At 64.6% G+C, this 54,905-nt stretch carries 54 protein-coding genes (2 of these 54 cut by a window edge); 29 read left to right on the top strand and 25 right to left on the bottom strand.

Annotated elements, in window-relative coordinates; all coding sequences use genetic code 11:
• The 8 genes from proC to CAG22_RS01600 form a co-directional block, all read left to right on the top strand.
• Positions 1 to 219, top strand: partial view of a pyrroline-5-carboxylate reductase gene (gene proC, locus CAG22_RS01635; protein WP_025340969.1) — the 3' portion only. 600 nt of this gene lie to the left of the window's left edge; 219 of the gene's 819 nt are visible here — the last part of the coding sequence; its start codon lies beyond the left edge, outside the window; the stop codon is at positions 217 to 219.
• Between the two features lie 10 nt (positions 220 to 229).
• The gene (locus CAG22_RS01630; protein WP_013974619.1) at positions 230 to 820 is read left to right on the top strand and encodes a YggT family protein; all 591 of its coding nucleotides are present in this window, start codon (positions 230 to 232) and stop codon (positions 818 to 820) included.
• Between the two features lie 99 nt (positions 821 to 919).
• A complete protein-coding gene (locus CAG22_RS01625; protein WP_013974620.1) occupies positions 920 to 2,059 on the top strand; it encodes a homoserine O-acetyltransferase in 1,140 nt (379 codons plus the stop codon).
• A gap of 7 nt (positions 2,060 to 2,066) precedes the next feature.
• Positions 2,067 to 2,687, top strand: a complete 621-nt coding sequence (gene metW, locus CAG22_RS01620; protein WP_015272149.1) for a methionine biosynthesis protein MetW — start codon at positions 2,067 to 2,069, stop codon at positions 2,685 to 2,687.
• Between the two features lie 22 nt (positions 2,688 to 2,709).
• Positions 2,710 to 3,144: a DUF4426 domain-containing protein gene (locus tag CAG22_RS01615; RefSeq protein ID WP_025340971.1), complete on the top strand. Its 435-nt coding sequence runs from the start codon at positions 2,710 to 2,712 to the stop codon at positions 3,142 to 3,144.
• Positions 3,141 to 3,737, top strand: a complete 597-nt coding sequence (gene rdgB, locus CAG22_RS01610; RefSeq protein WP_003257822.1) for an RdgB/HAM1 family non-canonical purine NTP pyrophosphatase — start codon at positions 3,141 to 3,143, stop codon at positions 3,735 to 3,737. Before CAG22_RS01615 ends, rdgB begins: the two co-directional genes overlap by 4 nt.
• The gene (gene hemW / locus CAG22_RS01605; protein ID WP_085704149.1) at positions 3,734 to 4,909 is read left to right on the top strand and encodes a radical SAM family heme chaperone HemW; all 1,176 of its coding nucleotides are present in this window, start codon (positions 3,734 to 3,736) and stop codon (positions 4,907 to 4,909) included. Before rdgB ends, hemW begins: the two co-directional genes overlap by 4 nt.
• 9 nt (positions 4,910 to 4,918) lie before the next feature.
• Positions 4,919 to 5,245, top strand: a complete 327-nt coding sequence (locus tag CAG22_RS01600) for a DUF3392 domain-containing protein (protein ID WP_003257821.1) — start codon at positions 4,919 to 4,921, stop codon at positions 5,243 to 5,245.
• Between the two features lie 265 nt (positions 5,246 to 5,510).
• Here CAG22_RS01600 and trmB read toward each other — a convergent pair whose 3' ends face one another.
• The 4 genes from trmB to CAG22_RS01575 form a co-directional block, all read right to left on the bottom strand.
• Positions 5,511 to 6,233: a tRNA (guanosine(46)-N7)-methyltransferase TrmB gene (gene trmB, locus CAG22_RS01590; protein ID WP_013974624.1), complete on the bottom strand. Its 723-nt coding sequence runs from the start codon at positions 6,231 to 6,233 to the stop codon at positions 5,511 to 5,513.
• Between the two features lie 9 nt (positions 6,234 to 6,242).
• Positions 6,243 to 7,037, bottom strand: coding sequence for a thiazole synthase (locus CAG22_RS01585; protein WP_013974625.1), 795 nt, complete (start codon positions 7,035 to 7,037; stop codon positions 6,243 to 6,245).
• A gap of 53 nt (positions 7,038 to 7,090) precedes the next feature.
• Positions 7,091 to 7,291: a sulfur carrier protein ThiS gene (thiS, locus tag CAG22_RS01580; RefSeq protein ID WP_003257817.1), complete on the bottom strand. Its 201-nt coding sequence runs from the start codon at positions 7,289 to 7,291 to the stop codon at positions 7,091 to 7,093.
• Positions 7,292 to 7,394: 103 nt separating this feature from the next.
• The gene (locus tag CAG22_RS01575) at positions 7,395 to 7,766 is read right to left on the bottom strand and encodes a DUF423 domain-containing protein (protein ID WP_015272153.1); all 372 of its coding nucleotides are present in this window, start codon (positions 7,764 to 7,766) and stop codon (positions 7,395 to 7,397) included.
• A 64-nt stretch (positions 7,767 to 7,830) separates the two neighbouring features.
• On the opposite strand from CAG22_RS01575, the gene mtgA reads away from it, so the two are divergent.
• Positions 7,831 to 8,541 (top strand): monofunctional biosynthetic peptidoglycan transglycosylase, encoded by a 711-nt coding sequence (gene mtgA, locus CAG22_RS01570; RefSeq protein WP_085691431.1) that lies wholly within the window; start codon positions 7,831 to 7,833, stop codon positions 8,539 to 8,541.
• 167 nt (positions 8,542 to 8,708) lie between these two features.
• Here mtgA and rpoH read toward each other — a convergent pair whose 3' ends face one another.
• From rpoH to ftsY, 4 genes are all read right to left on the bottom strand, one after another.
• Positions 8,709 to 9,563 (bottom strand): RNA polymerase sigma factor RpoH, encoded by an 855-nt coding sequence (gene rpoH / locus CAG22_RS01565; RefSeq protein ID WP_015272155.1) that lies wholly within the window; start codon positions 9,561 to 9,563, stop codon positions 8,709 to 8,711.
• 111 nt (positions 9,564 to 9,674) lie between these two features.
• Positions 9,675 to 10,697, bottom strand: a complete 1,023-nt coding sequence (gene ftsX / locus CAG22_RS01560) for a permease-like cell division protein FtsX (RefSeq protein WP_085704145.1) — start codon at positions 10,695 to 10,697, stop codon at positions 9,675 to 9,677.
• Entirely contained in the window at positions 10,694 to 11,365 is a 672-nt protein-coding gene (ftsE, locus tag CAG22_RS01555; RefSeq protein ID WP_013974630.1) for a cell division ATP-binding protein FtsE, read from the bottom strand. The genes ftsX and ftsE overlap by 4 nt, the downstream gene beginning before the upstream one ends.
• A gap of 2 nt (positions 11,366 to 11,367) precedes the next feature.
• Positions 11,368 to 12,894 (bottom strand): signal recognition particle-docking protein FtsY, encoded by a 1,527-nt coding sequence (gene ftsY / locus CAG22_RS01550; protein WP_085704142.1) that lies wholly within the window; start codon positions 12,892 to 12,894, stop codon positions 11,368 to 11,370.
• Positions 12,895 to 13,124: 230 nt separating this feature from the next.
• Here ftsY and CAG22_RS01540 point away from each other — a divergent pair, with 230 nt between their 5' ends.
• From CAG22_RS01540 to CAG22_RS01515, 6 genes are all read left to right on the top strand, one after another.
• Positions 13,125 to 14,480 (top strand): pitrilysin family protein, encoded by a 1,356-nt coding sequence (locus tag CAG22_RS01540; protein WP_025340974.1) that lies wholly within the window; start codon positions 13,125 to 13,127, stop codon positions 14,478 to 14,480.
• Complete coding sequence (locus CAG22_RS01535) at positions 14,473 to 15,963, top strand: pitrilysin family protein (RefSeq protein ID WP_085704139.1); 1,491 nt, start codon at positions 14,473 to 14,475, stop codon at positions 15,961 to 15,963. The genes CAG22_RS01540 and CAG22_RS01535 overlap by 8 nt, the downstream gene beginning before the upstream one ends.
• Complete coding sequence (gene rsmD, locus CAG22_RS01530) at positions 15,963 to 16,565, top strand: 16S rRNA (guanine(966)-N(2))-methyltransferase RsmD (protein WP_085691435.1); 603 nt, start codon at positions 15,963 to 15,965, stop codon at positions 16,563 to 16,565. The genes CAG22_RS01535 and rsmD overlap by 1 nt, the downstream gene beginning before the upstream one ends.
• A gap of 71 nt (positions 16,566 to 16,636) precedes the next feature.
• Positions 16,637 to 17,980, top strand: coding sequence for a pitrilysin family protein (locus CAG22_RS01525; protein ID WP_085704137.1), 1,344 nt, complete (start codon positions 16,637 to 16,639; stop codon positions 17,978 to 17,980).
• A complete protein-coding gene (locus CAG22_RS01520; protein WP_085704134.1) occupies positions 17,977 to 19,377 on the top strand; it encodes a pitrilysin family protein in 1,401 nt (466 codons plus the stop codon). The genes CAG22_RS01525 and CAG22_RS01520 overlap by 4 nt, the downstream gene beginning before the upstream one ends.
• Before the next feature lie 59 nt (positions 19,378 to 19,436).
• On the top strand, positions 19,437 to 20,429 hold the full coding sequence (locus CAG22_RS01515; protein WP_085592481.1) for a hydrolase: 993 nt from the start codon (positions 19,437 to 19,439) through the stop codon (positions 20,427 to 20,429).
• 128 nt (positions 20,430 to 20,557) lie between these two features.
• Here CAG22_RS01515 and CAG22_RS01510 read toward each other — a convergent pair whose 3' ends face one another.
• Positions 20,558 to 21,412: a sulfurtransferase gene (locus tag CAG22_RS01510; protein ID WP_085614590.1), complete on the bottom strand. Its 855-nt coding sequence runs from the start codon at positions 21,410 to 21,412 to the stop codon at positions 20,558 to 20,560.
• Between the two features lie 47 nt (positions 21,413 to 21,459).
• Complete coding sequence (locus tag CAG22_RS01505) at positions 21,460 to 22,125, bottom strand: TetR/AcrR family transcriptional regulator (protein WP_025340981.1); 666 nt, start codon at positions 22,123 to 22,125, stop codon at positions 21,460 to 21,462.
• A gap of 151 nt (positions 22,126 to 22,276) precedes the next feature.
• Between CAG22_RS01505 and CAG22_RS01500 the strand changes: the two genes are divergently transcribed.
• From CAG22_RS01500 to CAG22_RS01480, 5 genes are all read left to right on the top strand, one after another.
• Positions 22,277 to 23,707 (top strand): coniferyl aldehyde dehydrogenase, encoded by a 1,431-nt coding sequence (locus CAG22_RS01500; protein WP_085691439.1) that lies wholly within the window; start codon positions 22,277 to 22,279, stop codon positions 23,705 to 23,707.
• Between the two features lie 10 nt (positions 23,708 to 23,717).
• The gene (locus tag CAG22_RS01495; RefSeq protein ID WP_085704132.1) at positions 23,718 to 24,203 is read left to right on the top strand and encodes a twin-arginine translocation pathway signal protein; all 486 of its coding nucleotides are present in this window, start codon (positions 23,718 to 23,720) and stop codon (positions 24,201 to 24,203) included.
• A 20-nt stretch (positions 24,204 to 24,223) separates the two neighbouring features.
• Positions 24,224 to 25,822, top strand: coding sequence for a GMC family oxidoreductase (locus CAG22_RS01490; protein WP_085704128.1), 1,599 nt, complete (start codon positions 24,224 to 24,226; stop codon positions 25,820 to 25,822).
• A gap of 112 nt (positions 25,823 to 25,934) precedes the next feature.
• Positions 25,935 to 26,414, top strand: a complete 480-nt coding sequence (gene coaD, locus CAG22_RS01485) for a pantetheine-phosphate adenylyltransferase (protein WP_014861498.1) — start codon at positions 25,935 to 25,937, stop codon at positions 26,412 to 26,414.
• 108 nt (positions 26,415 to 26,522) lie between these two features.
• Positions 26,523 to 26,774, top strand: a complete 252-nt coding sequence (locus CAG22_RS01480) for a YfhL family 4Fe-4S dicluster ferredoxin (RefSeq protein ID WP_013974644.1) — start codon at positions 26,523 to 26,525, stop codon at positions 26,772 to 26,774.
• 111 nt (positions 26,775 to 26,885) lie between these two features.
• Here the strand turns inward: CAG22_RS01480 and mutM are convergent, their stop codons facing one another.
• Positions 26,886 to 27,698 carry a bifunctional DNA-formamidopyrimidine glycosylase/DNA-(apurinic or apyrimidinic site) lyase gene (gene mutM, locus CAG22_RS01475; RefSeq protein WP_010955661.1) on the bottom strand — a complete coding sequence of 271 codons (813 nt, stop codon included), beginning with the start codon at positions 27,696 to 27,698 and terminating at the stop codon, positions 26,886 to 26,888.
• Between the two features lie 3 nt (positions 27,699 to 27,701).
• On the bottom strand, positions 27,702 to 28,520 hold the full coding sequence (locus tag CAG22_RS01470; RefSeq protein ID WP_170929260.1) for an HDOD domain-containing protein: 819 nt from the start codon (positions 28,518 to 28,520) through the stop codon (positions 27,702 to 27,704).
• 191 nt (positions 28,521 to 28,711) lie between these two features.
• Here CAG22_RS01470 and CAG22_RS01465 point away from each other — a divergent pair, with 191 nt between their 5' ends.
• From CAG22_RS01465 to ilvD, 3 genes are all read left to right on the top strand, one after another.
• Entirely contained in the window at positions 28,712 to 29,251 is a 540-nt protein-coding gene (locus CAG22_RS01465) for a type 1 glutamine amidotransferase domain-containing protein (RefSeq protein ID WP_025340987.1), read from the top strand.
• Between the two features lie 201 nt (positions 29,252 to 29,452).
• Positions 29,453 to 30,649 (top strand): class I SAM-dependent rRNA methyltransferase, encoded by a 1,197-nt coding sequence (locus CAG22_RS01460; protein WP_013974648.1) that lies wholly within the window; start codon positions 29,453 to 29,455, stop codon positions 30,647 to 30,649.
• A 270-nt stretch (positions 30,650 to 30,919) separates the two neighbouring features.
• Positions 30,920 to 32,761, top strand: coding sequence for a dihydroxy-acid dehydratase (gene ilvD, locus CAG22_RS01455; protein ID WP_025340988.1), 1,842 nt, complete (start codon positions 30,920 to 30,922; stop codon positions 32,759 to 32,761).
• A gap of 192 nt (positions 32,762 to 32,953) precedes the next feature.
• Here ilvD and CAG22_RS01450 read toward each other — a convergent pair whose 3' ends face one another.
• On the bottom strand, positions 32,954 to 34,009 hold the full coding sequence (locus CAG22_RS01450; protein ID WP_085704126.1) for a phosphorylcholine phosphatase: 1,056 nt from the start codon (positions 34,007 to 34,009) through the stop codon (positions 32,954 to 32,956).
• Between the two features lie 244 nt (positions 34,010 to 34,253).
• Here CAG22_RS01450 and CAG22_RS01445 point away from each other — a divergent pair, with 244 nt between their 5' ends.
• Entirely contained in the window at positions 34,254 to 35,645 is a 1,392-nt protein-coding gene (locus CAG22_RS01445; RefSeq protein ID WP_075046670.1) for an L-cystine transporter, read from the top strand.
• A 121-nt stretch (positions 35,646 to 35,766) separates the two neighbouring features.
• Here CAG22_RS01445 and CAG22_RS01440 read toward each other — a convergent pair whose 3' ends face one another.
• Positions 35,767 to 36,282 carry a dihydrofolate reductase gene (locus CAG22_RS01440; RefSeq protein ID WP_013974654.1) on the bottom strand — a complete coding sequence of 172 codons (516 nt, stop codon included), beginning with the start codon at positions 36,280 to 36,282 and terminating at the stop codon, positions 35,767 to 35,769.
• 54 nt (positions 36,283 to 36,336) lie between these two features.
• Here CAG22_RS01440 and CAG22_RS01435 point away from each other — a divergent pair, with 54 nt between their 5' ends.
• On the top strand, positions 36,337 to 37,728 hold the full coding sequence (locus tag CAG22_RS01435; protein ID WP_085704123.1) for a DUF2868 domain-containing protein: 1,392 nt from the start codon (positions 36,337 to 36,339) through the stop codon (positions 37,726 to 37,728).
• Entirely contained in the window at positions 37,721 to 39,085 is a 1,365-nt protein-coding gene (locus tag CAG22_RS01430) for a GTPase/DUF3482 domain-containing protein (RefSeq protein ID WP_061550299.1), read from the top strand. The genes CAG22_RS01435 and CAG22_RS01430 overlap by 8 nt, the downstream gene beginning before the upstream one ends.
• A gap of 125 nt (positions 39,086 to 39,210) precedes the next feature.
• On the opposite strand, the gene CAG22_RS01425 is transcribed toward CAG22_RS01430, so the two are convergent.
• From CAG22_RS01425 to CAG22_RS01400, 6 genes are all read right to left on the bottom strand, one after another.
• Positions 39,211 to 39,759, bottom strand: a complete 549-nt coding sequence (locus CAG22_RS01425; RefSeq protein WP_085592465.1) for a phosphonate degradation HD-domain oxygenase — start codon at positions 39,757 to 39,759, stop codon at positions 39,211 to 39,213.
• A 133-nt stretch (positions 39,760 to 39,892) separates the two neighbouring features.
• Positions 39,893 to 40,918, bottom strand: a complete 1,026-nt coding sequence (locus tag CAG22_RS01420) for a putative 2-aminoethylphosphonate ABC transporter substrate-binding protein (protein ID WP_085704120.1) — start codon at positions 40,916 to 40,918, stop codon at positions 39,893 to 39,895.
• 36 nt (positions 40,919 to 40,954) lie between these two features.
• Complete coding sequence (locus CAG22_RS01415) at positions 40,955 to 42,661, bottom strand: putative 2-aminoethylphosphonate ABC transporter permease subunit (protein ID WP_085704117.1); 1,707 nt, start codon at positions 42,659 to 42,661, stop codon at positions 40,955 to 40,957.
• 1 nt (position 42,662) lies between these two features.
• Complete coding sequence (locus CAG22_RS01410) at positions 42,663 to 43,721, bottom strand: putative 2-aminoethylphosphonate ABC transporter ATP-binding protein (protein ID WP_085704114.1); 1,059 nt, start codon at positions 43,719 to 43,721, stop codon at positions 42,663 to 42,665.
• A 231-nt stretch (positions 43,722 to 43,952) separates the two neighbouring features.
• Complete coding sequence (locus CAG22_RS01405; protein WP_085592457.1) at positions 43,953 to 44,822, bottom strand: LysR family transcriptional regulator; 870 nt, start codon at positions 44,820 to 44,822, stop codon at positions 43,953 to 43,955.
• Between the two features lie 9 nt (positions 44,823 to 44,831).
• Entirely contained in the window at positions 44,832 to 47,045 is a 2,214-nt protein-coding gene (locus tag CAG22_RS01400) for a heavy metal translocating P-type ATPase (protein WP_085704111.1), read from the bottom strand.
• Positions 47,046 to 47,129: 84 nt separating this feature from the next.
• On the opposite strand from CAG22_RS01400, the gene cadR reads away from it, so the two are divergent.
• Positions 47,130 to 47,573 (top strand): cadmium resistance transcriptional regulator CadR, encoded by a 444-nt coding sequence (gene cadR, locus CAG22_RS01395; RefSeq protein WP_085691448.1) that lies wholly within the window; start codon positions 47,130 to 47,132, stop codon positions 47,571 to 47,573.
• A gap of 130 nt (positions 47,574 to 47,703) precedes the next feature.
• On the opposite strand, the gene CAG22_RS01390 is transcribed toward cadR, so the two are convergent.
• From CAG22_RS01390 to CAG22_RS01380, 3 genes are read right to left on the bottom strand one after another with little or no spacing between them, the layout of a single operon-like run.
• Positions 47,704 to 48,675 (bottom strand): thymidylate synthase, encoded by a 972-nt coding sequence (locus CAG22_RS01390; protein WP_085704108.1) that lies wholly within the window; start codon positions 48,673 to 48,675, stop codon positions 47,704 to 47,706.
• Between the two features lie 51 nt (positions 48,676 to 48,726).
• Entirely contained in the window at positions 48,727 to 49,533 is an 807-nt protein-coding gene (lgt, locus tag CAG22_RS01385) for a prolipoprotein diacylglyceryl transferase (RefSeq protein ID WP_013974665.1), read from the bottom strand.
• A 16-nt stretch (positions 49,534 to 49,549) separates the two neighbouring features.
• Positions 49,550 to 50,332 carry a sulfite exporter TauE/SafE family protein gene (locus CAG22_RS01380; RefSeq protein ID WP_024087873.1) on the bottom strand — a complete coding sequence of 261 codons (783 nt, stop codon included), beginning with the start codon at positions 50,330 to 50,332 and terminating at the stop codon, positions 49,550 to 49,552.
• 129 nt (positions 50,333 to 50,461) lie between these two features.
• On the opposite strand from CAG22_RS01380, the gene CAG22_RS01375 reads away from it, so the two are divergent.
• On the top strand, positions 50,462 to 51,208 hold the full coding sequence (locus CAG22_RS01375; RefSeq protein WP_085704105.1) for an NRDE family protein: 747 nt from the start codon (positions 50,462 to 50,464) through the stop codon (positions 51,206 to 51,208).
• Between the two features lie 150 nt (positions 51,209 to 51,358).
• Here CAG22_RS01375 and ptsP read toward each other — a convergent pair whose 3' ends face one another.
• Both ptsP and CAG22_RS01360 read right to left on the bottom strand, forming a co-directional pair.
• A complete protein-coding gene (ptsP, locus tag CAG22_RS01365) occupies positions 51,359 to 53,638 on the bottom strand; it encodes a phosphoenolpyruvate--protein phosphotransferase (protein ID WP_085691450.1) in 2,280 nt (759 codons plus the stop codon).
• 22 nt (positions 53,639 to 53,660) lie between these two features.
• On the bottom strand, positions 53,661 to 54,140 hold the full coding sequence (locus CAG22_RS01360) for an RNA pyrophosphohydrolase (protein ID WP_003249017.1): 480 nt from the start codon (positions 54,138 to 54,140) through the stop codon (positions 53,661 to 53,663).
• A gap of 141 nt (positions 54,141 to 54,281) precedes the next feature.
• Here CAG22_RS01360 and CAG22_RS01355 point away from each other — a divergent pair, with 141 nt between their 5' ends.
• A protein-coding gene (locus CAG22_RS01355; protein ID WP_085592451.1) for an HAD family phosphatase crosses the window boundary here: on the top strand, positions 54,282 to 54,905 show its 5' portion. It continues 33 nt past the right edge of the window; the window shows 624 of its 657 coding nt (coding positions 1-624); it begins with the start codon at positions 54,282 to 54,284; its stop codon lies beyond the right edge, outside the window.

Genomic DNA, 54,905 nt, shown 5'->3' with positions numbered 1-54,905 from the left:
TCGCAGCTGACCCTGCAGACAGCCTTGGGCGCCGCACGCATGGCGGTTGCCAGCGATGTCGATGCTGCCGAACTGCGCCGCCGTGTCACCTCGCCTGCCGGCACTACCGAAGCGGCGATCAAGTCGTTCCAGGCCAGCGGCTTCGAAGCCATCGTCGAACAGGCGCTGCAGGCTGCGGCTACACGTTCCGCCGAGCTGGCCGAACAACTGGGCAAATAAGGAGCCTCAGATGAATGCACTGTCCGGCGCCGCGATCTTCGTGGTGCAAACCCTGGTCAGCCTGTACCTGGTGATCGTCCTGCTGCGCTTCGTCCTGCAGCTGGTCAAGGCCAATTTCTACAACCCGCTGTGCCAGTTCGCCGTGCGCGCCACACAACCGCTGCTCAAGCCGATCCGCCGGGTCATCCCCAGCGTTGGTGGGCTGGATACCTCGTCGCTGCTGTTGTCGGTGGTCATCCAGGCGTTGCTGATGGCTTTCGTGCTGATGGTCACCTACGGCACCTTCGGTGACATCCTGCACCTGCTGATGTGGGCCATCATCGGTATTACCTCGCTGTTCCTGAAGATTTTCTGGGTGGCGATGATCGTCATGGTGATCGTGTCCTGGGTTGCTCCCAACAGCCACAATCCGGCGGCCGAACTGGCCTACCAGATCAGCGAACCGGTGCTGGCACCGTTCCGCCGCATCGTGCCCAACCTGGGCGGCATGGACATCTCGCCGATCTTCGCCTTCCTCGCGATCCAGGTGATCCAGTCGTTCGTCATGCCGCCGCTGGCCGCCTATGCCGGCATGCCACAAGAGCTGTGGCGGATGATCTGAGCCTCACCTGACCCGGGTTGCTTCCAGCGACAAGCCTCTGCTTGCCGCTGGGGGTAGCGCTCTTTAGACTTACGCCTCCGTCAAGCGTGAGCAGGGTCGATGTCCACTGTCTTTCCCGAAGATTCCGTCGGTCTGGTAGTACCGCAAACCGCCCGGTTCGATGAACCGCTGGCACTGGCTTGTGGCCGCTCCCTGGCCAGTTACGAACTGGTCTACGAGACCTATGGCACCCTGAACGCCAGCGCGAGCAACGCGGTGCTGATCTGCCATGCCCTTTCCGGCCACCACCATGCCGCTGGCTACCATGCCGCCACCGACCGCAAGCCGGGCTGGTGGGACAGCTGCATCGGCCCTGGCAAGCCGATCGACACCAACCGCTTCTTCGTGGTCAGCCTGAACAACCTGGGCGGCTGCAACGGCAGCACCGGCCCCAGCAGCATCAACCCGGCCACCGGCAAGCCCTATGGCGCCGACTTCCCGGTGCTGACCGTGGAAGACTGGGTGCACAGCCAGGTGCGTCTCGCCGAGCGCCTGGGCATCCAGCAGTGGGCCGCCGTGGTCGGTGGCAGCCTGGGTGGCATGCAGGCGCTGCAGTGGACCATCAGCTACCCCGAGCGCGTGCGCCATTGCGTCGACATCGCCTCGGCGCCCAAGCTGTCGGCACAGAACATCGCCTTCAACGAAGTGGCACGCCAGGCAATCCTCACCGACCCCGAATTCCACGGTGGTTCGTTCCAGGACCAGGGCGTGATCCCCAAGCGCGGCCTGATGCTGGCGCGCATGGTCGGCCACATCACCTACCTGTCGGACGACTCGATGGGTGAAAAATTCGGCCGCGAGCTGAAGAGCGACAAGCTCAACTACGACTTCCACAGCGTCGAATTCCAGGTCGAGAGCTACCTGCGCTACCAGGGCGAGGAGTTTTCCGGGCGCTTCGACGCCAACACCTACCTGCTGATGACCAAGGCGCTGGACTACTTCGACCCCGCCGCCGCCCAGGGCGGCGACCTGGCGGCCACCCTGGCCCACGTCAAGGCGGATTACTGCATCATGTCGTTCACTACCGACTGGCGCTTCTCCCCGGCCCGTTCGCGCGAGATCGTCGACGCCCTGATGGCCGCGCGCAAGAACGTCTGCTACCTGGAGATCGACTCGCCTTACGGGCACGACGCCTTCCTGATCCCCACGCCTCGCTACATGCAGGGTTTCTCGAACTACATGAACCGCATTGCCATCTGAGGACAGCATGAGAGCCGATCTGGAAATCATCCACGACTGGATCCCCGCCGGCAGCCGGGTACTCGACCTGGGCTGCGGCAGCGGCGAACTGCTGGCCTCGCTGCGCGACCGCAAGCAGGTCACCGGCTATGGCCTGGAGATCGACGCCGACAACATCGCCGCCTGCGTGGCCAAGGGCGTCAACGTCATCGAGCAGGACCTGGACAAGGGCCTGGGCAACTTCGCCAGCAACAGTTTCGACGTGGTGATCATGACCCAGGCCCTGCAGGCCGTGGAGTACCCCGACCGCATCCTCGACGAGATGCTGCGCGTGGGCCGCCAGTGCATCATCACCTTCCCCAACTTCGGCCACTGGCGTTGCCGCTGGTACCTGGCCACCAAAGGCCGCATGCCGGTTTCGGACTTCATGCCGTACACCTGGTACAACACGCCAAACATCCACTTCTGCACCTTCGCCGACTTCGAAGAGCTGTGCCACGAGCGCCGCGCCAAGGTGCTAGACCGCCTGGCGGTCGACCACTTGCACCGCAACGGGTGGGGTGGCCGGCTTTGGCCTAATCTTCTAGGTGAGATCGGCATCTACCGCGTCAGCAGCCCGGGCCTGCAAGAACATCAGCTCGCGGTCTGACGCCCACCGGAGGACTCACCCCATGCGTCGCCTAGCCCTGTTCCTGATCAGCCTGTGCCTGGCCCTGCCGGTACTGGCTGCCGATGCTGCCCGTCCCGAGCGCAAGGAAGTGTTTGGCGACGTGACGGTGCACTACAGCGCGTTCACCTCGAGCATGCTGACACCGGAGGTGGCCGCAGCCACCGGCCTGGTACGCAGCAAGAACCAGGGCGTACTCAACATCGCCGTGCTCAAGGCCAACAAGCCCGCCACGGCTGTGGTCAGCGGCACGGTCAAGGACCTGACCGGGCGCAGCAGCCCGCTGTCGTTCAAGCAGATCACCGAACAGGGCGCGGTGTACTACATCGCCCAGTTCAAGATCGACCAGCCAGAAACCGTCACCTTCGACCTGAATATCGAAACCGGCGGCATCAGCAACTCCCTCAGCTTCAATCAGGACGTTTTCCCAGGCGAATGATGAATTTCCAGCAACTCGTATTGGCCAGCCACAACGCCGGCAAACTCAAGGAACTCCAGGCCATGCTCGGCGCGTCCGTGCAACTGCGCTCGATCGGCGAGTTCAGCCAGGTCGAGCCGGAAGAAACCGGCCTGTCGTTCGTCGAGAACGCCATCCTCAAGGCGCGCAACGCCGCACGCATTTCCGGCCTGCCGGCCCTGGCCGACGATTCGGGCCTGGCGGTGGACTTCCTCGGCGGCGCGCCGGGCATCTACTCGGCGCGCTATGCCGACGGCAAGGGTGACGCGGCGAACAACGCCAAGCTGCTCGAAGCACTGAAAGACGTGCCTGAAGCCGAGCGTGGCGCACAGTTCGTCTGCGTCCTGGCACTGGTGCGCCATGCCGACGACCCGCTGCCGATTCTGTGCGAAGGCCTGTGGCACGGGCGCATCATGTTCGAGGCCAGTGGCGAGCACGGCTTTGGCTACGACCCGCTGTTCTGGGTACCGGAGCGCAGCTGCTCCAGCGCCGACCTGGCCCCTGTGGACAAGAACCAGCTCAGCCACCGCGCCCGCGCCATGGCCCTGCTGCGCCAACGTCTGGGCCTGGCATGATCGAAACGCTGTCCACCCCCGGCGCGGCGGGCTTCACCAGCCTGCCGCCGCTGGCGCTGTACATCCACATCCCGTGGTGCGTACGCAAATGCCCTTACTGCGACTTCAACTCCCACGCTGCCGGGCCTGAACTGCCGGAAGATGCCTACGTCGCCGCCCTGCTGACCGACCTCGACCAGGAACTGGCCGCCGTGCAAGGCCGGCCGATCAGCTCGATCTTCTTCGGCGGCGGTACCCCTAGCCTGTTTAGTGCCGACGCCCTTGGCCGACTGCTGCGTGGCGTAGAGCAACGCATCCCGTTTGCACCGGACATCGAAATCACCCTGGAGGCCAACCCGGGCACGTTCGAGCAGGACAAGTTCAAGGCCTACCGGCAAACCGGTATCAATCGTCTGTCCATCGGTGTGCAGAGCTTCCAGCCAGCCAAACTGCAGGCGCTGGGGCGTATCCACAACGGCGATGAAGCAGTTCGCGCCGCCGGCATGGCACGCGCCGCCGGCTTCGACAACTTCAACATGGACCTGATGCACGGCCTTCCCGACCAGTCGCTCGACGACGCGCTGGGCGACCTGCGCCAGGCCATAGACCTGGGGCCGACGCACCTGTCGTGGTACCAGCTGACCGTGGAGCCGAACACGGTGTTCTGGAACCAGCCGCCCGAGCTGCCCGAGGACGACATCCTCTGGGATATCCAGGAGGCCGGCCAGGCACTGATGGGCGAACACGGGTTCCGCCAGTACGAGGTCTCGGCCTATGCCCAGGCGGGGCGCGCTGCCCGGCACAACCTCAACTACTGGCGCTTTGGCGACTTCATCGGCATTGGCGCTGGTGCCCACGGCAAGCTGACCTTCGCCGACGGGCGCATCCTGCGCACCTGGAAAACTCGCCTGCCCAAGGACTACCTGAACCTGGCCAAGCCGTTCAAGGCCGGCGAAAAGCTGCTGCCAGTCGACGAGCTGCCGTTCGAGTTCCTGATGAACGCCCTGCGCCTGACCGATGGGGTGGAAGCCGAACTGTTCACCCAACGCACCGGTTTGCCGCTGGCACAACTGCGCGAGGCACGCCGCGCGGCCGAACAAAAGGGCCTTTTGCAGGTCGAATCGGATCGACTGGTGGCCACACCGAGGGGCCAGTTGTTCCTCAATGACCTGCTGCAGTATTTCTTGACCTAAGGATGACCCATGGATCTGGTACTTGATCTGCTCGCGACGGTTTCTCGCTGGAGCCGCAGCAACCTGTCGGAGATTTCACTGGCCTTGGTAGGCTGCCTGCTGGTGCTGTTCGGCACCGATATCAAGGGCTGGGTGGAACAGCGCCTGGGCGGCCTGGCGGGCGCCCTGCGCGTACCGTTCATGGCCTTGCTGGTGATGATCGGCAGCGGTGCGGCGCTGATCTATGCCACGCCTTGGGTGGTGAAAGGGCTGAGCCAGTTCAACAACTACGCGCTGGCGCCAGTGTTGCTGGTAGTACTGGTGCTGATCGGGGTGGTGGCGGATCGACGGGGCTGAGCCACGGCCTTGCACTGAACCTTGCAGGAGCAACTGTCTTGCTCAAAATTTAAATGCGCATGCGGTCACTGTGGGAGCGGGCATGCCCGCGAACACCGGCGAAGCCGGTGCCATCCACCGCGTCGCCTGTTTCGCGGGCACGCCCGCTCCCACACAGTCCCGAACGGGCTTGAGCACAGTCATAAAAAAACCGCCCTTCTCAAGGCGGTTTTTTTTCGCCTGCATTTCTGCAGGCATCGGCATATCGAAAGGCTTTATCAGCCGGTCAATCCACCTTCTCGAACTTCAAATCCCAAACCCCATGCCCCAGCCGCTCGCCGCGGCGCTCGAACTTGGTGATCGGGCGCTCTTCCGGGCGCGGCACGTAGGTACCGTCAGCCGCACGGTTGCGATAGCCCGGGGCAGCGCTCATCACTTCCAGCATGTACTCGGCATACGGCTCCCAGTCGGTAGCCATGTGGAACACGCCACCGGGCTTGAGCTTGCGTCGTACCAGCTCGGCGAACTCCAGCTGGACGATGCGGCGCTTGTGGTGGCGCGCCTTGTGCCATGGGTCGGGGAAGAACAGCATCAGGCGGTCGAGGCTGTTGTCCGCCACGCAGCGGTTCAGCACTTCGATGGCATCGCAGTCATATACCCGCAGGTTCTTCAGGCCCTGGGTCAGCACGCCGTTGAGCAGCGCGCCAACACCCGGGCGGTGCACTTCCACACCGATGAAGTCCTGTTCAGGCGCGGCAGCAGCCATTTCCAGCAGGGAATGGCCCATGCCGAAGCCGATCTCCAGGGTGCGCGGCGCCGAGCGGCCGAACACCTGGTCGTAGTCCACCGGGCTGTCGGCCAGCGGCAGGATGTACAGCGGGCCGCCCTGCTCCAGGCCACGTTGCTGGCCTTCGGTCATGCGCCCGGCGCGCATCACGAAACTCTTGATGCGGCGGTGCGGGCGGGCTTCGCCGTCGGGGGTGATCGGCGTATCGTGCGATTCAGTCATCAGGGGCTCTTACTTGATCAGACCATCCAGCGGCGAAGAGGCGCTGGCATAGAGTTTCTTCGGCATACGGCCGGCCAGGTAGGCCATGCGACCGGCGACGATGGCGTGCTTCATGGCCTCGGCCATCAGCACCGGCTGCTGGGCGTGGGCGATGGCCGAGTTCATCAGCACCGCTTCGCAGCCCATTTCCATGGCGATGGTGGCGTCGGACGCGGTACCCACGCCAGCATCGACCAGCACCGGCACCTTGGACTCTTCCAGGATGATCTGCAGGTTGTAGGGGTTGCAGATACCCAGGCCGGTACCGATCAGGCCAGCCAGCGGCATGACCGCGATGCAGCCGGCTTCGGCCAGCTGGCGGGCAATGATCGGATCGTCGCTGGTGTAGACCATCACGTCGAAACCATCCTTGACCAACACTTCGGCGGCCTTGAGGGTCTCGATCACATTGGGGAACAGGGTTTTCTGGTCGGCCAGTACTTCCAGCTTGACCAGGTTGTGGCCATCCAGCAGTTCGCGGGCCAGGCGGCAGGTGCGCACGGCTTCGACCGCATCGTAGCAGCCAGCGGTGTTCGGCAGGATGGTGTAGCGGTCCGGTGGCAGCACATCGAGCAGGTTCGGCTCGCCCGGGTTCTGGCCGATGTTGGTGCGGCGCACGGCAACGGTGACGATCTCGGCACCCGAGGCTTCGATGGCCAGGCGGGTTTCTTCCATGTCACGGTACTTGCCGGTACCGACCAGCAGGCGCGACTGGAAAGTACGCCCGGCCAGGGTGAAGGGCTTGTCGCTACGAACGTTGCTCATGGTTGTTCCTCGGGAAAAGGTTGCTGGGCTTGCAGGTGAATCGCCGGCCGGAATCAGCCGCCACCGATGGCGTGGACCACTTCGACCTGGTCGCCGTCGTTCAACAGCGTGCTGTCGTGCTGGCTACGCGGCACGATATCCAGGTTAAGTTCCACCGCGACGCGGCGCCCGGTCAGCTCCAGGCGGGCCAGCAGGGCCGCGACGCTTTCGCCAGCGGGCAATTCGTAAGGTTCACCGTTCAGTTGAATGCGCATGTGCACGGCCACCATTGTTCTTTGGGGGCCCGCATTCTAGCGCTGAACCGCCCTGCAACCCAAGGGCGCTGCACGCCATTAGTCGCGATTGTGGACCACTCGGTCAACCGAGCCGCCAGGCTGCCAGGCCCAGGCACAGCCAGCCGGCGAGGAAGCACAGGCCACCAATCGGGGTGATGATGCCGAGCTTGCCCAGGCCGCTGAGGGTCAGCAGGTACAAGCTACCGGAGAACAGCACTATCCCCACGGCAAACAGGCCGCCAGCCCAGCCGACCAGGCGCCCTGGCAGGTGCACCGAGAGCACGGCGACAGCGAAGATCGCCAGGGCATGCACCAACTGGTAGGTCACACCAGTCTGGAAGATCGCCAGATAGTCGGCCGTCAGCCGGCTTTTCAGGCCATGGGCAGCGAAAGCGCCCAGGGCCACACCGGTGAAGCCGAAAAAGGCGGCAAGCATCAGGAAGCTGCGAAGCATGGGACGACTCCTTGGATCGGGTCTGTATAATGGCGCCTTCCACCCGTACGGCCAAGCCATCGTCATGCTGCCAACCCTTCTCCGCCGCCTCTCCCGCGCCCTGCTCTGGTTCGCTGCCGGCAGCATCGTGCTGGTGCTGGTGTTCCGCTGGGTGCCACCACCCGGTACGGCGCTGATGGTCGAGCGCAAGGTGCAGTCCTGGGTGAATGGCGAGCCGATCGACCTGCAGCGCGACTGGGAGCCGTGGGAGAACATCTCCGACGACCTCAAGGTCGCGGTCATTGCTGGCGAGGACCAGAAGTTCGCCAACCACTGGGGCTTCGACATCCCGGCTATCCAGGCGGCGCTGGCCTACAACGAGCGCGGCGGCAGCATTCGCGGTGCCAGCACCCTGACCCAGCAGGTGGCCAAGAACCTGTTCCTGTGGTCCGGGCGCAGCTGGTTCCGCAAAGGGCTGGAGGCCTGGTTCACCGCGTTGATCGAGCTGTTCTGGTCGAAGGAGCGGATTCTCGAGGTCTACCTGAACAGTGCCGAATGGGGCAAAGGTGTGTTTGGCGCCCAGGCGGCAGCGCGCTACCACTTTGGCGTCGATGCGAGCAGGCTTAGCCGCCAGCAGGCGGCGCAGCTCGCGGCGGTGCTGCCGAGCCCGATCAAGTGGAGCGCCAGCCGGCCGAGCGCCTATGTGGCCAGCCGGGCCGGCTGGATTCGCAGACAGATGAGCCAGTTGGGTGGGCCCAGCTACCTGATGCAGCTCGACACTTCGCGCAAGCCTTGAGGGCCTCTTCGCGGGCACGCCCGCTCCCACAGGGCCAGCATTACCCCTGAGGCCTGTGCAGTACCTGTGGGAGCGGGCGCGCCCGCGAAGAGACCGGTAAATCTTGCGCAAAAAAAAGCCGCTCACCCTATGCGGGCCAGCGGCTTTTCCTTACAGCCAGGGCTCGATCAGACCGCGATCAGCGCCTTGACCTTGTTCATCGCATTCTTCTCCAGCTGGCGAATCCGCTCAGCCGAAACGCTGTACTTGTCCGCCAGCTCATGCAACGTGGCCTTCTCTTCCGCCAACCAGCGCTGGTAGAGAATGTCGCGGCTACGCTCGTCCAGCCCTTGCAGTGCTTCGTGCAGGTTGCTGGTGGAGTTGTCGCTCCAGTCGGCATCCTCCAGCTGCACCGCCGGGTCGTAACGGTGGTCTTCCAGGTAATGCGCAGGCGACTGGAAGGCACTGTCGTCGTCAGCTTCCGCTGCCGGGTCGAAAGCCATGTCCTGGCCGCTGAGGCGGCTTTCCATCTCGCGCACTTCACGCGGCTCCACGCCCAGGCTTTCCGCCACGCGGTGCACTTCGTCGTTGTTCAGCCAGGCCAGACGCTTCTTCTGGCTGCGCAGGTTGAAGAACAGCTTGCGCTGGGCCTTGGTGGTGGCCACCTTGACGATGCGCCAGTTGCGCAGGATGAACTCGTGGATCTCTGCCTTGATCCAGTGCACGGCGAACGACACCAGGCGCACGCCCATTTCCGGGTTGAAGCGCTTGACGGCTTTCATCAGGCCGACGTTGCCTTCCTGGATCAGGTCGGCCTGGGCCAGCCCGTAGCCGGCATAGCTACGGGCGATATGTACGACGAAACGCAGGTGGGCCATCACCATTTGACGAGCGGCCTCGACATCCTGCTCATAATAGAGACGCTCGCCCAGATCACGCTCCTGCTCGACAGTCAGCAGCGGGATGCTGTTGACCGTGTGCACGTAGGCTTCCAGGTTTGCACCGGGTACCAGGGCATAGGCAGGTTGCAACGATGTGGTCATTCAAGAACCTCCGACTTACAGAACTCGCGCCTTGTGGGCGCTGCCAACATTGACCTGGAACGACGGTACAAGTTCCATAGTGAAGAATTTGTCAATGCTGGCACGTAAAAACTATCGCGGCGCCAGCTCGTTCAGATGGCGGGCCACTGCGATCCATGCACCGATATACCCCAACAGCACCGCTCCGATCAAGAGCGACAGACCATCGGACGCCGGCACCCCGCCCAGGGCGAAGTCGCTGCCGTACAGCCCGGAAAGCCCTACCACCGCCTCGTTCAGCCAGTTCAGGCCAAACGCCAGGATGCCCCATGCGATCACCCCTGCACCCAGGCCATACAGCGCGCCCATGTACAGGAAAGGCCGGCGTACGTAGGCATCCGTGCCACCGACCAGCTTGATCACTTCGATCTCGGTACGGCGGTTTTCAATGTGTAGACGAATTGTGTTACCGATTACTAACAGCAGGGCGGAAATCAGCATCACGGCCAGGCCGAAGACAAACCGGTCACCCAGCTTGAGGATGGCCGCCAGGCGCTCGACCCAAACCAGGTCGAGTTGCGCCACTTCCACCCGCGGCAGCTCCGACAGGCGCTGGCGCAGGGCTTCCAAGGCCGGCTTGTCGACTTCGGTAGGGGTCACCACCACCACGCCAGGCAGCGGGTTGTCAGGCAGTTCACGCAGGGCTTCGCCCAGGCCGGACTGCTGCTGGAACTCCTCCAGCGCCTGCTCTCGGCTGACATACTGCGCGTCGGCCACGCCGGGCATGCCCTTGATCTCGTCGCGCAGCGCCTCGCCTTCGCGGCTGCCTGCATCGAGCTTGAGGTACAGCGAAATCTGCGCGGCGCGTTGCCACGAGCCGCCAAGCTTTTCGACGTTCTTCAGCAGCAGCGACAGGCCCATGGGCATGCTCAGCGCCACCGCCATCACCAGGCAGGTGAAGAAGCTGCCGATCGGCTGCTTGCCCAGCCGGCGCAGGCTGTCGGCCATGCTGGCACGGTGGCTTTCCAGCCAGGCATGCAGCAGCGTGCGGAAATCCGGGCCGTCATCGTCGTCGTGCTTTTTCTTCGCCGGTTGCGGGTCGGCCGATTTCGGCGCAACCCGTTCGGAAACCTTCGGCGTACGTGTAGTGCTCATTGCCCGGCCTCCCCATCGCCGATCAAGCGGCCGCGCTGCAAGGTCAGCATGCGGTGGCGCATGCGCGCAATCAGTGCCAGGTCGTGGCTGGCGATCAATACCGTGGTACCCAGGCGGTTGATGTCCTCGAACACTCCCATGATCTCCGCGGCCAGGCGCGGGTCGAGGTTACCGGTGGGTTCGTCGGCCAGCAGCAGGGCTGGCTGGTGAACGATGGCACGGGCGATGCCCACCCGTTGCTGCTGCCCGGTGGACAGGTCGGCCGGGAACAGCTCGCCCTTGTCGGCCAGCGACACTCGCTCCAGCGCCGAGTCAACGCGCTTGGCGACCTCGGCCTTGGACAGGCCGAGAATCTGCAGCGGCAAGGCGATGTTGTTGAACACCGTGCGGTCGAACAACAGTTGGTGGTTCTGGAACACCACGCCGATCTGCCGGCGCAGGAACGGGATCTGCGAATTGCTGATCTGGCCCAGGTCCTGCCCGGCCAGCATCAGCTTGCCGCTGGTCGGGCGCTCCATGGCCAGCAGCAGGCGCAGCAAGGTGCTCTTGCCCGCGCCCGAGTGGCCGGTGACGAACAGGAATTCGCCCCGGCGCGCCCGGAAACTCAGCTCATGCAAACCCACATGACCATTGGGATAGCGCTTGGCAACCTGTTCGAATCGGATCATGTTCAGTCTCGCTCGGCGAACAGAGCCTTGACGAACGGCTCGGCTTCGAAGGTACGCAGGTCGTCGATGCCTTCACCGACACCGATGAAGCGGATCGGCAGCTTGAACTGCTTGGCCAGGGCGAAGATCACCCCGCCCTTGGCAGTGCCGTCCAGCTTGGTCAGGGCCAGGCCGGTCAGTTCGACGCTCTGGTTGAAGTACTTGGCCTGGCTGATGGCGTTCTGGCCGGTGCCCGCATCGAGTACCAGCAGCACCTCGTGCGGCGCCTCGGCGTCGAGCTTGCCGATGACCCGGCGGACCTTCTTCAGCTCTTCCATCAGGTTGTCTTTGGTGTGCAGGCGGCCAGCGGTGTCGGCGATCAGCACGTCGACGCCACGGGCCTTGGCGGCCTGTACGGCATCGAAGATCACCGAAGCGGAGTCGGCGCCGGTGTGCTGGGCGATCACCGGGATCTGGTTACGCTCGCCCCACACCTGCAGTTGCTCGACCGCAGCGGCACGGAAGGTGTCGCCAGCAGCCAGCATCACTTTCTTGCCTTCGAGCTGCAGCTTCTTGGCCAGTTTGCCGATGGTGGTGGTCTTGCCGGCGCCGTTCACACCGACCACCAGGATCACATAGGGCTTGTTCTGCGCCTGTACCACCAGCGGCTGCTCGACCGGGCGCAGCAGCGCAGCCAGTTCTTCCTGCAGCGACTTGTACAGGGCATCGGCGTCGGCCAGCTGCTTGCGGGCAACCTTCTGGGTCAGGTTCTGGACGATGGTGGAAGTGGCTTCCACGCCAACGTCGGCGGTCAGCAGTCGGGTTTCGATTTCGTCGAGCAGGTCGTCATCGATGACTTTCTTGCCCAGGAACAGGCTGGCCATACCCTCGCCGATGCTGGCGCTGGTCTTCGACAGGCCCTGCTTGAGGCGGGCGAAGAAGCCGGGCTTGGCCTGCTCGGCCTGCGCGGCGACCGGGGCTGCAGCCACAGGGGCAGAAGGCTCTGGTGCAGGGCGTTCCGGGATGGCGGGCGGCGCTTTCGGCTCCAGATCCGGCACCAGGGCCACGGGCTCTTCGGCAACCGGCAGCACCAGGTTGCTGACCGGCGCGACCGGCTCGACGACCGGGGCCGCCTCGACAGGGGCTGGCTCGACCGGGGCCGCCTGCAAGGGCATGGACGCGACCGGCTGCGGTGCAGGTGCCACCAGTGGCTGGGACGCGACCGGCTCGGGTTCAGGGGCCTGCAACGGCTGGGAAGCAACCGGTTCGGGGACAGGGGCCTCGACCACCGGGGATTGGACGGGTGCGGCGACCTGCTGCGGTTCTGTCAGCTGTGGGGCCGCAGGGGCCTGAACGGGCTCAGGGGCCTGTGGCGCTTCGGCGGTAGAACCCTCGACCGGAGCGGCTGCAGGCTGCTCGACGGCTGGGGGTTCATTCGCGGGCACGCCCGCTTCCACAGGTTGCTGCGGTTTCTTGCGAAACCAGCTGAACAGGCCTTTCTTCTCACCAGCCTCGGCCGGCGCTTTTTTGTCGTCGTTGGAACCAAACATGGAAGACGGCTATCTCAGGGTAGCGATGGGCCAGCTATGGCGCATCGGGAATTCTCTCTACGCAGAACAGACTATCTTGAAGCCGGCTGGTTCATGCGCAACGTTTTGTCTTAGTGTCCTGCGGGCCAGAACGGCGACAGGCATGGTCGCCAGGCAACCGGATCAGTATCCTAGCACCTCCTGGCCCGCCGACGCTAAACCAGCGGGCCGCCGAACAGGTTAAACACCGTATGAATGCTCTAGCCCGCCGCGCCGCTGGCCTGTTGCTCGGCACGCTCTGCCTGCCGCTCGCGGCCTTCGCCGCCGATGTGCAACCCACCCACGAATTCATCCTCGACAACGGCCTGAAAGTGGTCGTGCGCGAGGACCACCGCGCCCCGGTGGTGGTCTCGCAGATCTGGTACAAGGTTGGCTCCAGCTACGAAACCCCGGGCCAGACCGGCCTGTCCCACGCGCTGGAACACATGATGTTCAAGGGCAGCGCCAAGGTCGGCCCCGGCGAGGCCTCGCGCATCCTGCGTGACATTGGCGCCGAAGAAAACGCCTTCACCAGCGACGACTACACCGCCTATTACCAAGTGCTGGCGCGCGACCGCCTGCCGGTGGCCCTGGAACTCGAGGCCGACCGCCTGGCCAGCCTGCGCCTGCCCGCTGACGAATTCAGCCGTGAAATCGAGGTGATCAAGGAAGAACGCCGCCTGCGTACCGACGACCAGCCCAACTCCAAGGCGTTCGAGCTGTTCCGCGCCATGGCCTACCCGGCCAGCGGCTACCACACCCCGACCATCGGCTGGATGGCCGACCTGGAGCGCATGAAGGTCGAGGAACTGCGCCACTGGTACGAATCCTGGTACGCCCCCAACAACGCCACTCTGGTGGTAGTCGGCGATGTCACCGCCGATGAGGTCAAGGGCCTGGCGCAGAAGTACTTCGGCAGCATCCCCAAGCGTGCCGTGCCGCCGGCCAAGTTGCCGCTCGAACTGGCCGAACCAGGCCAGCGCCAGCTGACCCTGCACGTGCGCACCCAGTTGCCGAGCCTGATCTACGGTTTCAACGTACCTGGCCTGTCCACCGCCAAGGACCCGCGTACGGTGCATGCCCTGCGCCTGATCTCGGCGCTGCTCGACGGCGGCTACAGCGCCCGCATGCCGGCACGCCTGGAACGTGGCCAGGAGCTGGTGGCCGGTGCTTCTTCCAGCTACAACGCCTTCACCCGCGGCGACAGCCTGTTCCTGATCTCGGCCACGCCGAACGTGCAGAAGCAGAAAACCCTCGCCGATGTCGAGAAAGGCGTCTGGCAGCTGCTGGATGAGCTCAAGACCACCCCACCCAGCGCCGAAGAGCTGGAGCGCGTACGCGCCCAGGTCATTGCCGGCCTGGTCTACGACCGCGACTCCATCAGCAGCCAGGCCACCACCATCGGCCAGCTGGAAACCGTCGGCCTGTCCTGGAAGCTGATCGACAGCGAGCTGGACGAGCTCAAGCGCGTTACCCCGCAGGACATCCAGAACGCCGCGCGCACCTACTTCACCCGCGAACGCCTGAGCGTTGCCCATGTATTGCCCGAGGAGTCCGCTCATGAGTGATCGCCGCGCACCACACCCAACCCTTCTGGCCACGGGCATCCGCGCCCTGGCGCTGGCGGCGGTGCTGGCCGCCCCGGCCATGGCCGACAACGCCGCCAAGGCCGACAGCAACGCGGCACGCCCGGCCAACACCTTGCAGTCGCTGGCCGAGCTGGATGGCAAGGCGCCCAGCCGGCGCCAGTTGAACATCCAGCACTGGAACACCGTTGAAGGTGCCCGGGTACTGTTCGTCGAGGCCCGCGAACTACCGATGTTCGACCTGCGCATCACCTTCGCCGCCGGCAGCAGCCAGGATGGCGGCACGCCAGGCCTGGCTGCCCTGACCAACGCCATGCTCAACGAAGGCGTGGCCGGCAAGGACGTGACTGCCATCGCCGAAGGCTTCGAGGGCCTGGGCGCCGACTTTGGCAACGGCTCCTACCGCGATATGGCCGTGGCCTCGCTGCGCAGCCTCAGCGCCAAGGACAAGCGCGAACCGGCGCTCAAGCTGTTCGCCGAGGTGACTGGCAAGCCAACCTTCCCCGAAGACGCCCTCAAGCGCATCAAGAACCAGATGCTGGCCGGCTTCGAGTATGAAAAGCAGAACCCCGGCAAGGTCGCTGGCAAGGCCCTGTTCGCCAAGCTCTACGGCGACCACCCCTACGCCCACTCGAGCGACGGCACCGCCGAAAGCATCAGCGGCATCACCCTGGCACAGCTGCGCGCCTTCCACGCCAAGGCCTACACCAGCGGCAACGCGGTCATCGCCCTGGTCGGCGACCTCAGCCGCGCCGAGGCCGAAGCCATCGCCGCCCAGGTATCAGCTGGCCTGCCCAAGGGCCCCGCGCTGGCCGCACCGGCCCAACCCGGCGAAGCCAAGGCAGGCCTGACCCACATCGACTTCCCGTCCAAGCAGACCCACCTGATGCTGGCCGAACTCGGCATCGACCGCCAGGACCCGGACTGGCCGGCCCTGTCACTGGGCAACCAGATCCTCGGCGGCGGTGCGTTCGGCACCCGGCTGATGAGCGAGGTGCGTGAAAAGCGCGGCCTGACCTACGGCGTGTACTCGGTGTTCAGCCCGATGCAGGTGCGCGGCCCGTTCATGATCAACCTGCAGACCCGTGCCGAACTCAGCGAGGGCACGCTCAAGCTGGTGCAGGATATTCTTGCCGACTACCTCAAGGCCGGCCCCACCCAGCAGGAGCTGGACGATGCCAAGCGCGAACTGGCCGGCAGCTTCCCGCTGTCCAATGCCAGCAACGCCAGCATCGTCGGCCAACTGGGTGCCATTGGCTTCTACAACCTGCCGCTGACCTGGCTGGAGGACTTCATGCAGCAGTCCCAGGCCCTCACCGTAGAGCAGGTAAGAACGGCCATGAACAAACACCTGTCAGCCGATAAACTGGTGATCGTCACCGCTGGCCCGAAAGTGCCGCAAAAACCGCTGCCAGCACCCACTGACAAGCCCTCCGAGCAGCCGCTCGGGGTACCGGAGCACTAATGCCAAGATCCACCCCTCCCGCCCGCCCGCAACCGGGCCAAAGCAAGGGCCAGGGCCACCTGCGCATCATCGCCGGCGAATGGCGCAGCCGCCGTCTGGCGGTGCCGGAAGGCGAAGGCCTGCGGCCAACGCCCGACCGCGTGCGCGAAACCGTATTCAACTGGCTGGCACCCTATATCGAGGGTGCCCGCGTGCTGGACGCCTTCACCGGCAGCGGCGCCCTGGTGCTCGAAGCCCTGTCCCGCGGGGCCGAGGACGCCGTCGCGCTGGACAGCAACCCGGCGGCCATCGCCAACCTGAAGAACAACCTCGAGATCCTGCGCTGCCCGCGCGGGCAAATCCTGCAGACCGACGCCCTGCGCTATCTGCAAGGCCCGGCCAAGCAGCAGTTCGACGTGGTGTTCCTCGACCCGCCGTTCCACCAGGACCTGCTGGCCGACACCTGCAACCTGCTGGAACAGAACCAGTGGCTGCGCGAGCAGGCGTGGGTCTACACAGAAAGCGAGGCTGCCCCATCGACCTTGCAATTGCCAGGTAACTGGCGCCTGCATCGAGAGAAAAAGACCGGCCAGGTACATTACGCGCTCTGGCAGCGGGGCTAATTATTTAAAGCAGGTGCAGCACCCTTGTCGCTGAAGCTGTTCGGGTTCATATCAACCAGAGCACTTCAGCGATGACCTCACCACCTACTTCGCCGCCCGACCTGGGCCAGGTTTCTGCAGGGCTTGACGCCTTGTCCTGCACCACTACCTCGCCATTGCAGCACTTCACGCTGGAAAACGGCCTGTCCGTTTACTTGCGAGAAAATCACAAGACATCTCTGGCCGCAGTCCAACTCTGGTACCACATAGGCTCAAGCCATGAGCCTGCCGGCCACACGAACCTGTCTCATGTACTGGAGCACCTGATTTTCGCAGGCAGCAGCAAACTGCCCGCCGGCCAATACAGCCGGGTGATCGCACGTATAGGGGGCAATGCCAATGCCACCACCCACCTGGACGCCACCTCCTATGAAATCTCGCTACCGGCCAGCCGCCTGCCCATAGCGTTGGAAATCATGGCCGATGCCATGAGCACCGCTACCTTCGGTCAAGCGGAGATGGAAAGGGAGATAAAGGCGGTGGAGGACGAGCGCCGGCTCAAGCTGGACGTCCAGCCCGACCGACAGGCATACGATCAGCATAACGCTCTGGCCCATGGCACCAGCCCTTATGCAGGCCCGAGCTTCGGTTATCCGGCAGACCTGGACAGCATCGACCTGGCGGCGCTGCGAACCTGGTACAGGTCCTGGTATCAGCCCAACAACGCAACGCTTGTGGTAGTCGGCAGCGTTGACCTGCCAACGCTCCGGCAGCATGTGGCGCGTTACTTCGCAGGCGTGCCGAAAGCGCCTGTCGCCGACCGGCCTGTTCCACGCCATGACACTCAACTGCAGGCCCGCAGCCACACCGTAAGCCTGCCAGGGTTACGCGAGGGGCTGTTCATGTCATTCAACGTTCCAGGCCGAGCAACAGCTCCCGACGCCGGGACATCGCTTGCCCTGACCCTGCTTTGCGACTTGCTTGGCGTAGGTTTCAGCTCCCGGCTGTACAGCGATCTGGTACGGGACAGGCGCCTGCTTACAGGTGTGCGAGTGTCCTACGAGCCCTTGGTACGTGGCGACACACTGTTGACGATTTCAGCCTACGTGAACACCACCCACGCCACACCGGAAGACGCCGCCCAAGCCGTTTACGAGCATGTGCAGGCGCTGCGCAGCGTTGCCTTGCCGGAAGCAGAGCTGCAGCGCGCCAAGTTGCGCATGCTCGCCCGACGGCTATTCGACCTCGACGCGCTCACCTCCCAGGCAGACGAGCTGGGCGCCGCTGCCGCCGCCGGTTTGCCAGCATCGGTGATTGACGAGGACTGCCCTCTCATCCGGGACCTCGACAGCGCGACAGTGCAACAGGTGGCGGTTGCCTATCTGGGGCGCGAACGGCTGACCACAACCTACCTTCGGCCAGGAGTGCCAGCATGAGCCCTGACAACTTGACGACCACCCGACCAACGCTGTGCGACGGCCCAACTACCGACACCGCCTTGGAGGCCATGGCCAACCTGGAGTCGGCCAAGGAAATCGAGCTTGGCCAGGTACCGCCCCTGCAAGCCGCCGCCGAGCGTTGGCAAACCGCCGGCGGCGCAAAGGTCAGCTTCATCGCAGACCATGACCGCCCGATGTTCGACCTGGCCTTGCGCTTTCGAGCCGGCAACGTGCTTGACGGTGCCAACCCAGGCCTGGCTGCAGTTACCCTGTACAGCCTCGACCAAGGGACCGGGGAGCTCGATGCAGCACAGTTTGCCGAGCAGCTGGCCGGGTTCGGGGCCATCCTCAGCAGAAGGATCACCGATGACAGTGCCGTCATCTCACTCCGCTGCCTGAGCTTGCCCGCGATACGCGCCAGCGTGATGCAACTGTTCACCCAGATGCTGGCATATCCTGCTTTCAGGGAGCCTGACGTGGCGAAAATCCGGGAGCGGCTGGCTTTCAACCGGGTCCGACAGGGCAGCCACCCCCTGGTACGGCTTACCAACACCACGATGGCTCATGTTTTCCGTGATCATCCGTACGCTGCCAGCGCCACCACGACGGCCAGTGGCACCGTCAATGTCGAGCAGATCAGGGACTTCCACCAGAAGGCTTACTCGGCGAACAATCTGGATATTGGCCTGGTGGGGGACCTGAGCCGCAATGATGCGGAGCAACTGATCGACGAACTCACCCGTGCCCTGCCGCAGGAGTGGGCCGCCGCCGCCCCGCCGCCACTCCCCGAACACCTGCCACTCGTGCAGCACCTGGCCGCCGCCGGCAGCGCCACCCGGGCACTGTTGACGTTGTCCTCGAAAGCTTCGCCAAGCAGCCCGCTATTTACGGCCTTGACGCTGCTCAACGTGATACTTGGCACCAGCTATGAATCACGCCTGACGCAAGAGTTGCGAACCCTGCGCAGCCTGATCTACGCCATCTACTCCGACCTCAACCCGCTGGATGCGGCATGCCTGCTGCAAATTCACTGGGACATCGCCCCGCAGTACCGGGATGCGGCAGCGGCCCTGGTGTCGGGGATTGTCGCGTGCCTGCGCGAACGAGGCCCTAGCCAGGCAGAGTGCGACATCGCTGTGAACGAAATTGCGGCCAAGCTGCATCACGACCTTGCAGACAGCGCCAAACTGGCCAGAGCACTTGCGACTTACAGCCACCAAGGGCTGCCAGGCGATCACCTTGCTACTTTTCTTGAAAGGCTACAGTCGCTCACGCCTGCGAACCTGCGTGAAGCCGGGCAGGTGTGGTTGGGCAACGCGACGCAAGTGCTGGTGACCGTAGGCCCCGAGTCAGTGCAGCTGCCACTGCCGGAAACAATGAAGGACGACCAATAGCGCAGGTACATCGGGGTTTTTCCATGGCATTCTAGGCACGCACAACATGAGTCGCCCACATGCCCAGCCCCAGCGCAACGTTCCGTCCAGCCCTCGGCCTTGCCAATCCCCACTTGCAAACCTTGTGGGGGCCATTGTGGCGAAAACTGCCAGAGCTGCAGCGCAACCGCGAGCGGCTATGGCTGGCCGATGGCGACTTCATCGACCTGGACTGGCACGGCCCGCACCAGCCCCACGCGCCGTTGGTGCTGGTGCTGCACGGTTTGACCGGTTCCTCCCACTCGCCCTACGTCAAAGGCTTGCAGCAAGCGCTGCAAGGCCGCGGCTGGGCCAGCGTGGCGGTGAACTGGCGCGGTTGCTCGGGCGAGCCCAACCTGCTGCCACGCAGCTACCATTCCGGCGCCAGCGAAGACCTGGCCGAAATCGTCAGCCACCTGCGTGCCCAGCGCCCGTTGGCGCCGTTGTATGCGGTGGGTTATTCGCTGGGGGGCAATGTGCTGCTGAAATACCTGGGCGAAAGCGGTGTCGCCAGCCAGTTGCAGGCTGCGGTGGCAGTGTCGGTGCCGTTTCGCCTGGACCACTGCGCCGATCGCATCGGCCAGGGCTTTTCAAAGGTGTACCAGGCGCATTTCATGCGCGAGATGCTGGCTTATGTGCAGCTCAAGCAGCGGCACTTCCACGACAAGGGCCAGCATGAAGGGCTGGCGACGCTGCAACGGCTGGGGCCGTTGGCCAACCTGCGCACGTTCTGGGATTTCGACGGCAAGGTCACCGCACCACTAAACGGTTTTCGCGATGCGCACGACTACTACCGCCGCTCATCGAGTCATTTTTTCCTCGGCCAGAACCGAACGCCGACGCTGATCATCCACTCCAGCGATGACCCTTTCGTCTCCGGCCACAGCCTGCCAACAGCCCGCGAACTGGCGCCGCAAACCCGCTTCGAACTGCACAGCCGCGGCGGCCATGTGGGCTTTGTCGATGGCAGCCTGCGTAACCCGGGGTATTACCTGGAGCGGCGGATTCCACAGTGGCTGGTGGAGGGTCAATAGGAGCTGCGGTTTTCATTGGCAGTACCGGCCTCATCGCCGGCAAGCCAGCTCCCACAGGTGTGGTATAGGCCTTATGGGCAGTGGTGTACCTGTGGGAGCTGGCTTGCCGGCGATGAGGCCGGGCCTGCTTACTCGCCAGTGGCTACGCCATGCTGCGGATCGTTGATCCACTCACTCCACGACCCGGCATACAGCTTGCCCAGCGGGTACCCGGCCAACGCCAGGGCAAACAGGTTATGACACGCCGTCACCCCTGACCCGCAATACGCCACCAACTGCTCCGGCGCCCGCCCGGCCAGCATTTCGGCAAAGCGCTGTTTTAGCTGGTCCGGCTGCAGAAAACGCCCATCAGCCCCCAGGTTGTCGGTGAACGCCGCGCACTGCGCCCCCGGAATATGCCCCGCCACCGGGTCGATCGGTTCCACTTCGCCACGGAAACGCGGCAAGGCACGCGCATCGATCAAGGTCAGGTCTGCGTTACCCAAGCGCTTGGCCAGGTGCTCGGCATCGATCAGCAGCTTGCCGTCCGGCTCACCGTTGAAGGTGCCTTCCCGCTTGAGCGGCGGGTCCAGGCTGAGCGGCAGGTGCGCTGCATGCCAGGCCTTCAGGCCACCGTCGAGGATCGCCACGCCGCTGCGCTTGCCCAGCCAGGCCAGCAGCCACCAGGCACGGGCGGCAAAAGCGCCAGGGCCGTCGTCGTACAGCACCACCTCGCTGTCATCGTCCAGGCCCCACTCACGCAGGCGCTCGACCAGCCGGCGCGCATCCGGCAACGGGTGGCGCCCGGTGCGCCCCTTGCTCACCGGCCCGCTGAGGTCACGCTCCAGGTCGGCAAAATGCGCCCCGGCAATATGCCCCTGGGCATAGCTGCGTTGGCCATAGTCCACATCCTCGAGGGCAAAGCGGCAGTCGAGGATCACCAACTTGGGCGAGCCCAGACGCTCGGCCAACTGCTGCGGGGTGATCAATTGCGCAAGGGGCATGACAATCTCCTGATCGATGGCACTATCGATAGCACTGAGGCCCTGGGCTAGTGCTCCAGGGCCTGGTTGAACGGTACATGGAATTCCTGGCAAAGGGCGTCCACGGCATTGCGGGCGTTGTCGGTGACGAAGCCGAGCTCCAGCACCAGTACCTGGTAGACGCCGCGCTTGAAGGCTTCTTCACCCAGGTGCGCGGAATGCTCCCGCGTGGTGCTGAGAAAACGTACCCAGGACGTCAACACGATCCAGGCGTTGATGGTCAGCGATTCGATCTGCGCTGGTGCCATGGCCAGGATGCCCGCCTCGACGAAGCCGCGGTAGATCGCCTGGCCCTGGCGCAGGCAGCGCTCGGAAAAGCGCCGATAACGGGCGGCCAGTTCCGGGTCGCTGTCCAGCAGGTGCTCCAGGTCGCGGTGCAGAAAACGGTAGTTCCACATCGCCGCCAGCAGGGCCTTGAGGTAGAAGCGCTTGTCCTCCACGGTCGCCGCGCGGCCTTGCGGCGGGCGCAGGAAGCTGTCCACCAGTTCTTCGTACTGGCTGAACAGCAAAGCGATGATCGCCTGCTTGTTGGGGAAGTGGTAATACAGGTTGCCGGGCGAAATTTCCATGTGCGCGGCAATGTGGTTGGTACTGACGCTGCGTTCGCCCTGCTGGTTGAACAGCTCGAGGCTGTTCTGCACGATGCGCTCTCGGGTCTTCATGCGCGGGGCCATGCTCAGCTCCCAGTCTGCGGGCCTTCATCAAAGGGTCATCTTACGGCGTATTGGCGGTGGAATGCACCGCTCGACAACGCGGAAAAATTCGCACCATCGTACAAATTAGAGTATAGGCTCTAGGGATTCCCTGCCCGGACTCGACGCCGCCATGAACTCGCCCAGTGCCTTGCCCCCTGTGCAATCCGACCTCGACCTTGCGGCGACGTTCGCCACCCAGCGCCAGGCCTTTGCCGACAACCCCTTGCCAGCGGCGGCGCAGCGGCGCCAATGGCTGAAAAGCCTGCGGGAAGCCTTGCTGGCCGGCCAGGCCGAACTGATCGAGGCAATCGGCCAGGACTTTGAGGGGCGCAGCGCCGACGAGACCCTGCTGGCCGAGCTGCTGCCCTCGGTGCAAGGCCTGCGCCACGCCGAAAAGCACCTGCAGCGCTGGATGCGCGCCAGCCGGCGCAAGGTCGGCCTGGCCTTCCAGCCGGCCAGCGCGCAGGTGCGCTACCAACCCCTGGGCGTGGTCGGCATCATCGTGCCGTGGAACTACCCGCTGTTCCTTGCCATCGGCCCGCTGACCTGCGCCCTTGCCGCCGGCAACCGGGTCATGCTCAAGCTCAGCGAAGCCACGCCTGCCACTGGCCAGGTGCTCAAGCAACTGCTGGAGCAGGTGTTCCCCACCGACCTGGTCAGCGTGGTGCTAGGCGAGGTCGAGGTAGGCCAGGCCTTTGCCCGCCTGCCGTTCGATCATCTGCTGTTCACCGGCGCCACCAGCGTGGGGCGCCAGGTAATGCTGGCTGCGGCGCACAACCTGACCCCCGTCACCCTGGAACTGGGCGGCAAGTCGCCAGCCATAGTCTCGGCCGACGTACCGCTGGACAGCGCCGCCGAGCGCATCGCCTTCGGCAAGACCCTCAACGCTGGCCAGACCTGCGTCGCCCCTGATTACGTGCTGGTGCCAAGCGAGCGCCTGGAGGCCTTCAGCGACGCCTACCAGCGTGCCGTGCGCCGGCTGTATCCGCGCATCGCCGGCAACCCCGACTTCACCGCCATCATCAACCAGCGCCAGCTGCAGCGCTTGCAACATCTACTGGACGATGCCCACGCCAAAGGTGCGCAGGTACTCGACCTGTACCCCGGTGAAGCCCGCCAGGGCCGGCGCCTGCCACCCCACCTGCTGCTGGGGGTGAACGACGGCATGCAGGTGATGCAGGACGAAATCTTCGGCCCATTGCTGCCGCTGGTGCCCTACGACAGCCTCGAGCAGGCACTGGCCTACATCAACCAGCGCCCGCGCCCGCTGGCGCTTTACTACTTCGGCTATGACCGCGCAGCCCAGGAGCAGGTGCTGCGCCACACCCACTCCGGCGGAGTGTGCCTGAACGACACCCTGCTGCACGTGGCCCAGGATGACTTGCCGTTCGGCGGCATCGGCCCTTCAGGCATGGGCCATTACCATGGCCACGACGGCTTCCTGACCTTCAGCAAGGCCAAGGCGGTGCTGGCCAAGCAACGCTTCAATGCTGCCCGGCTGATCTACCCGCCTTATGGCAAAGCCTTGCAGCGCCTGGTCTTCAAGCTTTTCATCCGCTGAGGGCCAGCCCATGCACCGCCGCGAACTGCTGCGCTTCAGCCTTGGCGCCAGCGTCTTTCTGGCGGGTACCAGCCTGGTCGGCTGCAGCGCACAGACAGCCGCAACGGGTTACCAGGTACTGCGCGACGACGACCTGCCGCTGCTGCGCGCGCTGATCCCGGTGGTACTGGCCGGCACCCAGGCCGCCGAGACACTGGTGCTGCATAGCCTCGACCACAAGCTGGCGGCGCTGTCGCCGGAAATGCTCAAACTCACCCGGCAGTTGTTCGACGTGCTCAACCTGCCGCTCACCCGCGGCCCCCTGACCGGTGTCTGGGTCGCCTGGGAACGAGCCAGCGCCGCGCAGGTCACGGCCTTCCTGCAACGTTGGCAGGACAGCTCGCTGAACCTGCTGCGCATGGGCCACGCCTCGCTGCTGCAGTTGCTGCAGATGGCCTGGTACGAACGCCCCGAATCCTGGGCCGCCTGCGGCTACCCCGGGCCACCGAAAATCTGAAAACAACAAGAGCAGCGCCAATGCCTGTACCCGACCCGTTTCGCCAAGGCCTGGAAAGCGGCTGGATCACCCACGACGCCTCGCGCCTGGAGCACGACCTCACGCTGGAAGCCGACATTGCCGTGATCGGCAGCGGTGCCGGTGGCGCTACCAGCGCGCAAATGCTCAGCACTGCCGGCTTCAAGGTGCTGCTGATCGAAGAAGGCCCGCTGAAGACCAGCAGCGATTTCCACCTGCTGGAAAACGAAGCCTATGCCAGCCTGTACCAGGAAGGCCTGGGCCGCATGAGCAAGGACGGCGCCATCACCATCCTCCAGGGCCGCGCCGTGGGCGGCACCACGCTGGTCAACTGGACCTCGAGCTTTCGCACGCCGCCACAGACCCTGGCGCACTGGGCCGCAGCCCACAACGTGAGCGGCCTGGGCGAGGAGCAAATGCGCCCCTGGTTCGAGCGCATCGAGCAGGAACTGGGCATCACCCCCTGGGCCCTGCCACCGAACGCCAACAATGACGTGCTGCGCCGTGGCTGCGAACAGCTGGGCTACCGCTGGGCGGTGATCCCGCGCAATGTGCGCGGCTGCTGGAACCTGGGCTACTGCGGCATGGGTTGCCCGGTGAATGCCAAGCAGTCGATGCTGGTCACGCGTATTCCCGCCACCCTCGAACAAGGCGGCGAGCTGCTGTACCTGGCTCGGGCCGAGCGCTTCGAACACAACGGCGAGCGCATCCAGGGCCTGTCATGCCAGGCGCTGGATAGCCAGGGCATACACACTACAGGCCGGCAGATCCGCGTTCGCGCGCGTCACTACATCCTTGCCGGTGGCGGCATCAACAGCCCGGCCCTGCTGCTGCGTTCCGACGCGCCCGACCCGCATGGCCGTCTGGGCAAACGTACCTTCCTGCACCTGGTCAACTTCAGCGCAGCACGCTTCAACGACCGTATCGACCCCTACTACGGCGCCCCGCAATCCATCTACAGCGACCATTTCCAATGGCAAGGCGGCAGCGACGGCCCGGTTGGCTACAAGCTGGAAGTACCACCGCTGCACCCGGCCCTGGCCAGCACACTGCTTGGCGGGCATGGCCACGAGAATGCCCGGCGCATGGCCGAGCTGCCACATACCCACGTGATGCTGGCGCTGCTGCGTGACGGCTTCCACCCACAAAGCCAGGGCGGGGCCGTGGAGCTGCGCGGCGATGGCTCACCGGTGCTCGATTACCCGGTCACCGACTACCTGCGCGACGGCCTGCGCCGCGCCTACCGCAGCATGGCGCAGATCCAGTTCGCCGCCGGCGCCACCCAGGTCACCCCCGTGCACAGCGATGCCAGCGCCGCGTCCAGCCTGGAGCAGGCCTTGGCCATGATCGACAAGTTGCGCCTGGAGCCGCTCCGCACGCGCCTGGGCAGTGCTCACGTGATGGGTGGCTGCGCCCTCGGCGACGACCCGCGCCAGGCGGTATGCGACAGCCTTGGCCGCCATCACCAGCTGGAAAACCTGTCGGTTCACGACGGCTCGCTGTTCCCCACCAGTATCGGCGCCAACCCGCAACTGTCGGTGTATGCCATCAGCGCCAGGCTCACCGAAGCGCTGGTCGCCCGCCTGGCACACAGCGCATGACAAGGAACAGGCCCCCTGTCTATAGTGCCATCAGCCGGCCGCATGACTTGGCCGGGGCGCCGTCGCTGCGCTACCATCCGACTCCCCAACGCACTCCAGCCAGGATGACGCGATGAACCGAGTGTTGTACCCGGGTACTTTCGACCCCATTACCAAAGGCCATGGCGACCTGGTCGAGCGCGCCTCGCGGCTGTTCGACCACGTGATCATCGCGGTGGCGGCCAGCCCGAAGAAAAACCCGCTGTTCCCGCTGGAACAACGGGTGGAGCTCGCCCGTGAGGTCACCAAGCACCTGCCCAATGTCGAAGTCATCGGCTTCTCCTCGCTGCTGGCGCATTTCGCCAAGGAACAGGGCGCCAACGTCTTCTTGCGTGGCCTGCGTGCGGTGTCCGACTTCGAGTACGAGTTCCAGCTGGCGAACATGAACCGGCAACTGGCTCCCGACGTCGAGAGCCTGTTCCTCACGCCTTCGGAGCGCTACTCGTTCATTTCCTCGACCCTGGTCCGGGAAATTGCCGCGCTGGGCGGTGATATCAGCAAGTTCGTCCACCCGGTGGTGGCCGAGGCGCTGACCGAACGCTTCAAGAAGTGACCTTTAGCGGCTGATCATCGCGCCCGCGTGCACTGCGGGCGCGAATGCGGCACAATTGTGCCCACTGCGTTGAACATGCCCGGGCGCAGAGCCCCGGCCGGAGTCCCCATGTCCCTGATCATCACCGACGATTGCATCAACTGCGACGTCTGCGAACCCGAGTGCCCGAACGAGGCCATCTCCCAAGGCGAAGAGATCTACGTGATCGACCCTAACCTGTGCACCCAGTGCGTGGGCCATTACGACGAGCCGCAATGCCAGCAGGTCTGCCCGGTCGACTGCATCCCGCTGGATGAAGCGCACCCGGAAACCGAAGAAGAGCTGATGGCCAAGTACCGCCGGATTACTGGCAAGGCCTGATATCAGGTCAGCCCTCATCGCCGGCAAGCCAGCTCCCACAGAGATATCATCGCTCTCGAGAGCTGTGCAGTACCTGTGGGAGCTGGCTTGCCGGCGATAGGGCCTCAAGCCTCAGCGCTGGCAACGCGGGCAATACACACTCGCCCTCTGCCCCAGCTTCACCTCGCGCAACTCCGTGCCACACACCTTGCACGGCTGCCCACCCCGCCCGTACACGAACAATTCCTGCTGGAAGTACCCCGGCTGCCCGTCGCCACCGATGAAGTCGCGTAGCGTGGTGCCGCCCTGCTCGATCGCCGCCGCCAGCACGCGCTTGATCTCGATCGCCAGCTTCAGGTAACGCGCCCGGGAAATCCCGCCTGCTTCCCGACGAGGGTCGATGCCGGCGGCAAACAGCGCCTCGGTGGCGTAGATGTTGCCCACCCCCACCACCACCGCGTTGTCCATGATGAACGGCTTGACCGCCATCGACCGCCCACGGGACAGCTGGAACAGCCGCTCGCCATCGAACAGGTCGGTCAGCGGCTCCGGCCCCAGGCGCAGCAGCAGTTCGTGGTTGAGCGGGTCCAGGCTCCACAGCATCGCGCCAAAGCGGCGCGGGTCGGTGTAGCGCAGCATCAACCCCGACTCCAGCTCGATATCCACGTGCTCATGCTTGGCCGCCGGCAAGCCCAGCTCGACCAGGCGAAGGTTGCCCGACATGCCCAGGTGACTGATCAGGGTGCCGACCTCGGCATTGATCAACAGGTACTTGGCGCGCCGCTCGACACTGACGATGCGCTGCCCCGACAGGCGCACATCCAGGTCTTCCGGAATCGGCCAGCGCAGGCGCCGGTCACGCACCACCACCCGGCTGACGCGCTGGCCTTCCAGGTGGGGCGCAATACCGCGCCGGGTGGTTTCTACTTCTGGCAATTCCGGCATGTGTCAGTGCCCGCCCAACTCGCGAATGTTCTGCTTGAGGTTTTCGAAATCGTATTCCGACAAGCCAATGTAATCGAGCACCAGCGGGCCGACCACATTCCATTCGTGGTCCACGGCCTGGTTGCCCAGCACCCGGTACGACGCGCAGATGTGCTCGGCCATCTTCAGCACCGCCAGCAGGTTTTTAAGCTGGCTCTGGGTATTGCGCGAACTCTCGTCGCGGAACACCGCCAGGGCGTTGTGGTGGTTGGCAATGGCCGCGCTGAGGTGCTCGGGCAGGCGCCAGGACTTGGCAGTGAAATAGCCGACCACCGAATGATTGGTATTGAACGCGCGGTTTTCGGTGTCGACCACGCGGGTTTCCTCGTCGGCCTTGGCATAGGCCTCTTCCAGCACATCCATGTAGTCGGGGAAGCGCTTGAGCATCAGCGGCACGCCACAGTCATGGAACAGGCCCAGGGTGTAGGCCTCGTCCGCCGCCTGGATGCCGGTGCGCTTGGCCAGGGTCAGGCAGGTCATCGCCACGTCCTGGGCGGTGTCCCAGAAGCGGTTGAGGGTAACGATGGTCTCGTCGCTCATCTCGCCCTTGATCGACTGGGCGTTGATCAGGTTGATGATCGAACGGCTGCCCAGCAGGTTCACCGCGCGCTGGATCGAACCGATCTTGTTGGAAAGGCCGAAATGCGGGGAGTTGACCAGTTTGAGCAAGGCGCCCGAGAGGCCCGGGTCCTGGGAAATCAGCTTGGCGATGGTTTCCAGGTCCGGGTCAGGCATGTACTGCTCGAACTGCAGATCGACCATGATCTGCGGTTGCGGCGGAATGGTGATGCCTTGCAAGGCTTGCTGGATCTGTTCGGCGCTGAGTTCTTGGGACATACGTGCACACTCGTTTGGGACCGGCGATTCTAACCCTCCAGACCGGAAATGGACCAACCACTGAATCGTTGCGCCGGAACTTTACTTTATCCATCCGTGCCTCTTTCTCATATTCATCAAGGAAAGGAGCAAGGCCCATGAGTGCAGAACTGAACGGCAAGCGAGTGGCTTTCCTGGTCACCGACGGCTTCGAGCAAGTGGAACTGACAGGCCCTCGCGAAGCCCTGGAGCAGAGCGGCGCGGTGGTGGATATCCTCAGCGACAAGGAGGGCACGGTACGCGGCTGGAACCACGACCAGCCGGCCGACGCATTCGCCGTGGACGCAACCTTCGAAAGCGCCCACCTGGACCTCTACGATGCCCTGGTGCTGCCCGGCGGCGTGCAAAACTCTGACACGATTCGATTGATCCCCGCCGCGCAGAAACTGGTGAAAAGCCACGATTCGGCTGGCAAGCCACTGGCGGTGATCTGCCACGGTGGCTGGTTGCTGGTGTCGTGCGGGTTAGCCAAGGGCAAGCGGCTGACCAGCTACAAGACCCTGCAGGACGACATCCGCAATGCCGGCGGAGACTGGGTGGATGAAGAAGTGGTCGTCGATGGCAACCTGATCACCAGCCGCCAACCCGATGACATTCCGGCGTTCAACCAGCAACTGATCAAGGCATTGGCAGCCTGACGCCATCTCATCGCCTACGCGAGACCTGTAGGAGCAGCCTTGTGTCGTGAAAGGGCCGCAAAGCGGCCCCGGCAATCCATGCAGCGCTGCTGAAACCCTGGGGCTGCTGCGCAGCCCTTTCGCGACACAAGGCCGCTCCCACAACGGGCATGCGGCCCGGCAACAGGCTATAATCCCGCTCTTTTTTCCCGGAGCGACGTCATGTCCCTGCCCAGCCTACGCCTCAAAGCCAATGCCGACCGCCGCCTGCGCGCCGGCCACCTGTGGGTCTACAGCAACGAAGTCGACGTCAGCGCGACCCCGCTGCAAGGCTTCCAGGCCGGCCAGCAGGCTGTTCTCGAGGCGGCCAACGGCAAGCCGCTGGGTATCGTCGCACTGAGCCCGAACAACCTGATCTGCGCCCGCCTGCTGTCGCGCGACGCCAAGCTGCCGCTGGACAAGTCGCTGCTGGTGCACCGCCTGAACGTCGCCCTGTCGCTGCGCCAGCGCCTGTTCGACCAACCGTGCTACCGCCTGGTCTATGGCGATTCAGACCTGTTGCCAGGCCTGGTGGTCGACCGCTTCTTCGACATCCTCGTGGTGCAATTGGCCTCGGCCACCATGGAAGCGCACAAGGATGACGTGATTGCAGCCCTGGTACAGGTGCTCAAGCCAAGCGGCATCCTGTTCAAGAACGACTCCTCCGCGCGTGACGCCGAAGGCCTGCAGCGCTATGTCGAGACCGTCTATGGCGAAGTGCCGGACTGGGTGCCGCTGGAAGAAAACGGCGTCAAGTTCGAAGCCCCGGTACGCGAAGGCCAGAAGACCGGCTGGTTCTACGACCACCGCATGAACCGTGCACGCCTGGCGCCGTACGTGAAAGGCAAGCGCGTGCTCGACCTGTTCAGCTACATCGGTGGCTGGGGCGTGCAAGCCGGTGCCTTCGGCGCCAGCGAAGTGTTCTGCGTCGACGCCTCGGGCTTTGCCCTGGACGGCGTGGAGCGTAACGCCGCGCTGAACGGCATCAGCGAGAAACTGACCTGCATCGAAGGCGATGTGTTCGAGGCCCTGCGCGAACTGAAGGCCGCCGAAGAGCGCTTCGACGTGATCATTGCCGACCCACCCGCCTTCATCAAGCGCAAGAAAGACCTGAAAAACGGCGAAGCGGCCTACCGCCGCCTGAACGAACAGGCCATGCGCATGCTGACCAAGGACGGCATCCTGGTCAGTGCCTCGTGCTCGATGCACCTGCCAGAGGACGACCTGCACAACATCCTGCTGACCAGCGCCCGTCACCTGGACCGCAACCTGCAGTTGCTCGAACGCGGCGGCCAAGGCCCGGACCACCCGGTGCACCCGGCCATCGCCGAAACCCGCTACATCAAGAGCATCACCTGCCGGTTGCTGCCAAACAGCTGATATCCGCTAAAAAGGGCCGCCAAGCGGCCCTTTCCTGCTGCAATCTCCCCGCCAGCTATCCACATCTGCATTCCCTCGCCGCGCCAGCGGTGTAGAATCGGCCTATTCATCGCCAGTCATCCCCGGCGGGTTTATGAGCTCTGCCCAAGCACGCGGCGATCCCGCGAGGTCTTCGGCCCCATCCGTGCCAGTGGCAACCGGCCTGCGGTACAAAGGACAAGAGAAGCTCACTCCCCTTTTTTGACCTGATTAAGCCGCCAGGAGTGTTTCATGCCTGATTATCGTTCCAAGACTTCCACCCAAGGCCGCAACATGGCCGGCGCCCGTGCCCTGTGGCGCGCCACCGGGATGAAGGACGAAGACTTCAAGAAACCGATCATCGCCATCGCCAACTCGTTCACCCAGTTCGTCCCGGGCCACGTGCACCTGAAGGACCTGGGCCAGCTGGTCGCCCGCGAAATCGAACGCGCCGGTGGCGTGGCCAAGGAATTCAACACCATCGCGGTCGATGACGGCATCGCCATGGGCCACGACGGCATGCTCTACTCGCTGCCAAGCCGCGAGATCATCGCCGACGCCGTGGAGTACATGGTCAACGCCCACTGCGCCGACGCCATCGTGTGCATCTCCAACTGCGACAAGATCACCCCCGGCATGCTGATGGCCGCCCTGCGCCTGAACATCCCGGTAATCTTCGTCTCCGGCGGCCCGATGGAAGCCGGCAAGACCAAGCTGGCCAGCCACGGCCTGGACCTGGTCGACGCCATGGTCATTGCCGCCGACTCCTCGGCTTCCGACGAAAAAGTCGCCGAATACGAGCGCAGCGCCTGCCCGACCTGCGGTTCGTGCTCCGGCATGTTCACCGCCAACTCGATGAACTGCCTGACCGAAGCCCTGGGCCTGGCCCTGCCGGGCAACGGCTCGACTCTGGCCACCCACGCCGACCGCGAGCAGCTGTTCCTCACCGCCGGCCGCACCATCGTCGAGCTGTGCAAGCGCTACTACGGCGAGAACGATGAGTCGGTACTGCCGCGCAACATCGCCAACTTCAAGGCGTTCGAGAACGCCATGATGCTCGACATCGCCATGGGCGGCTCGACCAACACCATCCTGCACCTGCTGGCCGCCGCCCAGGAAGCCGAGGTGGCGTTCGACCTGCGCGACATCGACCGCCTGTCGCGCAAGGTGCCGCAGCTGTGCAAGGTTGCGCCGAACATCCAGAAATATCACATGGAAGACGTGCACCGTGCCGGCGGCATCTTCAGCATCCTCGGCTCGCTGGCCCGTGGCGGCCTGCTGCACACCGATCTGCCGACCGTGCACAGCCGCAGCATGGAAGAAGCCATCGCCAAGTGGGACATCACCCAGACCGATGACGAAGCCGTGCACACCTTCTTCAAGGCCGGCCCTGCCGGCATCCCGACCCAGACGGCATTCAGCCAGTCGACCCGTTGGGAGTCCCTGGATGACGACCGTGAGAACGGCTGCATCCGCAGTGTCGAGCACGCCTATTCGCAGGAAGGCGGCCTGGCCGTGCTGTACGGCAACATCGCGCTGGACGGCTGCGTGGTGAAAACCGCCGGTGTCGACGAGTCGATCCTGGTGTTCGAAGGCACCGCGAAGATCTTCGAGAGCCAGGACAGCGCCGTACGCGGCATCCTCGCCGACGAAGTGAAGGCCGGCGACATCGTGATCATCCGCTATGAAGGCCCGAAAGGTGGCCCGGGCATGCAGGAAATGCTTTACCCGACCTCGTACCTGAAGTCCAAGGGCCTGGGCAAGGCTTGCGCCTTGCTCACCGACGGCCGCTTCTCGGGCGGCACCTCGGGCCTGTCGATCGGCCATGCCTCGCCGGAAGCCGCCGCTGGCGGCGCCATCGGCCTGGTGCGCGACGGCGACAAGGTGCTGATCGACATCCCGAATCGTTCGATCAACCTGCAGGTCAGCGACGAAGAGCTGGCCGAGCGCCGTGTCGAGCAGGACAAGAAGGGCTGGAAACCGGCTGAAGTACGCCCACGCAAGGTGACCACCGCGCTGAAGGCCTATGCCCTGCTGGCGACCAGTGCCGACAAGGGGGCTGTGCGTAACAAGGCGATGCTGGAAGGGCTGTGAGGCTCTGACGGTGTGAATGAAAAACCGGCGCCCTGGGCGCCGGTTTTTTTATACCTGTGATTTGTGTGCTGCTCGTACTGGCCCTATCGCCGGCAAGCCAGCTCCCACAGAGACCACACAGTTCTGAAGGCCTGTGTGTTCCCTGTGGGAGCTGGCTTGCCGGCGATAGGGCCAGTACAGGCGAAACACCAACTACTGAATCTGCTCCGGCGTCACGATCACCCAGTTCTTGTCCGCCGTCACCGGCAGCCCTTCCTTGGCCTGCGCCGCGGCATTCCTGGCAATCATCCCGTTCATCTGGTCCATGTACTTGGCCTTGCGGTTTATCCACAAGTGGATGCCACCTTTGCCCACATCCACCCCATGAAACTGCATGTAGCCATCACTGGTCGGCGTATCGCCCCCCACCAGCACCGGTTTCTTCCACTCATCGATATAGGTCAGGATCGCCGCCTGCTTGCCTGCCATCCAGGTGGCCGGGGTCCACAGGTACGGGGTCAACTCCAGCCCCTCGTTGGCCTTGGCATCATAGTGCCCGGCGCTGATCTGCTTGCGCGCGGTGGTCAACTGGCCGCTGGCGCGGTCCTTCAGCAACAGGCTCACGCCAATCACATTCTGCGGCTTCACGTTGTAGCCGTACTTGGGGTCCGACGCGACCATGCGCACCAGCTCCTCGGAAGCAGCGGAAATCACATAGACCTCGATACCGTTCTCCATCAGCTTGTTGTACAGCTCGGCCTGGCCCTTGAAGACCTTGGGCGGCTGTACCTCGATGGCCTTGACCTGGTCCCCTTCGTAATAGGTGGCCGGGATCGGTTTGCCGGAGGCCATCAGCTCATCCACCTGCACCTTCAGCTCCTGCAGGGTAAAGCCGGAGAACACCTGGGCCACCCACGGGTAGCAGACCATGTCGTCCACTTCGCACAGCCGGTAGTAGTAACTGAACAGGCTTTCCTTGTGCTCGGCGGTATCCTTGAACGGCATCAGCTTCAACGAGGGGTCGAGCTTTTCGCGGCTCAGCAGGCCCTTGTTTTCCATGAACGGCAGCAAGGCCTCTTCAAGGTCGTAGCGGTAACTGGTGTTGTCCATGTCGAAGACAGCGTAGTTACCCTTGTTGGCATTGGCGGCAATCATGCCGTCGAGCTGCCTGGCTGCCTCGGCGGGCCAGTGCTTGAGCTCGGTGGCGAAGGTTTCGATACTGAACAGCAGGGACAGGCCGATGGCGACGGCTTTCGGAGCGAACTTCATGTACGAATCTCCTGAAATGACCCCGAAACGCTAGTGCAACAATCCCCGCCGGCAGCCCTTGATAACGACCTCCATGCAGCTGCAAACGCCGTGTTCATTGCAATCCGCGACACGCCGTTATTCCATAAACGACTATGCACATTCCATTTGGGTATAAATTCGTTTGTTTTCAGCCTGTTAGCATTTCCGTTCGCAATCGCTCACAGAGGCGATGCCTCTTCTGCTTTTTTCTGCTGGAGCTTCAATGAACCTGCCGCTGTCCCTTAACCTGCTGGCGTTCCTGGCCCTGTTGCTGGGCCTGGCACAAACCCGCCGCACCGACTGGAGCCTGGCCAGGAAAGTATTGCTGGGCCTGGTGCTGGGCGTGGTGTTCGGCCTGATCCTGCATACCGTCTATGGCGCTGGCCACCCCGTACTCAAGGCCACCATCAGCTGGCTCGACCTGGTCGGCAACGGCTACGTCGGCCTGTTGCAGATGATCGTCATGCCGCTGATCTTCGCCTCGATCCTCAGTGCCGTGGCGCGCCTGCACAATGCCTCGTCGCTGGGCCGCATCAGTGTGCTGAGCATTGGCACCCTGCTGCTGACCACCGCCATCGCTGCGTTGATCGGCATCGTCCTGACCAACCTGTTCGGCCTGAGCGCCGAAGGCCTGGTGGCCGGCGCGCAGGAAAGTGCGCGCATGCAGGTTATCCACAGCGACTACGCCGGCAAGGTCGCCGACCTCAACATCCCGCAACTGCTGCTGTCGTTCATCCCCAGCAACCCGGTAGGTGACCTGGCACGGGCCAAGCCGACCTCGATCATCAGCGTGGTGATCTTTGCCGTGTTCCTCGGCCTGGCCGCGCTGCAGCTGATCAAGGACGATGCCGAGAAAGGCGAACGCGCGCTGTCGGCCATCGACACCCTGCAGGCCTGGGTGATGCGCCTGGTGCGGGTGGTGATGAAGCTGACCCCGTATGGCGTACTGGCGCTGATGACCAAGGTGGTGGCCAGCTCGAACATGGAAGACATCCTCAAGCTGGGCAGCTTCGTGGTGGTGTCGTACCTGGGCCTGGCGCTGATGTTCGTGGTGCACGGCGTTATCCTCGCCGCCACCGGCGTGAGCCCGCTGCGCTTCTTCCGCAAGGTGTGGCCGGTGCTGACCTTCGCCTTCACCAGCCGCTCCAGCGCCGCCAGCATTCCGCTGAACATCGAAGCGCAAACCCGCCGCCTGGGCGTACCGCAGTCGATTGCCAGCTTCAGCGCATCGTTCGGTACCACCATTGGCCAGAACGGCTGCGCAGGCCTCTATCCCGCCATGTTGGCGGTGATGGTGGCGCCGGCGGTGGGCATCGATACCTTCGACCCGCTGTGGATCGCCACCCTCGTGGCCATCGTCACCTTGAGTTCGGCAGGTGTTGCCGGCGTAGGTGGCGGTGCGACTTTCGCCGCGCTGATCGTGCTGCCGGCCATGGGCTTGCCGGTGGAGCTGGTGGCGTTGCTGATTTCGGTGGAGCCGCTGATCGACATGGGCCGCACGGCGTTGAACGTGAACGGTTCGATGACCGCAGGGGTGGTGACCAGCCAACTGCTGAAAGAGACCGACAAGGATGTGCTGGCTGGCGATGAACATGCCGAGCTGAGTCATTCCTGACAGATTGCCGGGGGGCGCGCTGCGCCCCTGTCGCGACACAAGGCCGCTCCTACAACGGACCGCGGCCCCCTGTAGGAGCGGCCTTGTGTCGCGATAGGGCTGCAAGGCAGCCCCGGCAATCTCAAACCTTGTCCCAGACCTCGAAATGATACCCAGGCTTGCCTTCCTCAGCCTGCGCCTCGCTCGACACCAAGGTCCACTGCCCCCGATCAAACTCCGGGAACCACGCATCCCCTTCCGGCGACAACTCGACCCGCGTCAGGTACATGCGGCTGACCAGCCCTTTCTCCAGCGCCTGCCCATACAGCTGCGCCCCGCCAATTAGCATCAGCTCATCGACACCGGCCTCCCGCGCCCACTGCTCGGCCCGCACCAACGCCTCTTCCAGCGAGCCGAACACCTCGGCCCCCGCCAGCTCCAGCCCTGCCTGCCGGCTGACGACGATATTCAACCGCCCGGGCAATGGCCTGCCCAGCGAGTCCCAGGTCTTGCGCCCCATGATGATCGGCTTGCCCAGGGTAGTGGCCTTGAAGTACTTGAAGTCCCCCGGCAGATGCCAGGGCATGGAGTTGTCGATGCCGATCACGCGGTTCTCGGCGTGAGCCGCGATCAGGCTGAGGGGGAGTGATGTATTCATGCCAGCGAGGATAGCACCGGGCGTGTGGGTTATGCTTCTGCCCTGACCTGTGCAATGGAAGACCTTGTGACCGCACCGACTTCACTGGACAAGCGCTGGCTCACCGAAGCGGTACGCCTGCGCGAGGAACATGCCGGCCCCCTGGAGGACCAGGAAGCCAACCGCCGCGCCCGCCAGGCAGGCGGTGACCTGGCGGCCCGTATCGAAACCCGTGCCCTGTTCCTGGCCGAACGCGACGGCATCAGCACCGCACTGCGCCACTGGAAACAGGGCGCACGCCTGGCGCTGCTGGCCTTGCTGGTGCTGGCCGTGCTCAGCGGCGCAGGGTTGGCGCTGGCCGCCCTGGGCGACGGGCAGCGCCCGGTGAATGTGTTCTGGGCCCTGGGCAGCCTGCTCGGGCTGAACCTGCTGATGCTGCTGGGCTGGGCCATCGGCTTTGCCCTGAGTGGCGAGCATGGCGCGGGGCTGGGCCGCCTGTGGCTGTGGCTGAGCGAACGCTTTGCCCGAGACGCCAAGGCTGCGCACCTGGCACCGGCGCTGCTGGTGCTGCTGCAACGCCAGCGCCTGAACCGCTGGCTGCTCGGCCTGCTGGTGCATGGCCTGTGGCTGCTGGCGATGATCACCGCACTGGGCATGCTGCTGGCCTTGCTGGCAACCCGGCGCTATGGCTTTGTCTGGGAGACCACCCTGCTAGCCGCCGACCCGTTCATCCACCTGACCCAAGCCTTGGGCGCGCTGCCCTCGTTGCTGGGCTTCACGGTACCCGACGAAGCCATGATCCGCGCCAGCGGCGACAGCCAGCCGGCCCTGGACCTGGCGCGCCAGGCCTGGGCCAGCTGGCTGCTTGGCGTGGTGCTGGTGTACGGCCTGCTGCCGCGTCTGCTGCTGGCCGGGCTGTGTCTGTGGCGCTGGCGCCAAGGCCGCCAATGCCTGGCGCTGGACCTCAGCCTGCCCGGCTACGCGCAGCTGCGTGAAGCGCTGATGCCGCGCAGCGAACGCATCGGCGTCCAGGATGCCGCGCCCGAAGCCTTGCCGCAGTTTGCCGCTGGCCAGCTGGAAAGCGGCAGCAGCGGTGCCCTGTTGGTCGGCCTGGAGCTGGACGACCAGCACCCCTGGCCGCCCGCCCTGCCGAAAAGCGTGACCAGTGCCGGCGTGCTCGACAGCCGCGAATCGCGCAACCGCCTGCTCGAACAGCTCAGCCGTTTTCCGCCGGCACGCCTGGCCATCGCTTGCGACCCGCGCCGTTCGCCCGACCGCGGCAGCCTGGCGCTGCTCGCCGAGCTGGCACGCAATGCCGGCGCCACCCGCATCTGGCTACTGCAGGCCGCACCGGGCGAGGCCCTGGACGCCCAGCGCCTGGGCGACTGGCACGAAGCCCTCGACCGCCTTGGCCTGGTGCATGCCGATACCTCGCCGCTGACCTGGCTGGAGCATGGCCATGACTGAGCCGCTGAAACTGGCCGTGGTCGGCCACACCAACGTCGGCAAGACCTCGCTGCTGCGCACCCTGACCCGTGACGTCGGCTTTGGCGAAGTTTCCCACCGCCCCAGCACCACCCGCCATGTGGAAGGTGCGCGGCTGTCGGTGGACGGCGAACCCTTGCTCGAGCTGTACGACACCCCGGGCCTGGAAGACGCCATCGCCCTGCTCGACTACCTCGAACGCCTGGAGCGCCCAGGCGAGCGCCTGGACGGCCCGGCCCGCCTCGAGCGCTTTCTGCAAGGCAGCGAGGCACGCCAGCGTTTCGAACAGGAGGCCAAGGTGCTGCGCCAGCTGCTGGCCAGCAATGCCGGCTTGTATGTGATCGACGCCCGCGAACCGGTGCTGGCCAAATACCGCGACGAACTGGAAGTGCTGGCCAGCTGCGGCAAGCCGCTGCTACCGGTGCTCAACTTCGTCGCCAGCCACCAGCACCGCGAGCCGCAATGGCGTGAAGCCCTTGCCAGGCTTGGGCTTCACGCGTTGGTGCGGTTCGACAGCGTGGCCCCGCCAGAGGATGGCGAGCGCCGGTTGTACGAAAGCCTGGCCCTGCTGCTGGAAGACGCCCGCCCGGCCCTGCAGCGGCTGATCGACGACCAGCAGGCACAGCGCCTGGCGCGCCGGCACAGCGGCAAGCGCCTGATTGCCGAGCTGCTGCTGGACTGCGCCGCCTGCCGGCGCAGCGTCGAGGCCGAACCGGCTGCCGAAGCCCGGGCCATCGAGGCATTGCGGCAAGAGGTGCGCCAGCGCGAGCAGCGCTGCGTCGAGGCACTGCTCAAGCTGTATGCCTTCCGCCGCGAGGACGCCCATGCCAGCGACCTGCCGTTGCTGGATGGCCGTTGGGGCGATGACCTGTTCAATCCCGAAACCTTGAAGCTGCTGGGCGTGCGCTTGGGCAGTGGTGTGGCCGCCGGTGCTGCGGCGGGTGCCGGGGTGGACCTGCTGGTCGGCGGCCTGACACTGGGGGCTGCCGCCCTGGCCGGAGCGATTGCCGGCGGCGCGCTGCAGACGGCGCGCAACTATGGGTCGCGGTTGATGGGCAAGCTCAAGGGCAAGCGCGAGCTGACGGTGGACGACACGGTGTTGCGCCTGCTGGCCTTGCGTCAGCAGCAGTTGATGGTGGCGCTGGAAAACCGCGGGCATGCGGCGCAGGACAGCATTCGGCTGGGGGAACTGGATGAGAAGGCCTGGCGGGAGGGCAAGTTGCCGGAGGCGCTGAGCAAGGCGCGGGCGCATCCGCAGTGGTCCACCCTCAACCCTGGGGCGAAGCTGAACCAGGCTGAGCGGCAGGAACAGCTGGAGGCGCTGGTTTCACAGTTTTGATCAAGCAGGTCTGGCCCTATCGCCGGCAAGCCAGCTCCCACAGGAGCTCCACTGCCTTCGAATACTGCGCAGTACCTGTGGGAGCTGGCTTGCCGGCGATAGGGCCAGTGCTGGCAACCGGAATATCAGAGTAGAGCCAAAGCCTTCTGCTTCAACCCATTCAAATCAATCACCGCCACCCCGACCACTTTGGCCCGCTCATCCCACTCCCTCATCCGCAAGCTCACCTCGAACAGCGGATCCCGCTCGAACACATCCGCCTCGTCCTCGCTCATCACGCCCCCCTGATACTCCAAGGTCCGCCGGCTCGCTTCACTCAACCGCTGGTAATACCCAGGCTGGCGCAAAGTCAGGTAGCGCTTGGCCTCCACGTGATACTGCACCAGCCGCGCCATGCGTTCGCCGAAGCCACAGCGGCGTAAATACTCGGCGCCGATGCGCTCATGGCTGACCACGCCATAGCCGCCCATGCTGGCGTCACCGCCGCACAGGTGGCCGATGTCGTGGAAGAACGCCGCCAGCACCACTTCGTCGTCGAAGCCTTCGGCCATGGCCAGTTGCGCGGCTTGCGACATGTGTTCGAGCTGGGTGATGGCTTCGCCGATGTAGTCGTCACTGCCGTGGCGTTCGTACAGCGCGAAGGTGCTGTCGATGATCTGGGCTGGGGTGGGCATCACTGTTTATTCCTGGCTGGATTGCAGCAGTGGCTTCTTCGCGGGCATGCCCGCTCCCACAAGGATCGCACACAGCTGAAGGACTGCGCGGTACCTGTGGGAGCGGGCGCGCCCGCGAAGAGGCCGGTGCAGGTTACTGCTGAGCCACCTTCTCCGACTTGCCGTCATAGCGCTTGCGCCACTCGGCCAGGATCTGGTCACGGTTCTTCGAGGCCCAGGCAAAGTCGTTCTTGATCAGGCGCTGTTCATAGTCCGCCGGCAGTTCGGTCTGCGGCTTGGCAATACCCGGGGCAGCCAGCACCGCGAAGTTCTCCTTGTACAGTTCCATGGCCGCCGGGCTTGCCGAGAAATCAGCCAGGCGCTTGGCCGCATCCGCTTTTGGCGAACCTTTGATCACCGCAGTCGCCTCGATCTCCCAGCCCAGGCCTTCCTTAGGCAGCACGATGTCCAGCGGCGCGCCCTGGCGCTTGAGCTGCACGGCCGGGTACTCGAACGAGATACCGATCGGGAATTCACCCGCTGCGGCAAGCTTGCACGGCTTGGAACCGGAATGAACGTACTGGCCGATGTTCTGGTGCAGTGCATCCATGTACGCCCAACCCTGTGGCTCGCCAAAGGTCTGCAGCCAGGCACTGACATCCAGGAAGCCGGTGCCGGACGAGGCCGGGTTCGGCATGACGATCTTGCCCTTGTACTCGGGCTTGGTCAGGTCCTGCCAGCTCACCGGCTTGCTCAGGCCCTGCTTCTCGGCCTCGATGGTATTGAAGCAGATGGTCGCGGCCCACACGTCCATACCGACCCAGGCTGGTGGGTTGGCAGCATCGCGGTAATTGGCGGCAATCTTGCCCAGGTCCTTCGGTGCGTAGGCTTCGAGCATGCCGTTCTGGTCGAGGATGGCCAGGCTGGAAGCAGCCAGGCCCCACACTGCGTCGGCTTGCGGGCGGTCTTTCTCGGCCAGCAGCTTGGCGGTGATGATGCCGGTGGAGTCACGAACCCACTTGATCTCGACGTCCGGGTTGGCCTTCTCGAAGGCCTGCTTGTAGCTCTTCAGCTGTTCGGCTTCCAGGGCGGTGTAGACCGTCAGCTGGGTACCAGCGGCCAAAGCCTGCAGGCTGAACACGGCGGAAACGGCAGCGGCAAGTGCAAGGTGCTTGTACATGGGTAGGTTCCTTACAGGTCAGACGGTCGCGGCGCGTTAACGCCAGGCTTGGGAGCGGCGCAGCAGGCCGCGTGAGGCTGCGGCCAGCAGCAGTGAAGCGCCGGCACTGGTCAGCAGGATCAGGGTGGACATGGCGGCGGCACCACCGACATTGCCGGCGTCATCCATGTTCAGCACGGCGACGGCAGCCAGGATGGTGTCGGGGCTGTACAGGAAGATCGCCGCCGACACGGTGGTCATCGCCGAGACGAACAGGTAGCGGATGATGTCCAGCAGCGCCGGCAGGCAGATCGGCACGGTCACCCGCAGGAAGTGCCTGTACAGCGGCGCCTTCAGCGACAGCGCGGCGGCCTCGAACTCGCCGTCTAGCTGGCGCAGGGCGGTGGTCGCGGTCATCTGCGCGGTGGTCAGGTAGTGGGCGATGGTGCACACCACCAGCAGCCCCATGCCGCCGTAGAACACATGCAGCGGGTTGCCGTTCAGGTTGAAGAAGAATACGTAGCCCAGGCCCAGCACCAGGCCCGGCACGGCCATGGGGATGAAGCTGAGCAGGCGCAGCGCCTGGTTGAGCAGGCGTTGGCCCTGGGTCTTCTCCATCAGGTAGGCTCCGGTGAAGATCACGATGCTGCCGATCAGCGCGGTGCCGATGGCCATGGTCACGCTGTTGCGGTAGGCCAGCCAGCCACCACCGGCGGTGTCCTCGAACATGTAGTGACGCAGCGACAACGACAGGTTGTAGGGCCAGAACGTGACCAGCGACGAATACACCGCCATGCCGATCACCAGCAGCAATGCCGCGCACACCAGCAGCACGATCGCCAGGAAGCAGGCATCACGGCCCCGCGACGGCTTGGGCTCGAACACCTGGGCACGGCCGCTCATGGCCTCGCCCTGGCGCCGGCGTAGCCAGGCATCGACGGTAAAGCTGAACAGCGCCGGCAACAGCAGCACCATGCCGATCAGCGCGCCGCGGCCGAACTGCTGCTGGCCGACCACCGCCTTGTAGGCTTCCAGCGCCAGCACCTGATAGTCACCGCCGACCACGACCGGTACACCGAAGTCGGTGATGGTCAGGGTGAACACCAGGCAGAACGCTGCGAATACTGCCTGGCGCGTGGCCGGCCAGGTGATGCTGGTGAACGCTCGCCAAGGGCCGGCACCCATGCTGGACGCTGCGTCGAACAGGCGTGCATCGGCCAGCGACAATGCCGACAGCAGGATCATCAGGGCATGCGGGAAGGTGTAGATGGCCTCGCCCAGCACAATGCCCCAGAAGCCATAGATGTTGTCGCTGAGCAACCCGCGCAGCAGCCCCTGGTTACCGAACAGGTAGACCAGGGCGATGGCCGGCAGCATTGACGGCGCCAGCAGCGGCAGCAACGAAATCCCCCGCCACAGGCCTTTGCCCGGAATCAGCGTGCGTTGCAGGGCATAGGCGAACAGGTAGGCCAGCGGCACCACGATGGCTGCCACCGTGAAGGCCACCGACAGGCTGTTGCCCAGCAGCCAGTGGAAGTTTTCACTGGCGAACAGTTCGCGGGCCGCCAGCAGGCCGCCACCCTGGCCCGCTTCTGCGCTGAAGCCGCGCCAGAAGATCGCCAGCAGCGGCATCAGCACCGACAGCACCAGAAGGATCAGCAGCAGGCTCTTGCCGCCGACGACAAACAACCGGTCGCCCAGGGCGACGCCAGCACGCGGCGTGGCCTTGGCCTGGCTCAGCGGCAGGGACATTGGCGCGGCCATCTCAGGCAAACACCTGCAGGCTCTGCGGCGGCAGCGCCACCCAGATGTCCTGCGAGCCCAACCGCGGCATGGCCTCGGGGGCCAGCTCCGCCAGCAGTGCATGGCCAGGCAGCGCCTTGAGCTCGAAGCTCATGCGACAGCGGTTACCGAGGAAGGTGATTTCACGGACCATGGCCGGGAACAGGTTTTCTTCGTGCACCGCCGGGTTGACCGTGATCGCCTCCGGGCGGCAGAACAGCCGGCCGCTGCTGGGTCGGGCCGAACCTGGTGCCAGACGCATGTTCATGCCACCGACCTGGGCATGGCTGTCACTGCTGCGCTGGAACGGCAACCAGTTGCCCTGGCCGACGAACTCGGCAACGAACGGCGTGGCCGGCTGGTCGTAGATTTCCTGCGGGGTGGCGTACTGCTCGACCTGGCCGTTGTTCATCACCGCAATCCGGTCGGCCATCAGCATGGCCTCGTCCTGGTTGTGGGTGACCATCAGCGTGGTGATACCCAGCTGGCGCTGCAGCTGGCGCAGTTCGGTGCAAAGGTGCTCGCGCACCCGGGCGTCCAGCGCCGACATCGGCTCGTCCAGCAGCAGCAACGACGGCGACGGTGCCAGCGCGCGGGCCAGTGCCACACGCTGCTGCTGGCCACCGGAAAGCTGACTGGGGTATTTCTTCTCGCTGCCGGCCAGGCCCACCAGTTCGAGCATTTCGGCCACTCGCTGGCAGGCCTGCTCGCGGCCGCTGCCAGTCAGGCCATAGGCGATGTTGGCTTCGACGGTGAGGTTGGGGAACAGCGCGTAGGACTGGAACAGGATGCCGTAGTCACGGGCCTGGGGTGGCAGCTCGGAGATATCGCGCTCGCCGATGTACAACGTACCGCGGTCCTGGCGCTCCAGGCCGGCGATGCAGCGCAGCAGCGTGGTCTTGCCGCAGCCGGACGGCCCGAGCAGGCACACCAGTTCGCCGGCGGCGATGTCCAGCGAGACATCGTTCAGCGCCGTGAAGGCGCCGAAGCGCTTGTAGATGTTGCGCACTTTCATCTGTGCGCCGGGGGTGGTGTGGTTCATGGCAGGGCCTCATCGAAGAGATGGGGGCCATGCTAGGAAGGCTGTGCGAAGGTTCTGTGGCTTTAGGGCAAAAGCGGGTGATAGTGGTATAGGCAGATTTTGTAGTGGCCTTCGCGGGCCCTATCGCCGGCAAGCCAGCTCCCACAGGTACTGCACAGGTTTCAAGGAATGTGGGGTACCTGTGGGAGCTGGCTTGCCGGCGATAGGGCCGGTACAGCCGCTACATGACTATCAGAAGTGCGAACCGGCCACTTCCTGCGCCATCCCAAGGAAGGCCGCCGGCAACCGGGCCTGGCGCCGCTCCTTCAGGCAATACAGGTACTCATGCATCACCGGCGCGTTCTCCAGCGCCAGCACCCGCAACTCAGGGTTGTGCGGCACCTCGTGCCGGGCAATCACGCTGATGCCGATATTGCGCAGCACCGCCTCACGGATAGACTCGCGGCTGCCAATCTCCAGCAACGCCCCGGCCTTCACCCCGGCCTCCTGCATCATCTGCTCGGTCAGCTTGCGTGTGGTCGAGCCCTTCTCGCGCATCAGCAGGCAATGCCCGGCCACCACGTCAATGGACACCGCCTGGCGGTGTGCCAACGGGTGGTTGCGATGCACCGCCACCACCAACGGGTCAGTCCCCAGCACCCGCCGCACCAGCCGCGCGTCTTCCAGCAGTTGCGACGAAGCGGCGATATCCACCCGGTAGTCCTCGAGCATCTCCAGCACCTGCTGCGAGTTGCCGATTTCCACCGCCACTTCCACCTGCGGCAGGCGTTCGCGGTAGATCTTCACCAGGTCGAGAATGTAGTAAGGCGCCGTGGCCGCGATGCGCAGGCTGCCCTGGGCCTGGCCGCTGTTGCGCAGCTCGAACTCGATGTCGGCCTCCTGCTGCAGCAGTGCCTTGACCATCGGCAGCAGGCGCACGCCCTCCTCGCTCAGCACCAGGCGCCGCCCGCCGCGGTAGAACAGCTCCACCGCGTACTGGCTCTCCAGGTTGCGAATCTGCGTGGTCACCGTGGGCTGGCTGAGGCCGAGCTTCTTCGCCGCCAGGGTGATGCTGCCCAGGCGGGCCACCATGTAGAAGGCTTTAAGCTCCGAACTCAGCATGCACGTCCTCTATTTGCGCAACAGGCGCAAGCCGTTGAACACCACCAGCAGGCTCACGCCCATGTCGGCAAACACCGCCATCCACATGGTGGCCATGCCGGCAAAGGTGATCGCCAGGAATATCGCCTTGATGCCCAACGCCAGAACGATGTTCTGCATGAGGATCGCCGCACTTTGGCGCGACAGCCTGACGAAGGCCGGGATTTTCCGCAAGTCGTCGTCCATCAGCGCCACATCGGCGGTCTCGATGGCAGTGTCGGTACCGGCCGCCGCCATGGCAAAACCGATCTCGGCACGAGCCAGCGCCGGGGCGTCGTTGATACCGTCACCGACCATGCCCACCCGATGGCCCTGGGCGTACAGCGTTTCGATGCTCTTGAGCTTGTCGGCAGGCAGCAGGTTGCCCTCGGCACGGTCGATGCCCACCACGGTAGCGATGGCCTGGGCGGTATGCGGATTGTCACCGGTCAGCATGACAGTCTTGATGCCCAGCTCGTGCAGCTCGGCGATGGCCTGGCGACTGCTTTCCTTCACCGTGTCGGCCACCGCGAACAGCGCCAACGGGCCGGAGCGGTCGAGCAGCAGCACCACGGTCTTGCCCTGGCGCTCCAGCGCATCCAGCTGGGCCTCGAGCTCGGGCGAGCACAGGCCCAGCTCCTCGACCAGACGGTGGTTACCCAGGTGGTAAACCTCACCCGCGATGGTACCACGCACGCCGCGCCCGGCCAGGGCGGCGAAGTCATCGACCTCGCTCAAGGCCAGGCCTTGCTCCTTGCCGAACTGGGCAATGGCGCGGGAAACCGGGTGGTCCGAACGCTCGCCCAGGCTGGCGGCCAGGGCTTGCGCGCGGCCTTCGAACAGCGGCTCCAGTACCTTGGCGTCGGTCTGCACCGGCTTGCCGTGGGTGATGGTGCCGGTCTTGTCCAGGGCCAGGAAGTCCAGCTGGCGCCCGCCTTCCAGGTACACGCCACCCTTGATCAGGATGCCCTTGCGCGCGGCGGCAGCCAGGCCGCTGACGATGGTCACCGGGGTCGAGATCACCAGGGCGCATGGGCAGGCCACCACCAGCAGCACCAGGGCGCGATAGACCCAGTCGAACCAGGCACCGGCCATGAACAGCGGCGGTATAACCGCAACAGCCAGGGCAATGGCGAACACTACCGGGGTGTAGATGCGCGAGAAGCGGTCGACGAAACGCTGGGTAGGCGCCCGCGCGCCTTGCGCTTCCTCGACGGCCTTGATGATCCGCGCCAGGGTCGATTGCCCCGCAGCAGCGGTAACGCGGAACTCCAGCGCCCCTGCCTGGTTGATGGTGCCGGCGAACAACTTGTCGCCCACGGCCTTCTCCACAGGCAGGCTTTCGCCGGTGATCGGCGCCTGATCGACACTGGATTGCCCGCTGGTCACCTCACCGTCCAGGCCAATGCGTTCGCCGGGGCGTACCCGCACCAAGGCCCCGATAGCTACCTCCCGCACCTCCACTTCCCGCCACTGGCCATCGGCCTGGCGCACGGTGGCCATGTCCGGGGTGAGCTGCATCAGGCCGCCAATGGCGTTGCGCGCGCGGTCCAGCGAGCGGGCTTCGATCAGCTCGGCGACGGTGAACAGCACCATCACCATGGCCGCTTCCGGCCACTGGCCGATCAGCACCGCGCCAGTCACGGCAATGCTCATCAGCGCGTTGATGTTGAGGTTGCGGTTTTTCAGGGCGATCCAGCCCTTCTTGTAGGTACCCAGGCCACAGCCGAGGATCGCTGCCAGCGCCAGCGCCGCCACCACCCACTCAGGCGCTAGTGCGGCAAAGTGCACGATTTCGGCGGCGATCGCGGCAATACCGGACAGCGCCAGCGGCCACCAGCGGGTCTTGGCCACTTGTGGTGCGCTGGCGGTGCCATCGTCTTCGGCGCCAAGTGGCTCGGCTTTCATGCCCAGGCTGTCGATGGCCTGCTCGATTTCAGCAGTGCTACCCAGGGTGTGGCGCACGCCAAGCACACGGTTGATCAGGTTGAATTCCAGCTGCTCGATACCGGCCAGCTTGCCCAGCTTGTCCTGGATCAGGGTCTGCTCGGTAGGGCAGTCCATGGCCTCGATGCGGAAACGGCTGAACTGGGCGTGGCTGCTGGCCTTTTCGCTCAGCTGGACCAAGGCTGGCGCAGCAGCGCTGCCACAGCAGCTGTGGGCGTGGTGATCGTGCTTGTGTTCGTGGCTGACAGGCTGGTTCATGGGGTCATCCTTAATTTGAGCCTGTTGCCAAGTGAACACCCTGTAGCCACTATAGGGTCAAGCCACTTGCTGGAGAATTTCGTGATGAAGATCGGAGAACTGGCCAAAGCCACCGACTGCGCCGTGGAAACCATCCGCTACTACGAGCGTGAACAGCTGCTGCCGGAGCCGGCGCGCAGCGACGGCAACTACCGGCTGTACACCCAGGCCCACGTCGAGCGGCTGACGTTCATCCGCAACTGCCGCACCCTGGACATGACCCTGGATGAAATCCGCAGCCTGCTACGCCTGCGCGACAGCCCCGATGATTCGTGCGGCAGTGTCAATGCGCTGATCGACGATCATATCGAGCATGTGCAGGCACGGATCGATGGTCTGGTGGCGTTGCAGGAACAGCTGGTGGAGCTGCGGCGGCGCTGCAATGCACAGGGGGCGGAGTGTGCGATCTTGCAGCAACTGGAGACGAACGGGGCGGTGTCGGTGCCGGAAACCGAGCATTCGCATGTGGGGCGAAGCCACGGGCATTGAAAGATCCAAGGGCCCAATCGCCGGCAAGCCGGCTCCCACAGGTTTTGCACAGCCCCAACTGGCAGCGCCGTCCTGTGGGAGCTGGCTTGCCGGCGAAAGGGCTGCAGAGCAGCCCCGGCAATCTAAAAGATCACACCGCCATCGGCGCCGTCATCGGCGCATGGTGCTCATACCCTTCCAGCCAGAAATCGCTCGGCTCGATCTTCTCCAGCCACTCCGGCTCGTACTTCCCCGTGTCGGCAAACGCTGGCACGCGGTCGCTGATCACCAGCTTCGGCGCTTCCAGCGGCTCACGCTTGAGCTGCTCGTTGAGCATGTCCAGGTGGTTCTCATACACATGGGCATCGCCGATGAAGTAGGTGAACCAGCGCGGGGTGTAGCCGGTCAGGCGGCCGAACAGCGACAGCAGCGCCGCGCCTTCGGTGAGGTTGAACGGCGTGCCCAGGCCCAGGTCGTTGGAACGGATGTAGAGGGTCAGGGAAATCTCCCTGGTCTCCACATTCGGGTGGAACTGGTACAGCAGGTGGCACGGCGGCAGGGCCATTTCGTCCAGCTGCGCGCAGTTCCAGCCGTGGAACAGGATACGGCGGCTGCCCGGGTCATCGGCGATGGTGTCCAGGCACTGGCGCACCTGGTCGATGGCCTTGTACAGGATGACGAAGGCGACGCCGTCCTCCTCGTCCTGGGCGATGCGGCGGAAGCCCGCCTTCTCGGCCATTTCGATGGCCGCCGGGTTGCTCAGCGGGATGCGCTTGTAGCCCGGCCACTGGCGCCATTGCACGCCGTAGATCTCGCCCAGGTCGTCATGGCCCTGGCGGAACGGGTTGGCCAGCCACTGTGCGTTCTCGTTGGCGTTCTGGTCCCAGACCTTGCAGCCCAGTTCGCGGAATTCACCGGCGTTCTTCACGCCACGCAGGAAACCGACCATTTCGCCGATCGCCGACTTGAACGCCAGTTTGCGCGTGGTAATGGCCGGGAAGCCCTTCTGCAAGTCGAAACGCAGCATGGCGCCCGGCAGGCTGATGGTGCGGATGCCGGTGCGGTTGCCCTGCAGCGTGCCGTTGTCGATGACGTCGCGGACCAGGTCCAGATACTGTTTCATGGCTTACCTGTAGCAAAAACGGCAGGGGGATCGCCCCTGCCGTGGGATTAATCAGGCGGGTTTCGCCGTAGGCTTGCGATTATAAGCCCACCAGATCAGGCCAAGGCCAGCCAGGATCATCGGTACGCACAGAATCTGACCCATGGTCAGCCAGCCCCAGGCCAGGTAGCCAAGCTGGGCATCCGGTACGCGGACGAATTCGACGATGAAGCGGAAGATGCCGTAGAACAGCGCGAACATGCCGGATACCGCCATGGTCGGCCGCGGCTTGCGCGAGAACGCCCAGAGAATCAGGAACAGCGCCACACCTTCGAGTGCGAACTGGTACAGCTGCGATGGGTGACGCGGCAGCTGCGCCGGGTCGCTGAACGGCGGGAAGACCATCGCCCATGGCACATCGGTGGCCTTGCCCCACAGCTCGGCATTGATGAAGTTGCCGATGCGCCCGGCCCCGAGGCCGATCGGCACCAGCGGCGCGACGAAGTCCATCAGCTCGAAGAACGACTTGTTGTTGCGCTTGCCGAACCACAAGGCCGCCAGCATCACGCCGATGAAACCGCCGTGGAACGACATGCCACCCTTCCACACCTCGAAGATCAGCGTCGGATTGGCCAGGTAGGCGTGCAGGTCGTAGAACAGCACGTAGCCCAGGCGACCACCGACGATCACCCCCATCGACAGCCAGAACACCAGGTCGGAGAGCTTTTCGCGCGTCCAGGTGGGGTCGAAGCGGTTCAGCCGGCGCGAGGCGAGCAGCCAGGCACCGCCGATGCCGACCAGGTACATCAGGCCGTACCAATGGATTTTCAGCGGCCCGATGGCCACGGCCACGGGGTCTATCTGCGGGTAAGGCAGCATGGAACTTCCTCTCGATTCAAATCAAAAAGCTGAGGCCGACACAGAACAGCAGGGCTGCGAACAGGCGTTTCAACAAACGTGGCGACAGCTTGTGCGCCAGGCGCGCGCCGAAGCGGGCGAAAAACATGCTTGTCACGGCAATGCCGAGCAGCGCCGGCAGGTACACGTAACCCAGGCTGTGGGCCGGCAGGTGCTCCTCGTGCCAACCCAGCAGCATGAAACTCAGGGCACTGGCCAAGGCAATCGGCAGGCCACAGGCCGAAGACGTGGCCACTGCCTGCTGCATGGGCAGGCTGCGCCAGGTCAGGAACGGCACGGTCAGCGAACCGCCGCCGATGCCGAAAATGGCCGAAGCCCAGCCGATCACGCCACCTGCACCGATCAGCGCGGGCTTGCCGGGGATGCCGCGACTGGCCTTGGGCTTGAGGTCCAGGGCCATCTGCGCGGCGATGACCAGGGCGAACACACCGATGATCTTTTGCAGCAGTGGCCCCTGGATCAGCGAGGCGGTCTTGGCGCCGACACCGGCCCCGAGGAGGATGCCGAGGGTCATCCAGGCGAAGATCGGCCATTGCACCGCGCCCTTGCGATGGTGCTCGAGCACGGCGTTGATCGAGGTGAAGACGATGGTTGCCAGCGACGTGCCGACAGCCAGGTGGGTCAGCACCGAGGCATCGAAACCTTGCAAGGTGAAGCTGAACACCAGCACCGGCACGATGATGATACCGCCGCCCACGCCGAACAGCCCGGCCAGCACACCGGCGCAGGCGCCCAACAGCAGATAGAGCACGAATTCCATTCGTCTTCCCCGAAAAAACAATGCGGCATGGTAACGGAAGCCGGGCTCGGGGCTCTAGTGAACAGTGTGTCAGGATGGATCCTCCCCGCCGCTGTGGGTACAGTGGCAAAAAACCCAGAGGCCCGACCGATGTGCCTGATCGTATTCGCCTGGCGGCCGGGGCATGCCCTGCCGCTGATCGTGGCGGCCAACCGCGATGAGTTCTATGCCCGCCCCACCCAGGCCCTGGCGGCCTGGGAGGATGCACCCGGGGTATATGCCGGGCGCGACCTGGAGGCCGGCGGCACCTGGCTGGGCGTCGGCCCGCAGGGGCGGTTCGCGGCGCTGACCAATATTCGCGACCCGGCGCAGGTTTTGGGGCCGCGCTCGCGGGGCGAGCTGGTGGCGGCGTATCTGCAGGGGGAGTTGGGGGTCGAGGCCTATCTGGACCAGGTGGCCAGCCGCAGCAGGCAATATTCAGGGTTCAACCTGCTGGTGGGCGATGGGCGGCAGCTGGGCTATCTGCATGCCCGGGACGCAGCGCCGCGCTTGCTGGAGGCCGGGGTTTACGGGCTTTCCAATGCCGGCCTGGATACGCCTTGGCCGAAGCTGGTGAAGGCGCGCAGTGGGCTGGAGGGGCTACTGGAAACGCCGGAGCCACAGCGCTTGCTGGCGTTGCTGGCCGATGCCGAACCGGCGCCGGAGGGCGAGTTGCCGGAGACGGGCGTGGGGCTGGCGACCGAGAAGCTGCTGTCGAGTGTGTTCATTGCCAGCCAGAACTACGGGACGCGGGCGAGCACGGTGCTGATTGTGGATGATCAGGGGAAAAGGCGACTGGTTGAACGCAGTTTCGGGCCCTTTGGTGGGCACTTGGGGGAAGTCGAGCTTTCAGTCTGATCACTGTGCTGGCCTTTGTGGGAGCGGGCGAGCCCGCGAACACCGGCGAAGCCGGTGCCATACACCGAGTCGCCTGCTTCGCGGGCACGCCCGCTCCCACAAGCCCGCTCCCACAAACCCGCGAAGAGGCCGGAACAGGCCACCTCACATTCAGAGGGTTTTATTGGCCCCAGGCCCGATCATCCGCGCCAACCCAAGGTTTTTCAGGGCCAGTTGCAGCGAGCTGTGGATAACCTGCGGGTTGTCATGGCTCAAGGCCTCCACCAGCAGCTCCTTGGCCTTGCTCATATTCACCTGACGCAGCATCCACTTCACCTTCGGCAGGTTGGTGGCGTTCATCGACAGGCTGTCGAAGCCCATGGCCATCAACAGGATCGCCGCTGCCGGGTCACCGGCCATCTCACCGCAGATACTCACCGGCTTGCCTTCGCCATGGGCGTCGCGCACCACCGTGTTCAGCGCCTGCAACACCGCCGGGTGCAGGTAGTCGTACAGGTCGGCGACCCGCGGGTTGTTGCGGTCCACCGCCAGCAGGTACTGGGTCAGGTCGTTGGAACCGACCGACAGGAAGTCCACCTGCCGCGCCAGCTCCTTGGTCTGGTACACCGCCGCAGGAATTTCCACCATCACGCCAACCGGTGGCATCGGCACATCGGTGCCTTCGTCACGCACCTCGCCCCAGGCGCGGTGGATCAGGTGCAGCGCCTCTTCCAGCTCGTGGATGCCGGAAATCATCGGCAGCAGGATACGCAGGTTGTTCAGCCCCTCGCTGGCCTTGAGCATGGCGCGGGTCTGCACCAGGAAGATTTCCGGGTGGTCGAGGGTGACGCGAATGCCGCGCCAGCCGAGGAACGGGTTTTCTTCCTTGATCGGGAAGTACGACAGCGACTTGTCGCCACCGATGTCGAGGGTACGCATGGTCACCGGCAGCGGGTGGAAGGCCGCCAGCTGCTCGCGGTAGATGGCCAGCTGCTCTTTCTCGCTGGGGAAGCGCTGGTTGATCATGAACGGCACTTCGGTGCGGTACAGCCCCACCCCTTCGGCGCCACGCTGCTGGGCACGGGCCACGTCGGCGAGCAGGCCGGTGTTGACCCACAGCGGCATGCGGTGGCCGTCCGGGGTAATGCACGGCAGCTCGCGCAGGGCATCCAGGCCCTGGGCCAGCTGGCGCTCCTCCTCGACCACGTCGCTGTACTGCTTGCGCAGCACTTCGCTGGGGTTGGTGAACACCTCGCCCTTGTAGCCGTCGACGATCATCTCGATGCCGTCGACCTTGGAATAAGGCAAGTCGACCAGGCCCATCACCGTGGGGATACCCATGGCGCGAGCCAGGATGGCGACGTGGGAGTTGCCCGAGCCCAGTACCGAGACCAGGCCGACCAGCTTGCCTTCCGGCACTTCACCGAGCATCGCCGGGGTCAGCTCTTCACTGACCAGGATGGTGTTGTCGGCATACACCAGCGACTGCGCGCGGGCTTCCTGCAGGTAGGCCAGCAGGCGCCGGCCCAGGTCCTTGACGTCGGAGGCGCGCTCGCGCAGGTAGTCATCGTCCATCAGCTCGAAGCGGTTGACGTGCTCGCCCACCACCTGGCGCAGTGCGCCCTGGGCCCACTGGCCGGTCTTGATGACTTCGGTCACCTCACCGCCCAGGGCCGCGTCTTCGAGCATCATCAGGTACACATCGAACAGTGCACGCTCCTCCGGGCGCAGCTGGGTGGCCAGCTTGGCCGACAGCTTGCGCATATCGTCGCGCACACCTTCGAGGGCGTTCTGGAACAGCTTCAGCTCGGCGTCGATGTCATCGACGGTCTTGTCCGGTACCACTTCCAGATCGGCTGGCGGCAGCATCACCACTGCGCGCCCCACGGCGGCGCCAGGCGAGCCCGGTACGCCGACGAAGCGCGCTTCCTGGATACCCTTGCCCTGGCGGCCCAGGCCACGGATCGAGCCAGTAGCCTCGGCGTGGGCGATAACCCCTGCGAGCTGGGCGCTCATAGTGACAAGGAAGGCTTCTTCGCCCTCGTCGAACTGGCGGCGCTCCTTTTGCTGGATGACCAATACCCCGACCACCCGGCGGTGGTGGATGATCGGCGCACCGAGGAAGGAGGCGAATTTTTCCTCGCCGGTTTCGGCAAAGTAGCGGTAACGCGGGTGGTCGGCAGCGTTTTCCAGGTTCAGCGGCTCTTCCCGGGTACCGACCAGGCCGACCAGGCCTTCGTTGGGGGCCATGCTGACCTTGCCGATGGAGCGCTTGTTCAGGCCTTCGGTGGCCATCAGCACGAAGCGGTTGGTTTCCGGGTCGAGCAGGTAGACCGAGCAGACCTGGCTGCCCATGGCCTCCTTGACACGCAAGACAATGATCCCCAACGCCGACTTGAGATCTTTGGCGGAGTTTACTTCCTGGACGATCTTGCGCAGCGTATTGAGCATGGCTCGGGGTCGAACTCCGTCGTCAGTCGCGCGTCAGCAGACGCGGTGCTAGCTCTTTCAGGGCGCGTCGGTAGACCTCGCGCTTGAATGTCACAACCTGGCCCAGCGGGTACCAATAGCTGACCCAGCGCCAGCCGTCGAATTCCGGCTTGCCGGTCAGGTCCATCCGCACCCGTTGTTCGTTGCTGACCAGACGCAGCAGGAACCATTTCTGCTTCTGGCCGATGCACAGCGGCTGGCTATGCGTACGCACCAGTCGCTGGGGTAAACGATAACGCAACCAGCCACGGGTGCAGGCAAGAATTTCCACATCATCGCGTTCAAGGCCAACTTCTTCGTTCAGCTCGCGGTACAGGGCATCTTCCGGCGTCTCGTCAGGGTTGATGCCACCCTGGGGAAACTGCCAGGCATCCTGGTTGATCCGTCGAGCCCATAGCACCTGCCCGGCATCATTCGTGAGAATGATCCCGACATTGGGGCGAAAACCATCCGGGTCGATCACGGCAGCAACCTCGCAAACGCATGTCACCGCATTGTTCCACAAAGCTTGCGAGCGCAGCAACGCGCCCGCCAAGCTTATGTGCAGCAGCGTGAAAACTCCGTATTCTGCGGGCCTACCCTGTGGCTTATGCGAGTGACCGCGATGCGCCTGGCTTTATTCGACCTGGACAATACCCTCCTCGGTGGCGACAGCGACCATGCCTGGGGTGACTACCTTTGCCAGCGCGGCATCCTCGACCCGGTTACCTACAAGCAACGCAACGATGGCTTCTATCAGGAATACCTGAACGGCACCCTGGACCTGCAGGCCTACCTGGCCTTTTCCATGGAAATCCTTGCGGCAACACCGGTAGCCCAGCTCGACGAATGGCACCGCGACTTCATGCGCGCTTGCATCGAGCCGATCATCCTGCCCAAGGCGCTGAGCTTGCTGCAGCAGCACCGCGAGGCCGGCGACCAGCTGGTGATCATCACCGCCACCAACCGCTTCGTCACCGCACCGATTGCCCGGCGCCTGGGGGTTCGCGTGTTGCTGGCGACCGAATGCGAGATGCGTGATGGCCGCTATACCGGGCGTAGTACCGATATACCGTGTTTCCGTGAAGGCAAGGTGACGCGGCTGGAGCGCTGGATGCTGGAAAACGGCTTCGATCTTGAGGACAGCTATTTCTATAGCGACTCGATGAACGATTTGCCGTTGTTGCAGCGAGTGACGCATGCGGTGGCGGTGGACCCCGACCCGAAGCTGAGGGCGGAGGCCGAGATG

The sequence above is a fragment of the Pseudomonas sp. B8(2017) genome (assembly GCF_002113575.1).
GTDB lineage: Bacteria > Pseudomonadota > Gammaproteobacteria > Pseudomonadales > Pseudomonadaceae > Aquipseudomonas > Aquipseudomonas putida_Z.
This window is presented reverse-complemented; position numbering and strand designations above follow the sequence as displayed.

What these genes read in the sequence shown, in the direction of transcription:
- CAG22_RS01630 (WP_013974619.1), top strand. Translation starts at nt 230, where the DNA reads ATGAATGCACTGTCCGGCGCCGCGATCTTCGTGGTGCAAACCCTGGTC.
- CAG22_RS01625 (WP_013974620.1), top strand. Translation starts at nt 920, where the DNA reads ATGTCCACTGTCTTTCCCGAAGATTCCGTCGGTCTGGTAGTACCGCAA.
- metW (WP_015272149.1), top strand. Translation starts at nt 2,067, where the DNA reads ATGAGAGCCGATCTGGAAATCATCCACGACTGGATCCCCGCCGGCAGC.
- CAG22_RS01615 (WP_025340971.1), top strand. Translation starts at nt 2,710, where the DNA reads ATGCGTCGCCTAGCCCTGTTCCTGATCAGCCTGTGCCTGGCCCTGCCG.
- rdgB (WP_003257822.1), top strand. Translation starts at nt 3,141, where the DNA reads ATGATGAATTTCCAGCAACTCGTATTGGCCAGCCACAACGCCGGCAAA.
- hemW (WP_085704149.1), top strand. Translation starts at nt 3,734, where the DNA reads ATGATCGAAACGCTGTCCACCCCCGGCGCGGCGGGCTTCACCAGCCTG.
- CAG22_RS01600 (WP_003257821.1), top strand. Translation starts at nt 4,919, where the DNA reads ATGGATCTGGTACTTGATCTGCTCGCGACGGTTTCTCGCTGGAGCCGC.
- trmB (WP_013974624.1), bottom strand. Translation starts at nt 6,233, where the DNA reads ATGACTGAATCGCACGATACGCCGATCACCCCCGACGGCGAAGCCCGC.
- CAG22_RS01585 (WP_013974625.1), bottom strand. Translation starts at nt 7,037, where the DNA reads ATGAGCAACGTTCGTAGCGACAAGCCCTTCACCCTGGCCGGGCGTACT.
- thiS (WP_003257817.1), bottom strand. Translation starts at nt 7,291, where the DNA reads ATGCGCATTCAACTGAACGGTGAACCTTACGAATTGCCCGCTGGCGAA.
- CAG22_RS01575 (WP_015272153.1), bottom strand. Translation starts at nt 7,766, where the DNA reads ATGCTTCGCAGCTTCCTGATGCTTGCCGCCTTTTTCGGCTTCACCGGT.
- mtgA (WP_085691431.1), top strand. Translation starts at nt 7,831, where the DNA reads ATGCTGCCAACCCTTCTCCGCCGCCTCTCCCGCGCCCTGCTCTGGTTC.
- rpoH (WP_015272155.1), bottom strand. Translation starts at nt 9,563, where the DNA reads ATGACCACATCGTTGCAACCTGCCTATGCCCTGGTACCCGGTGCAAAC.
- ftsX (WP_085704145.1), bottom strand. Translation starts at nt 10,697, where the DNA reads ATGAGCACTACACGTACGCCGAAGGTTTCCGAACGGGTTGCGCCGAAA.
- ftsE (WP_013974630.1), bottom strand. Translation starts at nt 11,365, where the DNA reads ATGATCCGATTCGAACAGGTTGCCAAGCGCTATCCCAATGGTCATGTG.
- ftsY (WP_085704142.1), bottom strand. Translation starts at nt 12,894, where the DNA reads ATGTTTGGTTCCAACGACGACAAAAAAGCGCCGGCCGAGGCTGGTGAG.
- CAG22_RS01540 (WP_025340974.1), top strand. Translation starts at nt 13,125, where the DNA reads ATGAATGCTCTAGCCCGCCGCGCCGCTGGCCTGTTGCTCGGCACGCTC.
- CAG22_RS01535 (WP_085704139.1), top strand. Translation starts at nt 14,473, where the DNA reads ATGAGTGATCGCCGCGCACCACACCCAACCCTTCTGGCCACGGGCATC.
- rsmD (WP_085691435.1), top strand. Translation starts at nt 15,963, where the DNA reads ATGCCAAGATCCACCCCTCCCGCCCGCCCGCAACCGGGCCAAAGCAAG.
- CAG22_RS01525 (WP_085704137.1), top strand. Translation starts at nt 16,637, where the DNA reads ATGACCTCACCACCTACTTCGCCGCCCGACCTGGGCCAGGTTTCTGCA.
- CAG22_RS01520 (WP_085704134.1), top strand. Translation starts at nt 17,977, where the DNA reads ATGAGCCCTGACAACTTGACGACCACCCGACCAACGCTGTGCGACGGC.
- CAG22_RS01515 (WP_085592481.1), top strand. Translation starts at nt 19,437, where the DNA reads ATGCCCAGCCCCAGCGCAACGTTCCGTCCAGCCCTCGGCCTTGCCAAT.
- CAG22_RS01510 (WP_085614590.1), bottom strand. Translation starts at nt 21,412, where the DNA reads ATGCCCCTTGCGCAATTGATCACCCCGCAGCAGTTGGCCGAGCGTCTG.
- CAG22_RS01505 (WP_025340981.1), bottom strand. Translation starts at nt 22,125, where the DNA reads ATGGCCCCGCGCATGAAGACCCGAGAGCGCATCGTGCAGAACAGCCTC.
- CAG22_RS01500 (WP_085691439.1), top strand. Translation starts at nt 22,277, where the DNA reads ATGAACTCGCCCAGTGCCTTGCCCCCTGTGCAATCCGACCTCGACCTT.
- CAG22_RS01495 (WP_085704132.1), top strand. Translation starts at nt 23,718, where the DNA reads ATGCACCGCCGCGAACTGCTGCGCTTCAGCCTTGGCGCCAGCGTCTTT.
- CAG22_RS01490 (WP_085704128.1), top strand. Translation starts at nt 24,224, where the DNA reads ATGCCTGTACCCGACCCGTTTCGCCAAGGCCTGGAAAGCGGCTGGATC.
- coaD (WP_014861498.1), top strand. Translation starts at nt 25,935, where the DNA reads ATGAACCGAGTGTTGTACCCGGGTACTTTCGACCCCATTACCAAAGGC.
- CAG22_RS01480 (WP_013974644.1), top strand. Translation starts at nt 26,523, where the DNA reads ATGTCCCTGATCATCACCGACGATTGCATCAACTGCGACGTCTGCGAA.
- mutM (WP_010955661.1), bottom strand. Translation starts at nt 27,698, where the DNA reads ATGCCGGAATTGCCAGAAGTAGAAACCACCCGGCGCGGTATTGCGCCC.
- CAG22_RS01465 (WP_025340987.1), top strand. Translation starts at nt 28,712, where the DNA reads ATGAGTGCAGAACTGAACGGCAAGCGAGTGGCTTTCCTGGTCACCGAC.
- CAG22_RS01460 (WP_013974648.1), top strand. Translation starts at nt 29,453, where the DNA reads ATGTCCCTGCCCAGCCTACGCCTCAAAGCCAATGCCGACCGCCGCCTG.
- ilvD (WP_025340988.1), top strand. Translation starts at nt 30,920, where the DNA reads ATGCCTGATTATCGTTCCAAGACTTCCACCCAAGGCCGCAACATGGCC.
- CAG22_RS01450 (WP_085704126.1), bottom strand. Translation starts at nt 34,009, where the DNA reads ATGAAGTTCGCTCCGAAAGCCGTCGCCATCGGCCTGTCCCTGCTGTTC.
- CAG22_RS01445 (WP_075046670.1), top strand. Translation starts at nt 34,254, where the DNA reads ATGAACCTGCCGCTGTCCCTTAACCTGCTGGCGTTCCTGGCCCTGTTG.
- CAG22_RS01440 (WP_013974654.1), bottom strand. Translation starts at nt 36,282, where the DNA reads ATGAATACATCACTCCCCCTCAGCCTGATCGCGGCTCACGCCGAGAAC.
- CAG22_RS01435 (WP_085704123.1), top strand. Translation starts at nt 36,337, where the DNA reads ATGGAAGACCTTGTGACCGCACCGACTTCACTGGACAAGCGCTGGCTC.
- CAG22_RS01430 (WP_061550299.1), top strand. Translation starts at nt 37,721, where the DNA reads ATGACTGAGCCGCTGAAACTGGCCGTGGTCGGCCACACCAACGTCGGC.
- CAG22_RS01425 (WP_085592465.1), bottom strand. Translation starts at nt 39,759, where the DNA reads ATGCCCACCCCAGCCCAGATCATCGACAGCACCTTCGCGCTGTACGAA.
- CAG22_RS01420 (WP_085704120.1), bottom strand. Translation starts at nt 40,918, where the DNA reads ATGTACAAGCACCTTGCACTTGCCGCTGCCGTTTCCGCCGTGTTCAGC.
- CAG22_RS01415 (WP_085704117.1), bottom strand. Translation starts at nt 42,661, where the DNA reads ATGGCCGCGCCAATGTCCCTGCCGCTGAGCCAGGCCAAGGCCACGCCG.
- CAG22_RS01410 (WP_085704114.1), bottom strand. Translation starts at nt 43,721, where the DNA reads ATGAACCACACCACCCCCGGCGCACAGATGAAAGTGCGCAACATCTAC.
- CAG22_RS01405 (WP_085592457.1), bottom strand. Translation starts at nt 44,822, where the DNA reads ATGCTGAGTTCGGAGCTTAAAGCCTTCTACATGGTGGCCCGCCTGGGC.
- CAG22_RS01400 (WP_085704111.1), bottom strand. Translation starts at nt 47,045, where the DNA reads ATGAACCAGCCTGTCAGCCACGAACACAAGCACGATCACCACGCCCAC.
- cadR (WP_085691448.1), top strand. Translation starts at nt 47,130, where the DNA reads ATGAAGATCGGAGAACTGGCCAAAGCCACCGACTGCGCCGTGGAAACC.
- CAG22_RS01390 (WP_085704108.1), bottom strand. Translation starts at nt 48,675, where the DNA reads ATGAAACAGTATCTGGACCTGGTCCGCGACGTCATCGACAACGGCACG.
- lgt (WP_013974665.1), bottom strand. Translation starts at nt 49,533, where the DNA reads ATGCTGCCTTACCCGCAGATAGACCCCGTGGCCGTGGCCATCGGGCCG.
- CAG22_RS01380 (WP_024087873.1), bottom strand. Translation starts at nt 50,332, where the DNA reads ATGGAATTCGTGCTCTATCTGCTGTTGGGCGCCTGCGCCGGTGTGCTG.
- CAG22_RS01375 (WP_085704105.1), top strand. Translation starts at nt 50,462, where the DNA reads ATGTGCCTGATCGTATTCGCCTGGCGGCCGGGGCATGCCCTGCCGCTG.
- ptsP (WP_085691450.1), bottom strand. Translation starts at nt 53,638, where the DNA reads ATGCTCAATACGCTGCGCAAGATCGTCCAGGAAGTAAACTCCGCCAAA.